61 protein-coding genes and 2 tRNA genes (2 of these 63 cut by a window edge) are annotated in these 53,583 nt (G+C 65.2%); 31 read left to right on the forward strand and 32 right to left on the reverse strand.

All coding sequences use genetic code 11. The features are described from left to right. Both QHC78_RS00820 and xseA read right to left on the reverse strand, forming a co-directional pair. Nucleotides 1–278, reverse strand: partial view of a superoxide dismutase gene (locus tag QHC78_RS00820; protein ID WP_319741973.1) — the beginning only. It extends 298 nt beyond the left edge of the window; the window shows 278 of its 576 coding nt (coding positions 1–278); it begins with the start codon at nt 276–278; its stop codon lies off the left edge, out of view. Nucleotides 279–390: 112 nt separating this feature from the next. Beyond that, a complete protein-coding gene (gene xseA / locus QHC78_RS00825; protein ID WP_319741974.1) occupies nt 391–1,758 on the reverse strand; it encodes an exodeoxyribonuclease VII large subunit in 1,368 nt (455 codons plus the stop codon). 291 nt (nt 1,759–2,049) lie between these two features. Between xseA and QHC78_RS00830 the strand changes: the two genes are divergently transcribed. The 7 genes from QHC78_RS00830 to QHC78_RS00860 all read left to right on the forward strand — a co-directional run bounded on the left by QHC78_RS00830 (nt 2,050) and on the right by QHC78_RS00860 (nt 8,176). After that, entirely contained in the window at nt 2,050–2,649 is a 600-nt protein-coding gene (locus QHC78_RS00830; protein WP_319741975.1) for a MotA/TolQ/ExbB proton channel family protein, read from the forward strand. 43 nt (nt 2,650–2,692) lie between these two features. Next, complete coding sequence (locus tag QHC78_RS00835) at nt 2,693–3,121, forward strand: ExbD/TolR family protein (RefSeq protein WP_319741976.1); 429 nt, start codon at nt 2,693–2,695, stop codon at nt 3,119–3,121. Continuing rightward, nucleotides 3,118–4,155: a tetraacyldisaccharide 4'-kinase gene (lpxK, locus tag QHC78_RS00840; protein WP_319741977.1), complete on the forward strand. Its 1,038-nt coding sequence runs from the start codon at nt 3,118–3,120 to the stop codon at nt 4,153–4,155. Before QHC78_RS00835 ends, lpxK begins: the two co-directional genes overlap by 4 nt. Further along, nucleotides 4,136–4,339, forward strand: a complete 204-nt coding sequence (locus QHC78_RS00845; RefSeq protein WP_319741978.1) for a Trm112 family protein — start codon at nt 4,136–4,138, stop codon at nt 4,337–4,339. The genes lpxK and QHC78_RS00845 overlap by 20 nt, the downstream gene beginning before the upstream one ends. Continuing rightward, entirely contained in the window at nt 4,332–5,108 is a 777-nt protein-coding gene (kdsB, locus tag QHC78_RS00850; RefSeq protein ID WP_319741979.1) for a 3-deoxy-manno-octulosonate cytidylyltransferase, read from the forward strand. The genes QHC78_RS00845 and kdsB overlap by 8 nt, the downstream gene beginning before the upstream one ends. 222 nt (nt 5,109–5,330) lie before the next feature. Continuing rightward, nucleotides 5,331–5,984 carry an adenylate kinase gene (gene adk / locus QHC78_RS00855; protein WP_319741980.1) on the forward strand — a complete coding sequence of 218 codons (654 nt, stop codon included), beginning with the start codon at nt 5,331–5,333 and terminating at the stop codon, nt 5,982–5,984. 119 nt (nt 5,985–6,103) lie between these two features. Then, on the forward strand, nt 6,104–8,176 hold the full coding sequence (locus QHC78_RS00860) for a sodium-translocating pyrophosphatase (RefSeq protein ID WP_319741981.1): 2,073 nt from the start codon (nt 6,104–6,106) through the stop codon (nt 8,174–8,176). Nucleotides 8,177–8,251: 75 nt separating this feature from the next. Here the strand turns inward: QHC78_RS00860 and QHC78_RS00865 are convergent, their stop codons facing one another. The 5 genes from QHC78_RS00865 to murJ form a co-directional block, all read right to left on the reverse strand. Beyond that, nucleotides 8,252–9,154 (reverse strand): fumarylacetoacetate hydrolase family protein, encoded by a 903-nt coding sequence (locus QHC78_RS00865; RefSeq protein WP_319741982.1) that lies wholly within the window; start codon nt 9,152–9,154, stop codon nt 8,252–8,254. 64 nt (nt 9,155–9,218) lie between these two features. Next, on the reverse strand, nt 9,219–10,388 hold the full coding sequence (locus QHC78_RS00870) for an enolase C-terminal domain-like protein (RefSeq protein WP_319741983.1): 1,170 nt from the start codon (nt 10,386–10,388) through the stop codon (nt 9,219–9,221). A gap of 2 nt (nt 10,389–10,390) precedes the next feature. Then, the gene (locus QHC78_RS00875) at nt 10,391–11,371 is read right to left on the reverse strand and encodes a tripartite tricarboxylate transporter substrate-binding protein (RefSeq protein ID WP_319741984.1); all 981 of its coding nucleotides are present in this window, start codon (nt 11,369–11,371) and stop codon (nt 10,391–10,393) included. Between the two features lie 114 nt (nt 11,372–11,485). Beyond that, the gene (locus QHC78_RS00880) at nt 11,486–12,418 is read right to left on the reverse strand and encodes a helix-turn-helix transcriptional regulator (protein ID WP_319741985.1); all 933 of its coding nucleotides are present in this window, start codon (nt 12,416–12,418) and stop codon (nt 11,486–11,488) included. A 14-nt stretch (nt 12,419–12,432) separates the two neighbouring features. Next, nucleotides 12,433–14,001, reverse strand: a complete 1,569-nt coding sequence (gene murJ, locus QHC78_RS00885) for a murein biosynthesis integral membrane protein MurJ (protein WP_319741986.1) — start codon at nt 13,999–14,001, stop codon at nt 12,433–12,435. Nucleotides 14,002–14,189: 188 nt separating this feature from the next. Between murJ and rpsT the strand changes: the two genes are divergently transcribed. After that, the gene (rpsT, locus tag QHC78_RS00890) at nt 14,190–14,453 is read left to right on the forward strand and encodes a 30S ribosomal protein S20 (protein ID WP_319741987.1); all 264 of its coding nucleotides are present in this window, start codon (nt 14,190–14,192) and stop codon (nt 14,451–14,453) included. Nucleotides 14,454–14,633: 180 nt separating this feature from the next. Here the strand turns inward: rpsT and QHC78_RS00895 are convergent, their stop codons facing one another. Next, nucleotides 14,634–14,966 carry a DUF3579 domain-containing protein gene (locus QHC78_RS00895; RefSeq protein ID WP_319741988.1) on the reverse strand — a complete coding sequence of 111 codons (333 nt, stop codon included), beginning with the start codon at nt 14,964–14,966 and terminating at the stop codon, nt 14,634–14,636. A gap of 397 nt (nt 14,967–15,363) precedes the next feature. Between QHC78_RS00895 and argF the strand changes: the two genes are divergently transcribed. Continuing rightward, a complete protein-coding gene (gene argF / locus QHC78_RS00900) occupies nt 15,364–16,314 on the forward strand; it encodes an ornithine carbamoyltransferase (RefSeq protein ID WP_319741989.1) in 951 nt (316 codons plus the stop codon). A 16-nt stretch (nt 16,315–16,330) separates the two neighbouring features. Here argF and QHC78_RS00905 read toward each other — a convergent pair whose 3' ends face one another. Then, the gene (locus QHC78_RS00905) at nt 16,331–16,795 is read right to left on the reverse strand and encodes a DUF2798 domain-containing protein (protein WP_319741990.1); all 465 of its coding nucleotides are present in this window, start codon (nt 16,793–16,795) and stop codon (nt 16,331–16,333) included. Between the two features lie 93 nt (nt 16,796–16,888). On the opposite strand from QHC78_RS00905, the gene QHC78_RS00910 reads away from it, so the two are divergent. The 3 genes from QHC78_RS00910 to QHC78_RS00920 all read left to right on the forward strand — a co-directional run bounded on the left by QHC78_RS00910 (nt 16,889) and on the right by QHC78_RS00920 (nt 19,663). Further along, entirely contained in the window at nt 16,889–17,347 is a 459-nt protein-coding gene (locus QHC78_RS00910) for a MarR family winged helix-turn-helix transcriptional regulator (RefSeq protein ID WP_319741991.1), read from the forward strand. Nucleotides 17,348–17,687: 340 nt separating this feature from the next. After that, nucleotides 17,688–18,914: an argininosuccinate synthase gene (locus QHC78_RS00915; RefSeq protein WP_319741992.1), complete on the forward strand. Its 1,227-nt coding sequence runs from the start codon at nt 17,688–17,690 to the stop codon at nt 18,912–18,914. Next, entirely contained in the window at nt 18,911–19,663 is a 753-nt protein-coding gene (locus QHC78_RS00920; RefSeq protein ID WP_319741993.1) for a glutamine amidotransferase, read from the forward strand. The genes QHC78_RS00915 and QHC78_RS00920 overlap by 4 nt, the downstream gene beginning before the upstream one ends. Before the next feature lie 33 nt (nt 19,664–19,696). Here QHC78_RS00920 and murB read toward each other — a convergent pair whose 3' ends face one another. Next, nucleotides 19,697–20,749 (reverse strand): UDP-N-acetylmuramate dehydrogenase, encoded by a 1,053-nt coding sequence (murB, locus tag QHC78_RS00925; RefSeq protein WP_319741994.1) that lies wholly within the window; start codon nt 20,747–20,749, stop codon nt 19,697–19,699. 123 nt (nt 20,750–20,872) lie between these two features. On the opposite strand from murB, the gene QHC78_RS00930 reads away from it, so the two are divergent. Continuing rightward, complete coding sequence (locus QHC78_RS00930; RefSeq protein ID WP_319741995.1) at nt 20,873–21,358, forward strand: YajQ family cyclic di-GMP-binding protein; 486 nt, start codon at nt 20,873–20,875, stop codon at nt 21,356–21,358. Nucleotides 21,359–21,382: 24 nt separating this feature from the next. Here the strand turns inward: QHC78_RS00930 and QHC78_RS00935 are convergent, their stop codons facing one another. The 4 genes from QHC78_RS00935 to QHC78_RS00950 form a co-directional block, all read right to left on the reverse strand. Next, nucleotides 21,383–21,661, reverse strand: a complete 279-nt coding sequence (locus QHC78_RS00935) for a helix-turn-helix domain-containing protein (RefSeq protein ID WP_319741996.1) — start codon at nt 21,659–21,661, stop codon at nt 21,383–21,385. 213 nt (nt 21,662–21,874) lie between these two features. After that, entirely contained in the window at nt 21,875–23,761 is a 1,887-nt protein-coding gene (gene dxs, locus QHC78_RS00940; RefSeq protein ID WP_319741998.1) for a 1-deoxy-D-xylulose-5-phosphate synthase, read from the reverse strand. A gap of 15 nt (nt 23,762–23,776) precedes the next feature. After that, entirely contained in the window at nt 23,777–24,679 is a 903-nt protein-coding gene (locus QHC78_RS00945; RefSeq protein WP_413816392.1) for a polyprenyl synthetase family protein, read from the reverse strand. Between the two features lie 4 nt (nt 24,680–24,683). Next, entirely contained in the window at nt 24,684–24,941 is a 258-nt protein-coding gene (locus QHC78_RS00950; RefSeq protein ID WP_319742719.1) for an exodeoxyribonuclease VII small subunit, read from the reverse strand. A 271-nt stretch (nt 24,942–25,212) separates the two neighbouring features. Between QHC78_RS00950 and QHC78_RS00955 the strand changes: the two genes are divergently transcribed. The 3 genes from QHC78_RS00955 to QHC78_RS00965 all read left to right on the forward strand — a co-directional run bounded on the left by QHC78_RS00955 (nt 25,213) and on the right by QHC78_RS00965 (nt 27,147). Next, nucleotides 25,213–26,379 carry an aromatic ring-hydroxylating oxygenase subunit alpha gene (locus tag QHC78_RS00955; RefSeq protein WP_319741999.1) on the forward strand — a complete coding sequence of 389 codons (1,167 nt, stop codon included), beginning with the start codon at nt 25,213–25,215 and terminating at the stop codon, nt 26,377–26,379. Between the two features lie 271 nt (nt 26,380–26,650). Further along, nucleotides 26,651–26,812 (forward strand): DUF1328 domain-containing protein, encoded by a 162-nt coding sequence (locus QHC78_RS00960; RefSeq protein WP_087780828.1) that lies wholly within the window; start codon nt 26,651–26,653, stop codon nt 26,810–26,812. Between the two features lie 20 nt (nt 26,813–26,832). Next, nucleotides 26,833–27,147: a BON domain-containing protein gene (locus tag QHC78_RS00965; protein WP_319742001.1), complete on the forward strand. Its 315-nt coding sequence runs from the start codon at nt 26,833–26,835 to the stop codon at nt 27,145–27,147. A 51-nt stretch (nt 27,148–27,198) separates the two neighbouring features. Here the strand turns inward: QHC78_RS00965 and htpX are convergent, their stop codons facing one another. Then, nucleotides 27,199–28,074: a protease HtpX gene (htpX, locus tag QHC78_RS00970; RefSeq protein WP_319742003.1), complete on the reverse strand. Its 876-nt coding sequence runs from the start codon at nt 28,072–28,074 to the stop codon at nt 27,199–27,201. Between the two features lie 268 nt (nt 28,075–28,342). On the opposite strand from htpX, the gene QHC78_RS00975 reads away from it, so the two are divergent. From QHC78_RS00975 to QHC78_RS00990, 4 genes are all read left to right on the forward strand, one after another. Next, on the forward strand, nt 28,343–29,194 hold the full coding sequence (locus tag QHC78_RS00975; protein ID WP_319742004.1) for a DMT family transporter: 852 nt from the start codon (nt 28,343–28,345) through the stop codon (nt 29,192–29,194). A 64-nt stretch (nt 29,195–29,258) separates the two neighbouring features. Continuing rightward, nucleotides 29,259–30,260, forward strand: coding sequence for an LLM class flavin-dependent oxidoreductase (locus QHC78_RS00980; protein ID WP_319742005.1), 1,002 nt, complete (start codon nt 29,259–29,261; stop codon nt 30,258–30,260). Between the two features lie 37 nt (nt 30,261–30,297). Continuing rightward, nucleotides 30,298–31,080, forward strand: coding sequence for a 3-hydroxybutyrate dehydrogenase (locus QHC78_RS00985; RefSeq protein ID WP_319742006.1), 783 nt, complete (start codon nt 30,298–30,300; stop codon nt 31,078–31,080). Between the two features lie 4 nt (nt 31,081–31,084). Then, nucleotides 31,085–32,770, forward strand: coding sequence for a Na/Pi cotransporter family protein (locus tag QHC78_RS00990; RefSeq protein WP_319742007.1), 1,686 nt, complete (start codon nt 31,085–31,087; stop codon nt 32,768–32,770). Between the two features lie 12 nt (nt 32,771–32,782). On the opposite strand, the gene QHC78_RS00995 is transcribed toward QHC78_RS00990, so the two are convergent. The 3 genes from QHC78_RS00995 to QHC78_RS01005 are packed head-to-tail and all read right to left on the reverse strand — an operon-like array spanning nt 32,783 to nt 35,334. Next, the gene (locus tag QHC78_RS00995; RefSeq protein WP_319742008.1) at nt 32,783–33,628 is read right to left on the reverse strand and encodes a ZIP family metal transporter; all 846 of its coding nucleotides are present in this window, start codon (nt 33,626–33,628) and stop codon (nt 32,783–32,785) included. 55 nt (nt 33,629–33,683) lie between these two features. Next, nucleotides 33,684–34,304 (reverse strand): PIN domain-containing protein, encoded by a 621-nt coding sequence (locus QHC78_RS01000; RefSeq protein WP_319742009.1) that lies wholly within the window; start codon nt 34,302–34,304, stop codon nt 33,684–33,686. A gap of 40 nt (nt 34,305–34,344) precedes the next feature. After that, nucleotides 34,345–35,334 carry a GGDEF domain-containing protein gene (locus tag QHC78_RS01005; protein WP_319742010.1) on the reverse strand — a complete coding sequence of 330 codons (990 nt, stop codon included), beginning with the start codon at nt 35,332–35,334 and terminating at the stop codon, nt 34,345–34,347. A gap of 76 nt (nt 35,335–35,410) precedes the next feature. On the opposite strand from QHC78_RS01005, the gene QHC78_RS01010 reads away from it, so the two are divergent. Both QHC78_RS01010 and QHC78_RS01015 read left to right on the forward strand, forming a co-directional pair. Next, complete coding sequence (locus QHC78_RS01010) at nt 35,411–35,851, forward strand: hypothetical protein (protein WP_319742011.1); 441 nt, start codon at nt 35,411–35,413, stop codon at nt 35,849–35,851. A 77-nt stretch (nt 35,852–35,928) separates the two neighbouring features. Then, the gene (locus QHC78_RS01015) at nt 35,929–36,405 is read left to right on the forward strand and encodes a hypothetical protein (protein WP_319742012.1); all 477 of its coding nucleotides are present in this window, start codon (nt 35,929–35,931) and stop codon (nt 36,403–36,405) included. A gap of 226 nt (nt 36,406–36,631) precedes the next feature. Here QHC78_RS01015 and QHC78_RS01020 read toward each other — a convergent pair whose 3' ends face one another. Next, the gene (locus QHC78_RS01020; protein ID WP_319742013.1) at nt 36,632–36,937 is read right to left on the reverse strand and encodes a hypothetical protein; all 306 of its coding nucleotides are present in this window, start codon (nt 36,935–36,937) and stop codon (nt 36,632–36,634) included. Between the two features lie 192 nt (nt 36,938–37,129). Here QHC78_RS01020 and QHC78_RS01025 point away from each other — a divergent pair, with 192 nt between their 5' ends. Continuing rightward, nucleotides 37,130–37,366: a hypothetical protein gene (locus QHC78_RS01025; protein ID WP_319742014.1), complete on the forward strand. Its 237-nt coding sequence runs from the start codon at nt 37,130–37,132 to the stop codon at nt 37,364–37,366. A gap of 39 nt (nt 37,367–37,405) precedes the next feature. Here the strand turns inward: QHC78_RS01025 and QHC78_RS01030 are convergent, their stop codons facing one another. Next, a complete protein-coding gene (locus tag QHC78_RS01030) occupies nt 37,406–37,894 on the reverse strand; it encodes a CinA family protein (RefSeq protein WP_319742015.1) in 489 nt (162 codons plus the stop codon). Nucleotides 37,895–38,132: 238 nt separating this feature from the next. On the opposite strand from QHC78_RS01030, the gene QHC78_RS01035 reads away from it, so the two are divergent. Continuing rightward, nucleotides 38,133–38,396: a KGG domain-containing protein gene (locus tag QHC78_RS01035; RefSeq protein ID WP_319742016.1), complete on the forward strand. Its 264-nt coding sequence runs from the start codon at nt 38,133–38,135 to the stop codon at nt 38,394–38,396. Nucleotides 38,397–38,443: 47 nt separating this feature from the next. Here the strand turns inward: QHC78_RS01035 and QHC78_RS01040 are convergent, their stop codons facing one another. Both QHC78_RS01040 and QHC78_RS01045 read right to left on the reverse strand, forming a co-directional pair. Further along, entirely contained in the window at nt 38,444–38,875 is a 432-nt protein-coding gene (locus tag QHC78_RS01040) for a CBS domain-containing protein (RefSeq protein ID WP_319742017.1), read from the reverse strand. A gap of 263 nt (nt 38,876–39,138) precedes the next feature. Then, nucleotides 39,139–39,214: transfer RNA gene (locus QHC78_RS01045), tRNA-His, on the reverse strand. Between the two features lie 183 nt (nt 39,215–39,397). Between QHC78_RS01045 and QHC78_RS01050 the strand changes: the two genes are divergently transcribed. Continuing rightward, the gene (locus QHC78_RS01050; RefSeq protein ID WP_319742018.1) at nt 39,398–40,429 is read left to right on the forward strand and encodes an endonuclease/exonuclease/phosphatase family protein; all 1,032 of its coding nucleotides are present in this window, start codon (nt 39,398–39,400) and stop codon (nt 40,427–40,429) included. Nucleotides 40,430–40,536: 107 nt separating this feature from the next. Here the strand turns inward: QHC78_RS01050 and QHC78_RS01055 are convergent, their stop codons facing one another. The 3 genes from QHC78_RS01055 to QHC78_RS01065 all read right to left on the reverse strand — a co-directional run bounded on the left by QHC78_RS01055 (nt 40,537) and on the right by QHC78_RS01065 (nt 41,982). Further along, nucleotides 40,537–40,740: a cold-shock protein gene (locus QHC78_RS01055; RefSeq protein WP_087780849.1), complete on the reverse strand. Its 204-nt coding sequence runs from the start codon at nt 40,738–40,740 to the stop codon at nt 40,537–40,539. Nucleotides 40,741–41,336: 596 nt separating this feature from the next. Continuing rightward, nucleotides 41,337–41,579 carry a hypothetical protein gene (locus QHC78_RS01060; protein WP_319742019.1) on the reverse strand — a complete coding sequence of 81 codons (243 nt, stop codon included), beginning with the start codon at nt 41,577–41,579 and terminating at the stop codon, nt 41,337–41,339. 145 nt (nt 41,580–41,724) lie between these two features. Beyond that, the gene (locus QHC78_RS01065; protein WP_319742020.1) at nt 41,725–41,982 is read right to left on the reverse strand and encodes a hypothetical protein; all 258 of its coding nucleotides are present in this window, start codon (nt 41,980–41,982) and stop codon (nt 41,725–41,727) included. 152 nt (nt 41,983–42,134) lie between these two features. Between QHC78_RS01065 and QHC78_RS01070 the strand changes: the two genes are divergently transcribed. From QHC78_RS01070 to QHC78_RS01080, 3 genes are read left to right on the forward strand one after another with little or no spacing between them, the layout of a single operon-like run. Further along, nucleotides 42,135–43,673 carry an alpha-amylase family glycosyl hydrolase gene (locus QHC78_RS01070; protein WP_319742021.1) on the forward strand — a complete coding sequence of 513 codons (1,539 nt, stop codon included), beginning with the start codon at nt 42,135–42,137 and terminating at the stop codon, nt 43,671–43,673. A gap of 3 nt (nt 43,674–43,676) precedes the next feature. Then, complete coding sequence (locus QHC78_RS01075; RefSeq protein ID WP_319742022.1) at nt 43,677–45,299, forward strand: alpha-amylase family protein; 1,623 nt, start codon at nt 43,677–43,679, stop codon at nt 45,297–45,299. A gap of 25 nt (nt 45,300–45,324) precedes the next feature. After that, entirely contained in the window at nt 45,325–45,699 is a 375-nt protein-coding gene (locus QHC78_RS01080; protein WP_319742023.1) for a sensory rhodopsin transducer, read from the forward strand. Nucleotides 45,700–45,701: 2 nt separating this feature from the next. Here the strand turns inward: QHC78_RS01080 and QHC78_RS01085 are convergent, their stop codons facing one another. The 3 genes from QHC78_RS01085 to QHC78_RS01095 all read right to left on the reverse strand — a co-directional run bounded on the left by QHC78_RS01085 (nt 45,702) and on the right by QHC78_RS01095 (nt 47,439). After that, nucleotides 45,702–46,196, reverse strand: coding sequence for a DUF421 domain-containing protein (locus QHC78_RS01085; RefSeq protein ID WP_319742024.1), 495 nt, complete (start codon nt 46,194–46,196; stop codon nt 45,702–45,704). 59 nt (nt 46,197–46,255) lie between these two features. Next, nucleotides 46,256–46,332 (reverse strand) — tRNA-Arg (locus tag QHC78_RS01090). A gap of 42 nt (nt 46,333–46,374) precedes the next feature. Continuing rightward, nucleotides 46,375–47,439 carry a DNA topoisomerase IB gene (locus tag QHC78_RS01095; protein WP_319742025.1) on the reverse strand — a complete coding sequence of 355 codons (1,065 nt, stop codon included), beginning with the start codon at nt 47,437–47,439 and terminating at the stop codon, nt 46,375–46,377. A 181-nt stretch (nt 47,440–47,620) separates the two neighbouring features. Here QHC78_RS01095 and QHC78_RS01100 point away from each other — a divergent pair, with 181 nt between their 5' ends. Continuing rightward, nucleotides 47,621–48,559 carry an SMP-30/gluconolactonase/LRE family protein gene (locus QHC78_RS01100; RefSeq protein ID WP_319742026.1) on the forward strand — a complete coding sequence of 313 codons (939 nt, stop codon included), beginning with the start codon at nt 47,621–47,623 and terminating at the stop codon, nt 48,557–48,559. 8 nt (nt 48,560–48,567) lie between these two features. Here QHC78_RS01100 and QHC78_RS01105 read toward each other — a convergent pair whose 3' ends face one another. Together QHC78_RS01105 and QHC78_RS01110 are read right to left on the reverse strand one after the other, a co-directional pair. Beyond that, nucleotides 48,568–49,551 (reverse strand): Bug family tripartite tricarboxylate transporter substrate binding protein, encoded by a 984-nt coding sequence (locus tag QHC78_RS01105; RefSeq protein WP_319742027.1) that lies wholly within the window; start codon nt 49,549–49,551, stop codon nt 48,568–48,570. A 46-nt stretch (nt 49,552–49,597) separates the two neighbouring features. Continuing rightward, nucleotides 49,598–51,031: an FAD-dependent oxidoreductase gene (locus QHC78_RS01110; protein WP_319742028.1), complete on the reverse strand. Its 1,434-nt coding sequence runs from the start codon at nt 51,029–51,031 to the stop codon at nt 49,598–49,600. Nucleotides 51,032–51,130: 99 nt separating this feature from the next. On the opposite strand from QHC78_RS01110, the gene QHC78_RS01115 reads away from it, so the two are divergent. Further along, nucleotides 51,131–51,943 (forward strand): IclR family transcriptional regulator, encoded by an 813-nt coding sequence (locus QHC78_RS01115; protein ID WP_319742029.1) that lies wholly within the window; start codon nt 51,131–51,133, stop codon nt 51,941–51,943. Here the strand turns inward: QHC78_RS01115 and QHC78_RS01120 are convergent. After that, a complete protein-coding gene (locus QHC78_RS01120; protein ID WP_319742030.1) occupies nt 51,940–52,824 on the reverse strand; it encodes a DMT family transporter in 885 nt (294 codons plus the stop codon). The two genes, QHC78_RS01115 and QHC78_RS01120, sit on opposite strands and share 4 nt — an antisense overlap. Before the next feature lie 133 nt (nt 52,825–52,957). On the opposite strand from QHC78_RS01120, the gene QHC78_RS01125 reads away from it, so the two are divergent. Next, nucleotides 52,958–53,164 carry a hypothetical protein gene (locus QHC78_RS01125; RefSeq protein ID WP_319742031.1) on the forward strand — a complete coding sequence of 69 codons (207 nt, stop codon included), beginning with the start codon at nt 52,958–52,960 and terminating at the stop codon, nt 53,162–53,164. A gap of 26 nt (nt 53,165–53,190) precedes the next feature. Here QHC78_RS01125 and QHC78_RS01130 read toward each other — a convergent pair whose 3' ends face one another. Continuing rightward, a protein-coding gene (locus QHC78_RS01130) for an aldehyde dehydrogenase family protein (protein WP_319742032.1) crosses the window boundary here: on the reverse strand, nt 53,191–53,583 show its final stretch. It continues 1,113 nt past the right edge of the window; 393 of the gene's 1,506 nt are visible here — the last part of the coding sequence; its start codon lies off the right edge, out of view; the stop codon is at nt 53,191–53,193.

The following is a 53,583-nucleotide window of genomic DNA, read 5'->3' on the forward strand; positions in this document are numbered from 1 at the left end:
GCCAGCTTGCCGGACGGCGGCGTGCTCTTGGGCGTCAGGCAGTTCCAGTAGAAGGAGTGGTTCCAGTGCTGGGCGCCGTTGTTGTAGATGCCGCCGGAAGATTTCTTGACGATGTCCTCGAGCGAGGCGTTCTCGAACTCGGTGCCCTTGATGAGGTTGTTCAGATTGGTGACGTAGGTCTGGTGGTGCTTGCCGTGGTGGTACTCCAGCGTTTCCTTGGAGATGTACGGGGCCAGGGCGTCCTGGGGGTACGGCAGTTGGGGAAGAGTGTGTTCCATCTGAGCTCCTGCTTCTGGTTGGGAGGTTAGCGCGGGCATTTTATCGGTAAAGGATACCGCTTGACCGGGATGCCCCCGCGTGACGAAAGGTTAACCGGCGGGGAATGATCGCCTACACCAGTCCCCGGTCGGGGTCTACCGCGGTCACAGCCGCCTGGGCGGTGCCTTCGGCGAAGCTGACCTCGAGCCGCGTGCCCGCGTGCAGCCGCCGTGCCTGCCGGACGATGCGCCCCTGCTCGTCCCGTACGACGGCATAGCCCCTGGCCAGCGTCTGCTCCGGACCGAGCGCCCGCAGGTGCGCAGCATGCGAGGCCACCCGCTGCTGCAGTCGAGTAAGTTGGTAGGCTTGGCACTGGCGCAGGCGGCGAGCCAGGTCGTCGACGCGCGCGGAGAGCCGTGCCGTGTCGGGCAACCGGGCGATCAGCCGCTGGCGCAGCAGGCCGACTTCGGCGGCGCGGTCGCGCTGGGCCACCGCCCAAGCCATGCCCAGGCCGCGCGCGAGGCCGGTCAGCCGTTCCTGCTGGCGCGAGAGCCGCTCGCGCGGCGAGATCAACGCCGTAGCCGCCCGGTCCAGGCGCTGGCCGGCCTGTTCCAGGCGCCGGCGCTGCGCCCTCCGGAGCACTTGCGCCGCCTGGCGCAGCCTGGCCAGCCATTGCTCGCGCGACAGGATGGCGAGCTCAGCCGCGGCGGTCGGCGTCGGCGCCCGCAGGTCGGCGGCAAAATCCGCGATGGTGAAGTCGGTCTCGTGCCCCACGCCGCTGATGACAGGAATCGCGCTGGCGGCAATGGTCCGCGCCAGCCCTTCGTGATTGAACCCCCAGAGATCTTCGATGCTGCCTCCGCCGCGGACCAGCAGCAAGGTATCGACCTCGGCGCGGGCATTGGCCAGCGCGATGGCCTGCGCCAGCCGCATGCCGGCGTCCTCGCCCTGTACGGGGGACGGATAGATGACCACGTGGACATGCGGCGCGCGGCGCGCCAGCGCGGTCAGGACATCGCGCAACGCGGCCGCCTGCAGCGACGTCACGATGCCGACGGCACGGGGAATGGCAGGGGGCGTGCGCTTGCGCTGGGGATCGAACAATCCCTCGGCCGCGAGTTTTTCCTTCAGGCGCAGGAAGGCCTCGAACAAGTCCCCCTGCCCGGCGCGGCGCATGGACTCCACCTGCAGTTGGTAGTCGCCGCGCGGCTCGTACAGCGAGACCCGGGCCCGCACCTCGATCCGGTCGCCCTCCCGGGGAGTGAACCCGACCAGCATGGCCCGCCCGCGGAACATGATGCCGCGCGCGGCCGCCCCGCCATCCTTCAGCGTGAAGTACCAGTGCCCGGACGCCGCAGCCGTGAAATTCGACACTTCGCCGCGCACCCATACCAAGGGGATGCTGCGCTCCAACAAGCCCGCCACAGCTCGGTTTAGCTGCGAGATTGTCAGGATTCCCCGCGAAAAATCGTCATGTGCGGACGCAAAACCAGTATTCATCGGGCTTTCCAGGCAAGAACCTTTCCACAGGCCTGCAAACCTTGCTTGTCAAGTAATTTCTTTGTCACAGCTTGCATTATTTTCCGGTAACCACTTGATTTGATTGAATTTTTACTTTGACAGAAGGCTGAATCAAAAGCGGGCACCCCAGCAAGAGCCGCATATTCTGGGGCCGGGATGCGAGTTACACACATAATTATCCACAGATTCTGTGGATACCTCGCGCGGGCCGACTTGCCCTGGGCCGCCGCCCCTCGTACATTCTCGCCTTCATTGAAAAGGAGAGGTCTCTTGCTCGCCATCGTCCGGGAGGCAGGCTGGCCCATCTGGCCGCTGATCGCCACGTCGTTCATTGCGCTCACGCTCATTGTCGAGCGCCTTCTTGCCCTGCGCAGAAGCCGCATCCTACCGCCCCGCCTGCTGGAGGACGTACTGGCGCTGGTGCAGAAACGTCGCATCACCCCCGAGATCGTAGCCCGGCTGGAAGCCGATTCCCCTCTGGGACGGATACTGGCAACCGGCTTGCGCAACCACCACCGGTCGCGTGCCGCGCTCAAAGATGCGCTCGAACAATGCGGCGAGACGGTTGCGCACGGGCTGAACCGCTACGTGGGCGCCATCGGCACCATTGCCGCGGTGGCGCCGCTGATGGGACTGTTCGGCACGGTCGTCGGCATGATAGAAATTTTCAGCTCCTATACTCCCACCGGTAGCGACCCCGCGCAACTTGCCCATGGGATATCGGTCGCGCTCTACAACACGGGGCTGGGAATATTCATCGCCATTCCTGCCATGATCTTCTATCGGTACTTCCGCGCCAGCATCAACGACAGCCTGCACGATCTCGAGCGAGCCGCCACCCGGCTGGTCGACACCCTGCAGGCCGAGTGAAAGACCGCCCCTGCCGGCTCCGGCGCGCCTTGGAGAACAGGAATTGAATTTTCGCCGTCACCTCGGGACCGATGAGCCCGAGATCAATCTGATCCCGTTGATCGACGTGTTGCTGGTGGTCCTGATCTTCCTGGCCGCCAGCACCACCTTCGCGCGCGTCAACCAGCTGTCGGTCCGTCTGCCCGACGCCAGCGCGCAGTCTCCCGAAAAGGTGCCGGCACTCAGCATCACCGTCGCCGCCGATGGCCGCTACGCGCTGAACGGACGGGCCCTGCCCGCCACCGACGCGGCGCAGCTGGCAGAGGCCCTGCGCAAGGCGGCGGCTGGCCACGAGGAGCCTGCGCTGATCATCGACGCCGACGCAGCGGCTACGCACCAGGCCGTGGTGCGCGCCATGGAAGCCGCCGGCAGGGCCGGCATTTCGCGCATAGGATTCGCCACCCAGGTCTCCCCGGACGGATCCTCCCGATGAGACCGACCGGCCTGCGCGCGGCGCTGCAGCGCCAATGGCAGGAAGGCGGATGGCTATCCGGGCTGCTCTCGCCCCTATCCATGCTGGCGGGCGCCGTGGTGGCCGCCAAGCGCCGTGCTTACCGGGCCGGCTGGGTTCGCGCGGAGCGCGTCGGCGTGCCCGTGGTAGTGGTCGGCAATCTCTACGTGGGCGGCACGGGCAAGACTCCCTTCATCATCGCCGCCGCGCAAGCGCTGCGCGAACGGGGCCACCGTCCCGGCGTGGTCAGCCGCGGGTACGGCGTACAGGTCGGGATTGAACCGCGCGTAGGCTGCGGCGCGCTCGATCCGGCGCTCTTCGGCGACGAGCCGGCGCTCATTGCACGCCGGACCGATGCCCCCGTGGCGGTCCATCCCCGCCGGGTGGCCGCCGCCCGCGCGCTGCTGGCAAGGCATCCCGACGTCGATGTCATCCTGTCCGACGACGGCCTGCAGCACCTGGCACTGGCACGCGACGTGGAAATCGTCGTGCAGGATGAGCGCGGCATCGGCAATGGCAAGTTGCTGCCCGCCGGACCACTACGCGAGCCACCGTCCCGGCTGTGCAGCATCGATGCCATCGTCACCAACCGCAGCGGCGCGCCCGGAAGCCTGCCGTCCGCGCCCGCCTCGGTGCGCGCGGTAGACATGATGCTGGCGATCGACGGCGCGTGGCGCCTGCGCGATGGCGAACGGCGTCCGCTCGACGCCCTGCCCCGCGATGCACGCGTCGCCGCGGTCGCGGGCATCGGCAACCCGGGGCGCTTTTTCTCCACCTTGCGCCAGGCAGGCGTGCAGCTCGATGCCACGGTCGCCCTGCCGGACCATTACGACTATTCGGCATCCCCCTTCGCCGCGCTCGAGGCCGACCTCATACTCGTCACGGACAAGGACGCCGTAAAATGTCGCCACTTGGACGACTCGCGGGTATGGGCCGTCACCGTTTCGGCGCGTTTGTCCGACCCCACGTTCTTCGATTGGCTGGAAACCCGACTCCATGGACATACGCCTGCTTGACATCCTCGTCTGCCCCCTTTGCAAAGGGCCGCTGCGCCACGACCGCACGGCGCGCCTGCTGAGCTGCCGTGCCGATCGCCTAAGCTTCCCCATCCGCGACGGCATACCGGTCATGCTCGAGTCCGAGGCCCTGCCGTGGCGAGACGATACCGACGCCCCTGCCACCGAGGCGCCTCATGCCTGAGCCTGCCCCGTTCACGGCGATCATCCCGGCCCGCGCCGCCTCCACGCGCCTGCCGGGGAAGATGCTGGCCGACATCGCCGGCGTTCCCATGATCGCGCGCGTAGCTGCGCAAGCCCGTGCCAGCGGCGCCGCGCGGGTCGTGGTCGCCACCGACGACGCCTCCATCCAGCGCTCGGTCCAGGCCCACGGCTTCGAGAGCCTGATGACGCGTGCCGACCATCCCACCGGAACCGACCGCCTGGCCGAAGCGTGCGACGCACTCGGACTGGACGATACCGAGCTGGTCGTGAACGTCCAAGGCGACGAACCGCTGATCGATCCGGCGCTGATCGCCCACGTCGCACAAACGCTGGACCGTCATAGCGCCGCGGCCATCGCCACCGCCGCCCACCCCATCGATACGGCCGAGGAACTCTTCAATCCCAATGCCGTGAAAGTCGTGTGCGGTGCCGATGGCCATGCGCTGTACTTCTCGCGCGCACCGGTTCCCTGGGCACGCGATGCGCTGGCCGGCGGCGAGCGGGTCTTCGCACCCGGACTGCCAGCCCTGCGCCACATCGGCATCTACGCGTACCGAGTGAGTTTCCTGCGCCGCTTTCCCACGCTTCCCCAAGGACGGCTCGAACGCTGGGAATCGCTCGAGCAGCTGCGTGCGCTCGAGCACGGCTACGCCATCCAGGTGCACGTCACGCCGCATGCCCCGGCGCCGGGCGTCGACACCCCCGCCGACCTCGAACGGGTACGCAGGCTGGTGGCGGAAAAAAGCTGATTTGACCGCCGCTGCGCGCTTGAGGTAAGTTTGAAGCACTCGTGCCTGGGAACACACGCGGCCAGGGGGGTCGGCACCGCCGACATCGACCGCACGCCGCAGCGCATCGCCTTCATCATCACACCCGCAGCCTTGCAGCCGGGCCCTGATGGGGCTCGCGCCCGCGGTGTGTGCGCCGGTAGCGCCGCAGGCCAAGAACACCAACTCAATCAGGAAGCATCAATGCGTCTAATCTTGCTCGGAGCGCCCGGCGCCGGCAAAGGCACTCAGGCCGCGTTCCTCAAGGAACGCTACGGCATTCCCCAAATCTCCACCGGCGACATGCTGCGCGCCGCCGTCAAAGCGGGAACCAAGCTGGGCATCGAAGCCAAGAAAGTCATGGACGCGGGAGGACTGGTCTCCGATGACATCATCATCGGCCTCGTCAAGGACCGGCTCAACGAACCCGACTGCGCCAACGGCTATCTGTTCGACGGTTTTCCCCGCACCATTCCCCAGGCCGAAGCCCTGCGCTCGGCCGGCATCTCCATCGACTTCGTGGTCGAAGTCGACGTTCCCGAAGAAGAAATCATCGAACGCATGAGCGGGCGACGCGTGCACCTGCCCAGTGGCCGTACCTACCACCTGCGCTTCAATCCGCCCAAAAACGACGGCGTCGACGACATCAGCGGCGAGCCGCTGGTCCAGCGCGACGACGACAAGGAAGAAACGGTGCGCAAGCGCCTGGAAGTCTATCGCCAGCAAACCCGGCCGCTGGTGGACTACTACTCGCAATGGGCGTCGTCCGGAGACACGCAGGCGCCGCGCTACCGGAAGATTTCCGGCGTGGGGTCGGTGGAAGAAATCAAGACCAGGCTGTTCGACGCGCTCAAGTAGCAGCCTGATGCGGCGCTCCCCGCGCCGCACCGCAGACGGATGCCTCGCCTGCGCTCAATCATTTTTGTTTGCTCCGTAGTCGTCAAGGTTTCGCAGTTGAACAAAAAAGGAGGAGTTGCATGGCAACCGGTCTGTTATTCGCGCTCGTCTGCGGCCTCCTGGCCGTCGCGTTCGGCGCGATTTCCACCTTCTGGATACTCAAGCAAGAAAGCGGGAACACCCGCATGGTGGAAATCGCGGCGGCCGTGCAGCAAGGCGCACAAGCCTATCTCACCCGCCAGTACACGACCATCGCGATCGTCGGGGTCGTACTGTTCATCGTCATCGGCCTGGTGCCGGGCCTCGGATGGGCATGCGCAGTGGGCTTTGCCGTCGGCGCCGTGCTGTCGGGGGCGGCGGGCTTCATAGGCATGAACGTCTCGGTCCGCGCCAACGTGCGGACCGCGCAGGCCGCCACGCAGGGCCTGAACCAGGCCCTGACCGTTGCCTTCCGCGGCGGGGCCATCACCGGCATGCTGGTGGTCGGCCTCGGCCTGACCGGTATCACGGTGCTGCTTTGGGTACTGCTTGCCACCGACCAGGCCGGGGCCGGAGGCATCCTGCACGACCGGTTGCAGCCATTGATCGGCCTGGCTTTCGGCTCCTCCCTGATCTCCATCTTCGCGCGGCTCGGCGGCGGCATCTTTACCAAGGGCGCCGACGTCGGGGCCGACCTGGTCGGCAAGGTCGAAGCCGGCATCCCCGAAGACGATCCGCGCAACCCTGCGGTAATTGCCGACAATGTCGGCGACAACGTCGGCGATTGCGCCGGCATGGCGGCCGACCTGTTCGAGACCTACGCGGTCACGATCATCGCGACCATGCTGCTGGGCTCGCTGATGATCGAAGTGGCGCCGCTAGAGGCCGTGATCTATCCGCTGGTGCTCGGCGGGTTTTCCATCCTCGCGTCTATCCTGGGCTGCCTGGCGGTCAAGGCCAGCCCCGGCAAGCGCATCATGAGCGCTCTGTACCGTGGCCTGATGGTGGCGGGCGTATTGGCGCTGGTGCTGTTCTATCCGATCACCGCCTGGGTATTCAACGGCACCCCGCTCGACGACGCCGGCAGCCTCGGGCGCCTCTACGGGTGCACCGTGGTCGGCCTGGTGCTCACCGGGCTGATCGTCTGGATCACCGAGTACTACACCGGCACCGAATACAAGCCGGTGCGCTACGTCGCCCAGGCATCGACCACCGGGCACGGAACCAACATCATTGCCGGGCTCGCCGTTTCCATGAAGTCCACCGCGGCCCCGGTCATCCTGGTCTGCCTGGCAATCTACGCCGCCTTCACGCTCGCCGGGCTGTACGGCATCGCGATCGCGGCCACCGCCATGCTGTCCATGGCGGGCATCATTGTCGCGCTGGACGCCTACGGGCCCATTACCGACAACGCCGGCGGCATCGCCGAAATGGCCCAGATGCCCGAATCGGTCCGCAACATCACCGATCCGCTCGATGCAGTCGGCAATACCACCAAGGCCGTTACCAAGGGCTACGCCATCGGCTCGGCCGGCCTCGCGGCCCTGGTGCTGTTCGCCGACTTCACCCATGCGCTGGACCACCTCGGCAAGAACGTGGATTTCTCGCTGGCGGAACCAGCCGTCATCATCGGCTTGTTCGTAGGCGGCCTCATCCCCTTCCTGTTCGCCGCCATGGCGATGGAAGCCGTGGGCCGCGCGGCGGGCTCCGTCGTGGTCGAAGTGCGGCGACAGTTCAAGGAGATCCCCGGCATCATGGAAGGCACGGCCAAGCCCGAATACGGCAAGGCGGTCGACATGCTGACCAAGGCTGCCATCAAGGAAATGATGATCCCGTCTGCGCTGCCGGTCGTCGTGCCCATCGTGCTGGCCATCGTCATGGGCCTGCTGATGGGCGGGGAATCGGCCCGCATGGCCGTGGGCGGCATGCTAATGGGAGCCATCGTCACCGGCCTGTTCGTGGCGATCTCCATGTGCACCGGCGGCGGCGCCTGGGACAATGCCAAGAAGTACATCGAGGAAGGCAACCATGGCGGCAAGGGATCGGATGCCCACAAGGCCGCGGTCACGGGCGATACGGTGGGCGATCCCTACAAGGACACCGCCGGCCCGGCGGTCAATCCGCTGATCAAGATCGTCAATATCGTGGCATTGCTGCTGGTGCCGCTGCTGTAAGGGCAACTGCCGGGCGCGGGCCTGCACCGCGCCCGGCGCCGCCTCAGGTGGACAGCGGATCTCCGGAACAGGACCCTAAATGGCGGCCATGACGGTGTTGCGCAGCGTCCCGATGCGCTCGATTTCGCATTCCACGACATCCCCCGGCCGCAAGTAGCGGCCGTCGGCCACCCCACAACCTGACGGCGTACCGGTAGCAATGATGTCTCCGGGCTGCAGCGTCATGGCGCGCGAGATATGCGCAATCAGCGCAGGCACCTTGTAGATCATCTGCTCCGTCGAGGCATCCTGGCGCAATTCGCCGTTGACCCGGCACGAAATCCGCAACGGGTAAGGCCGGGGAATGTCGCTGGCCAGCGCGACGGCGGGCCCCAGCGGGCAGGAACGGTCCAAACTCTTGCCCTGGATCCAGTTCTGGCCGTAGCGGCCGGTCAGGGAAGGCGCGGCTTCGTTGGCCTGCAGTTCGCGATAGCTCACGTCATTGCAGATGGTGTATCCGGCGACGTAGGCATAAGCGTCCTGCTCGGCGATGTCCCGCCCCTGCCGGCCGATGACGATCGCCAGCTCCGCCTCATAGTCCACCTTGCGCGATGCCTGGTGGCCGCAAATCGGCTCGCCGGGTGCGACCGTCGTGCCGGGCAGCTTGGTGAAGAAGAACGGCTGTTCGGGCGGCGTCAGCCTGCCTTCGGCACCATGGTCAGCGTAATTCACCACGTGCGCGAGTATTTTGGACCCGGCCTCGATCGGCGGCAGCAGTCGCACCTCCTCCAGTGGTGCGCCCGGCCCAGTGCGCGCCAGCTGCCAGACTGCCTCCCGCGCGGCCTCGCCCGCGGCCAGGAATAGCCGCAGGTCCCGAAACAGCGGGGCCATCCAGTCCTGGCCCGCGGCGTATGCGGCAAGCGCCAGGTCGACGACGCGGTCCTCCTCGATCGCGCACACATGCGGTCCGGCCACTGTGGCCATCCGTCCGATTTTCATCTTCACTCCTTTCCTCATGGATCGAATGTCGCGCGTTGCAGGCTGCAACTGTTCTGCGACACGTTCAGATGCCCGCCAGGTCCCGCATCGCGGCGTAGAGCGCGGGCTGACGTTCGAAGCCGATGCCAGGCGACTGTGGAAGGCTGGCCCGCCCGCCGGCAATGGCGACCTCCTCGCCGAAACCGCTGAAGATGCCGAACGTATCCGGATACGACTCGCACCCGCCCAGCCCCAGCCCGCCCACTACATGGAGACACATCAGATTGCCGCCGTGGGGATACATGGCCGCGCGCGAAAACCCATGCTTGGCGGCTACGGCCAGCACCTTGAGGTATTCGGTAATCCCGAAGGCCAGTGGCGGATCCACCTGGATGATGTCGCGGTCCGCGCGAAAACCTCCGTATGCCAGGAAATGATCGAGTTCCTTGGCGCAGGCCATGTTTTCGCCGGTGGCGAGCGGCCCGTCATAGGCTCGGGCCAGTTCGGCGTAGGTCTCGTACTCAAGGAAATCGCAAGGCTCTTCGTACCAGCGTAGGCGATAAGGGGCGAGGGCCCGGGCATAGGCCAGCGCGGCCTCGCGGCCAAACGCGCAACTGGCGTCGACAGCGAGCGCATCGCCCTCGCCCATCACGCTCAGCACTGCCTCGATCCGCTTGCAATCCTCCGCCACCGACGGGCCGCCCACCTTCATCTTCACCATACCGTAGCCAGCATCGCGATAGCGAGCCATCTCGGCCTTCAGGTCCGCTGGCGTCTGGCCCGGGAAATACCAGCCGCCGCCCACATAGACCGGTGCATGGGTACGCACGGTGCCGCCACCGTACCGTTCGGCAAGCACGGCATGCAGTGGCTTGTCTTCGATCTTGGCCACCAGATCCCAGATTGCTACGTCTACCGTCCCCATGGGGATGGAGCGTTCGGCATAGCCGCCTCGCCGCTCACGCTGCTGGCCACAGGCGTGGATAGCGATGGGATCAAGATTGCGTCCCGTGGAGTCCAGCAGAGAATTCGGATCGGCGGCCAGGATGCGGGGGGTGATCCGCTCCCTGATCTGCTCGCCGCAGGCGTAGCGCCCGAAGGAGTTGAAGGCATAACCGGCCAGCGGGCGGCCACCCCGCACGACGTCAGACACCACGGCAACGATAGTTGCCGTCATCTGGCTGAAGTCGGAACGTGCGTTTGAGAGCGGCGTCCTGAGCGCGACGGTCCGCTCCACGATCCGTACGATGCGCATGGTCAATTCACCGTCGCGCCGGAGGCCTTAACAGCCGCGGCAAACTTGGCCATCTGCTGGCGCAGGAAATCTACGCTCTTCGGATAAGGTACGACGGTGCGCTCGAACGAACTCTCGGTCAGCTTGGCTTCCATGTCGGAACCCTCCATCGCTTGCCCAATGGCGGCGACCAGCTTGTCATGGATCTCGGCAGGCAGCCCCTTGGGGGCAGCAATCACCCATAGCGATACCGCGTCGACGCCGGGATACCCGGCTTCGGCGAAAGACGGGGTTTCCGGAAACAGCGGGGAACGCCTGGCACCGGTTACGGCAACGGGAAACAGTACGCCGCTGCGCACCTGCTGGACCACCAGCGCCGGCAGGTTGAACATCATGTCCACCTGGCCCCCTAGCAGGTCGGCGATGGCCGGTCCCGCGCCTTTGTAAGGGACGTGCAGCAGCTTGATGCCGGCGGCGGTCTTGAAGGTCTCGCCGTGCAGGTGTACGACCGTGCCGGCCCCCGCGGAAGCGAAACTGAGCTGGTCGGGTTTGGCCCGCGCCTCCTCTACCAGTTCGGCCACGGTCCGCGCCTTCACCCGTTTCGCATTGACCACCAATACGCCGTTGGCGGTGGCCACCACCGATAGGAAATCAAAATCTTTCAGGCTGTCGTACGGCAAGTTGGAATACAGGCCGGGGTTGATAGCGAAGGCCGTGTCTAGCAGACCGATGGTGTAGCCGTCGGCGGCGGCGCGCGCTACCGCGGCAGTGCCTATCGTGCTGCCCGCACCGCCCAAGTTCTCCACAAACACCTGCTGGCCCAACACAGCTCCCAACCGCTGGGCCACCTGCCGGCCCAGCAGGTCGGTGCTGCCGCCGACCGCATAGGGCACCACCATGCGAATAGGGCGACTCGGATAGGTGGCGTCCGCGGCGACGGCGGACGCCGCGATGCACGATGCAAGCCATGCGGCCAGGCTCATTCGGCGCAGCAGTCGATTCATGGTGATCCCCTTGCTCGCGGGCCGGAACGGTCGCCGGCTCGTACAGTCGAGAAAAAGTATAGGGACCGCCGATACCGGACAACAGGGACTGGATTGGCGACAATTTGGACAAAATTACGCGCGGGCTGGTGCCTGGTTCCCGCGGGCAGCTCCTTCGGGCGCGGCCTTCCGGCTGCGATAGCCGCTGGGCGTCACGCCATGCAACTGCCGGAAGCGCCGGGCGAAATAGCCCTCGTCCTGGAATCCCACGCTCGCGGCAATCTCAGCGATGGGCCGGGAGGAACCGACCAGCATGCGGCACGCAAGATCCATACGCTGGTCGGTCAGTATCTCGGTAAAAGTCCTGCCCGTCTCGCGCTTGAGCAAATGCGCCAGGTAATGCGTCGACAGAAAGGCGGCGGCCGCCGCGTCGGCCAAGGTAATAGGTTCGCCCAGATGTTCCCGTATATACCGGCTCACGCGAGCCAAGGACGCACGGCGGCTTCCCTGCAGCATCGTGGTCTGTGCCAACGCCCGCAAATCGCCCAGATGTCGCCGGCATACCAGGCCGATCAGGCGGAACAGATCGGCGCGGATAAGTTCGGCCGCAAAAAAACCGCCGTCGCGATGCTCGGCCTGCATGCGCCTGCAAAGCAGCTGCACTTCCTCCAGATCCTCCGCTCCGAGTTTGAAATCCAGGTGTTCCTGGAATAGAAACGGCGCAAGTTCCGGCATGGTCTCGATGGGTACGTCTTCGAGCTCCAGCAGATCGATGCGCGACTCCGGCCGCAGAAAATCGCGCCGGAAATTGATCACGAAAAACTCGGCGTGCTCGACATGGCGAATGCAATGGACCCGCAGCGGCATGATGAAGCTCAGCGTACCGGGCCGGATGGGCCGTATCGCCGCACCCAGCCGATGCTCGGTGCAGCCGGCCAGATTCACGTAAATCTGGAAGTACTCGTGGCGATGCAGCGGCGGCTGCCGGATCGCCGTTTCCTGATCGCGTATCCAAAACGCCGTATGCGGCAGGAATTCGCTAGTTCGATTGATCGGCGCGGCAAGCATCGCATCGGCGCTCCCTATTCCCGGGGAATCGTGGCGCGGCGCCTGAAGTCGCCCGGCCGGAATCCCAGCATGAACAACACGGCAAAATACACCACCGCCGCCCCGGCCACGGTGGCCGCGAGCAAGCCCGCGCGCATCCACGCCTGGCTCTGCAGCCCCAGCCAGTCTATGCGGGCCTCGGCCAGCCAGAGCAACACGCCCATGGCCACCAGCGCCAGCGCAAGCCTTGCGAGAAAGCCAAGCCATCCCGGGCCGGGCCGGTAGACCCCCCGCCTGCGGAGCCCCACCAGCAGGGCCAGTGCGTTGATGCACGCCCCCAGCCCGATCGACAGCGCCAGCCCGGCGTGGTGCAGCCACGGCACGAACACCAGGTTCAAGCACTGGGTGGCGACCAGTACTACCAGCGCAATCTTCACCGGCGTGCGGATGTCCTGCCGGGCATAGAAGCCGGGCGCGAGGATCTTCACGGACAGCAAGCCGATCAGCCCGATGGCGTACGCCACCACGGCCGTCCTGGTCTGCCCTACGTCGGCCGCGGTAAAGGCGCCATAGTGAAACAGCGTACTGACCAGCGCCTCGGACATCAGCGCAAGGCCGACACAGGCCGGCAATCCCAGCAGCAGGGTCAGGCGCAGGCCCCAGTCCAGCAGGGCGCTGTATTCATCGGCCCGTCCGCCCGCGTGCGCCTGCGACAGGCTGGGCAGCAGCACGGTGCTGAGCGCGATGCCCAGCAGCGCCGTGGGAAACTCCATCAACCGGTCGGCGAACGAGAGCCAGGTGACGCTGCCCGGCGCAAGCCAGGTGGCGATGTTGGTATTGATCAACAGCGAGACCTGCGCCACCGAGACGCCCACGATGGCGGGCAGCATTTGCCGCAGGATGCGCCGCACGTAGGGGTCGGCCCAGGCCCGGCGCAGGCCCAGCCCGATCCGAGGGCACAGGCCCAGCCGTGCCAGCGCCGCGAACTGCACCGCCAGCTGGGCCACGCCGCCAGCCATCACGCCGATGGCGAGAGCATAGATCGGCACTTCCATCCGGGGCGCGAGCCAGAGGCTGGCAACAATCATAGCGAGGTTCAATAGCACCGGCGTGAAGGCGGGCACACCGAAGCGGCGCCACGTATTGAGCACGCCCGAGGCGAAGGCCACCAGCGACATGCACAATATGTAAGGGAACATGATGCGCGTCATCCAGACGGCGGCATCGAAATCGCCGGCGCGCTCCGCACCCCGCAGGCCGCTGCCCATGGCGCTGACCACCCAGGGAGCGGCGATGACGCCGGCCGCTGTGACGGCCATCAGCGCAAAAGTCAGCAGCGACGCGACATGGTCGAGCAGCCGGCGCGTTTCCTCGGGCGCATGGCGGTTCCTGGCCTCGCCCAGGATGGGCACGAAGGCCTGGGAAAATGCCCCTTCGGCAAACAGGCGCCGCAACAGGTTGGGAATCCTGAACGCCACCCAGAAAGCATCGGTCAGGCTGCCGGCGCCGAAGGCCCGGGCGATGAGTACATCGCGCACCAGGCCGGTAATGCGGGACAACAGGGTGAAGCTACTGACGGTGGCCGCGGCGCGCAGCAAATTCATGGGTGACCTTGTACGCGGCGCGCCGCGCGAGTATGTTGCCTTGGCATGAGGCCGGTGTTGGTATTACAGTGATGAGACCAGGATACATTTGATTTTACGGCCATTTAGGGCTATAGTCTTTGGCTTTGCGAAGCTCCTGCCACGCGTATTGCAAGACGTGTCTTCGCCCTACTCGATACGGAATTTTCATGGCTAATACCGTCCAAGCACGTAAGCGCGCCCGTCAGGCCGTGGCCCGCAACAAGCACAACTCCAGCCTGCGCTCGATGCTGCGCACGTCGATCAAGCGTGTGCGCCAGGCCGTGGAAGCTGGCGACAAGGCCGCCGCCACGGAAGTGCTGCAAAAGGCCACCAGCGTCATCGACCGCGTCGCCGACAAGAAAATCATCCACAAGAACAAGGCTGCTCGCCACAAGAGCCGTCTTGCCGCCGCCGTCAAGGCCTTGGCCTGATATCTGCCGCGTGGCGCTCCGGCGCCGCGCAAGACGCCAGCCCGGCAGGGAACGTTTTTTTCCTGCCGGGCTGGCGTTCGTTCGTCCAAAGTGTGCGCAAGACCAAGGCTGACCGCCACCGGGCGTTGCCGGCAACGTAAGGCGGCGGCCTCGCAGAGCTGCCCCGCCCTTCGCGTAGCGTCAGCCGTCCGGTTTCTTGTCGGTCTTGTCGGCAGCGTCCGGAATCAGGCAGGCCTCGACCGTGCGCAAATCATTGTCGCGGGCGAAATCGATCACGAACTGCCAGGCCAGGGGCTCCAGCGCTCGCAATCGCTCGTCGACTACCACACACTTCACGCCATCGATGAAAGTCGGCACGACATACGGGGAATACGTGTAGGGACTGGCGACGCTACCCTTGGGCCGAAACGGCGACATGACCCCGGCCAGGCGTTCTGCCCAATCGCTGGGGCGGAACTTGCTGCCGCTGGAAGTAATACCCTGGATAACGAACTGCCTGACGCTTTCAGCCATCGTGAATGTGTGTGCGGAAAGATCTCCGCGGTGAAAAGGTCTCGTGAACCCGTTAGATCTCTGAGCCCGATCGCCGTTGCATAGCCGTATGGACACGCAAGCACGCGCCGATCGGGTCGCCCGTGCGCAGCGATGGCAGGCGCAGCAGGTGCGGGCAACGCCCCGGAAGGACAGCTGAGTATTGTAGCTTATCGCTCCATCTCCCCTCTACCGCGGCGTGGCCGGCAGCGGGCGCCCCGGATGCCCAACCCCGCGTCTTGCCTGCGCCGTGGTCCATCGCCCGTCACGGAGCGTCGGGTATCATTGACCTTTTCCGCGAAACGAGCCGCTGAGTCGATGCCCGCCCCGGTGCCTCGCACCGCCCGCTGATTCGGCAACTCTCTGCCAGAGGCGTCGTATGAACGCATCCCCCCAACAAGATTCGAAACAGATCCCCCCGCTGCGGCATTTCCTGCAGTTCAACGACTTCACGCGCGACGAGATCGAGTATCTCTTCTCCCGCGCCGCACTCATCAAGCGCAAATTCAAGAACTACGAACCCCATTTCACTCTGAGCGACCGCACGCTTGCCATGGTGTTCGAAAAGGCCAGTACCCGTACCCGCGTCTCGTTCGAGGCGGGCATGTACCAGCTCGGCGGCTCGGTCATCCACCTGACCACGGGTGATTCGCAACTGGGCCGGGCCGAGCCTATCGAGGACTCCGCCAAGGTCATCTCGCGCATGGTCGACCTGGTCATGATCCGCACCTACGAGCAGACCAAGATCGAGCGCTTCGCGGCGAACTCGCGCGTGCCCGTCATCAATGGCCTGACCAACGAATTCCACCCCTGCCAGATCCTGGCCGACATCTTCACCTACATCGAACACTGCGGCTCGATCCAGGGCAAGACGGTCGCCTGGGTGGGCGACTCGAACAACATGTGCAACACCTGGCTGCAGGCGGCCGAGCTACTGGATTTCAACCTCCATGTCTCCACCCCGCCGGGCTACGAGCTCGAACCCGAACGAGCCGGCGTGGTGGACGCCGAGCGCCTCAAGCAATTCGCCGACCCCATGGAGGCCTGCAAGGGCGCCCACCTGGTCACGACGGACGTGTGGACCAGCATGGGCTTCGAGGCCGAGAACGAAGAACGGCGCGCGGCCTTTGCCGACTGGTGCGTCGACGGCGAAATGATGGCGGTGGCCGACCCGGGCGCGGTTTTCATGCACTGCCTGCCCGCCCACCGGGGCGAGGAAGTCACGGCCGAGGTCATCGATGGCCCCCAAAGCGTGGTCTGGGACGAAGCCGAAAACCGCATGCACGTGCAAAAGGCGCTGATGGAATTCCTGCTGCTGGGCAGGCAATAAAGCGGCACGCGTGCCATTAGCGCGGCACGGCAGGAGAAGCCCCCTGCTGCGCCAGCAGCCGCTGGATGCGCGGCATGACGACAAAGGCCATGGTAAAGCCGATCAGCAGACCGATGGGCAGCGCCTTGATAAAGGAGTGCCCCCACATGGTCAGCATGCCCGCCTGCGGCCCGTGCTGCACGAGCGTAATCGCCAGCGAAACCACGCCTTCGATTAGGCAGGCCACCGTAATGGCCATGGTGATGCGGATCAGCCAATCCGGCCGCTGGCCCAGCACCCGCCGCCAGAATCCAGCGATAAGCGGCATGGCCCGCAAGGCGATCGGGATCACGATCATGGCGCTGACGAAGCCCTTCAGCCAATTCAGCAGAAAACCAGGCTCAAGGCCGTAGTTGACGACGGTAATAAATGCGCTGAGCAGCAGCGCGATGAGGGTCTGGATACCCAACAGGCGAAGCCTGATGGCGGGACTGGGTGGCATGAGCGGGATGGCGGGGCGAGCAAGACTCGGAACAGCCATTATAAAATTTGAGTTGATAAAATCAACCCATAAAATCGGAGAGGCACCTTACGCATGAGCGAGCCATCCCGCTCCACGCCAGTGGTCGACGACCTGATCGGCCTGTTCCTGACCATCAAGGCTGACCTGGGGCGCCATATCGCCGCACGGGGCGACATGGCCTGCACGCCGCTGGCGATCAGCCTGCTGGAGCTGATCGACCGGATGCCGGACTGCTCCCAGAAGGCGCTTGCCGAGCGGACCGGCCGCGACAAGGCGCAGATTGCCAGAATGGTCCGCGACCTGGAGCAGGACGGCCTGCTAACCCGGACGCCGTCGCCCCGGAACAGCCGCCATCACCTCCTGGCCGTAACGCCAGCGGCGGGGCCGTACATCCTTGCGCTGGAGGCCGCCAAGCTCGCCGCCGAGGCGAGGCTGCTGGCCGGCCTGGACGAGGGCGAGCGGGAAATGCTCGCGGCGCTGCTGGCCCGGATGCGTGCGCACGCGCAAGCGGACGCGCCCCAGGGCCCCTGAAGCGCAGAATCTTCACCCGGGCCACCTTATGCCGGGTACTTTGTGCCGAAACCCCTCAGCCGGGAAGCAGGATCCGAGGGGCCCCGCGGATCCGCTGTCGTCCCGACTCGCCGCGCCGGCTGTTGTTCATTGCACAATTATGAAGGCGGCCCCGCCCGCACCCGCCATGATTGGGTACAATACCCGATCGCCCTTGTGAGGCCGGGGGGCGATTGCACGATCCCGCGCATATGGCACGGAGCGCCCCCCGCGGGTGTACCCCATATCCGGTGACCTCGACCGGCCAGAAAGCCGCACCGCCATGCCCCATGCGCGGGCCGTCCATGTCCTGGGAATATCAATGAGCGAAGTAAAGAAGGTCGTACTTGCCTACTCGGGCGGCCTCGACACATCCGTCATCCTGAAATGGCTGCAGGATACCTACCAGTGCGAAATCGTCACCTTCACCGCCGACATCGGCCAGGGTGAAGAGCTCGAGCCCGCACGCACCAAGGCGCTGAAGTTCGGCATCAAGCCCGAGCACATCTACATCGACGACCTGCGCGAGGAATTCGTCCGCGACTTCGTCTTCCCGATGTTCCGCGCCAATACCGTCTACGAAGGCGAATACCTGCTCGGCACCTCGATCGCCCGGCCGCTGATCGCCAAGCGCCAGATCGAGATCGCCCGCGAAGTCAAGGCGGACGCGGTCTCCCACGGGGCGACCGGCAAGGGCAACGACCAGGTCCGCTTCGAGCTGGGCTATTACGCGCTGGAACCGGGCATCAAGGTCGTCGCGCCGTGGCGCGAGTGGGACCTGCTCTCGCGTGAAAAGCTGCTGGCCTATGCCGAGAAAGCCGGGATCCCCATAGAGATGAAGCACAAGCAGGGTGGCGCCCCGTATTCCATGGACGCCAACCTGCTGCACATCAGCTACGAAGGCCGCCACCTGGAAGATCCCAAGGCCGAGGCCGAGGAATCGATGTGGCGCTGGACGGTGGCTCCGGAAGCCGCCCCCGATGCGCCCGAGTATCTCGACGTCGAATTCGAGCGTGGCGACATCGTCGCGCTCAACGGCAAGCGGATGACCCCGGCGGAAGTGCTTACCGAACTGAACAAGCTCGGCGGCAAGCACGGTATTGGCCGGCTCGACCTGGTCGAGAACCGCTACGTCGGCATGAAGTCGCGCGGCTGCTACGAAACCCCCGGGGGTACGATCATGCTGCGCGCACACCGCGCGATCGAATCGATCACGCTCGACCGCGAAGTCGCCCACCTCAAGGACGACCTCATGCCGCGCTACGCCAGCCTGATCTACAACGGCTATTGGTGGAGCCCCGAGCGCAAGGCGCTGCAGGTCCTGATCGACCATACCCAGCAGGCCGTCAACGGATGGGTGCGGCTGAAGCTCTACAAGGGCAACGTCTACACGGTGGCCCGGGATTCCAAGAACACCCTGTTCGACCAGACCATCGCCACGTTCGACGACGACGGCGGCGCCTACGACCAGGCTGACGCGGGCGGCTTCATCAAGTTGAACGCGCTGCGCATGCGCATCGCGGAAAACGCTCGCCGCAAACGCGGATGAGCGGGCCTGCCGATCAAGCCCTCCAGCCCCTGGCCATCATCCAGACCGGGACGCCGCCCGAGGCCATATCCAGCCGGCACGGTTCGTTCAGCCAGATGATTTGCCGGGCGGCAGGGTTGCGCCCTGACGAAGTCGAAGTCATACCGGTGCACGAGGGCGCGGCGATCGAACCTCCGTCGCGCTATCGGGCCGCGATCGTTACCGGATCGCCGGCCATGGTCACGGACGGCGCCGCGTGGAGCGAGAGGACCGCTGAGTGGCTACGGCAGGCCGTCGATAAGAACCTGCCGATTTTCGGCATCTGCTACGGGCACCAGTTGCTGGCCCATGCCTTGGGCGGAAGAATCGACTACCATCCGCGCGGACGCGAAGTCGGTACCCAACTCGTGGAGCTGCTGGAGACCGCAGCCAGCTCTCCACTGCTGCAAGGGCTGCCGCGCCGCTTCCCTGCCCACCTCATCCACCAGCAGAGCGTGATCGAGCTGCCGCCGGGTGCGACCGTGCTGGCCCGCTCGGAACATGACGCCCACCAGATCATTCAATACGGCGACTGCGTCGTGTCCAGCCAATACCATCCCGAATTCAGCCCCGGCATCATGGACACCTATGTGGCGCACTACCGGCCGCAGTTGAGCGCGGAAGGCTTGGACGTGGATGCATTGAACGCCGGCATCCGGCCGACGCCGGAGGCGCAGCAGTTGTTGCTGCGCTTCGTCGAACGCCACGTCCGCCTGCGCGAAGCGGCGTAGCGGCGGCAGCCCGAGACGCTCAGGGTGCCGAGCTTAGCGGCGCGGCGCCGCTACCACCACGGGCTCGATCTCCAATTCCACACCGTAGCGCTCGCCTACGTCGCTGCGCACGGCCGCTGCCAGTGTTAGCACGTCGTCGGCACTGGCCCCGCCGTAGTTCACCAGCACCAGGGCCTGCCGCTCATGCACGCCCACCGGCCCCATGCGCCTGCCCTTCCAGCCGCACCGGTCGATGAGCCAGCCCGCTGCCAGCTTGTAGGCATCCCCGCCATGGGGATAGCCCACCAGGCCCGGGAAGCGGGCCTGCAAAGCTTCATAGCGGTTCGCGGGTACCACGGGATTCTTGAAAAAGCTGCCCGCGTTGCCGAGTGTGGCGGGATCGGGCAACTTGCTGCGGCGGATCTCGCATACGGCACCGAAAATGTCGCGCGCGGTCGGCGCGGCCGCCAGCCCGGGATACCGGCGCAGATCCGGATATTCGAGCACCGGTTGCCAGCGCTTGGGCAGTCGCATGCGCACGGCCGTGATGACCCAGCGTCCGGGCTCGTGCTTGAAGATGCTGTCCCGATAGGCAAACGCGCATTCGGCCGCTTCCATGTCCACCCAGCGGCGGCTATGCAGGTCGTAGGCAGTCAGGCCGGCAAACCGGTCGCATAGCTCGACGCCGTACGCGCCGATGTTCTGGACCGGCGCCGCACCCACTGTGCCGGGAATCAAGGCCAGGTTCTCCAGCCCGTCCCAGCCGCGCGCGACACACTGGGTAACGAAATCATGCCATGACTCCCCGGCCGCCGCCTCCACGATGCGCGATTCTTCATCCTCTCCGACCAGCCGCACGCCCCGCAGCGCGACGTGGGCCACCAGTCCGCCGATAGCGGACGGCAACACGACATTGCTGCCGCCGCCCAGCACCAGCAAGCTCTCGTAGCGGGTCGCCAGCTCCGCCAGCCGCGGCAGGTCGCCAGCGGAGCGCAGTTGGACATAGGCGGACGCCTGGCTGACCAGGGCAAAGGTATTGAGGTCGGACAAGTCCCGGGCCCGCGGCACCAGCCCTCCCGACGCATCGAAATCAGCAACAGCAACCAATCTGATCACCAGCAAAACAGACCGAACGGGAACGGATTTCCCGCAGCGCTCCGCCATCTTACTTGACTACAATTCTGGCTATTCCATAGATCGGCCCATGGCCGCATGACAGGGAGCCTCCTTATGCCCACATTCGACGTCGTCTGCAAACCCAACCTGGTTGAATTGCGCAATGCCGTGGACCAGACCAACAAGGAAATCGGCACCCGCTTCGATTTCAAGGGCTCGGACGCACGCGTCGAGCAAACCGAGAAAGAGCTCACGGCCTACGCCGACAGCGAATTCCAGCTGAACCAGGTGCGGGACGTCTTGCTAAGCAAAATGACCAAGCGCAACGTGGACGTGCGCTTTCTCGACCACGGCAAGGTAGAAAAAATCGGCGGCGACAAGGTCAAGCAAGTGCTGACCGTGCGCAATGGCGTGCAACAGGACGCTGCGAAGAAAATCGTCGCGCTGGTCAAGAACAGCAAGCTCAAGGTGCAAGCGAGCATCCAGGGGGACACCGTGCGTGTCCAGGGGGCCAAGCGGGACGACCTGCAAACAACGATTGCGATGCTGAAAAAAGACGTTACCGACCTGCCTCTCGGTTTCGAGAATTTCCGGGACTGACGCAGCCCAACCCGCTCGCGCGGGTCAGGGCCGCCCCGTCTGGTCAACGAGCGTCGGGCGCTTGAACAGCATCGCCGGATCGAGTTCCAGCGCCTTGGCCAGTTTCTCGATGTTGTCGACGGATATGTTCACGCGCGCACGTTCGACTTGACTGACGAACGTCCGGTCGAGATGGGCAGCAAATCCGAGCTGCTCCTGTGACATTTTCTGCGCGACTCGAAACGCTCGGACGTTGTAGCCGAGAATCTCGCGCAGCGTCGTCAAGGACGCCGACGGATTGGGGGACCTCAGTGGTGCGGGCATTGGCGCATACTCCCCACGACAGCCTGTTATATCTACCGCTTATACATCACCCTTACCAAAGGCTGCTGCAACGCATCGCAAGCCCTCGGTTACAGCAATTTTGCCCGTGACCGGGCGCGGCACATACCGGGCTAACCCTCGGTCGTGGGCCGACTCGTCCGCATGGCCGAGCAGTCCTCAGCCGAACGGAGGAGTCGCGCCCCGTTCAGTTCCTCAACTCACCCAATCCGCAAAGCGCGCGCGTATGGAGCGCTCGATTCCGGCGGCATCCAGCCCTAGGCCGGCCAGCAGCGTTGCCTGGTCCCCATGGTCGATGAAGCGGTCGGGCAAGCCCAGTTGCAGCACCGGCAGCGTGACACCCGCCTCGTTCAGCACTTCGCATACCGCGCTGCCTGCTCCGCCCATGATGCTGCCTTCTTCCACGGTCGCCAACGCGGCATGGCGGCTGGCCAGATCGAGAATGAGCTCGCGGTCGATGGGCTTGACGAAGCGCATGTCGGCCACCGTGGCGTCCAGCGCCTCGCCCGCTCGCAACGCCGCAACGGCCAGCGTGCCGAACGCCAGGATCGCGACACCGGCCGGGTTGTCGTCGCCGGTACGGCTGCTTTGGCGACGCACGACACCCTTGCCCAGGGGCACGGTCTCCAGTCCGGGAGCCGGCGTGGCTCCCCGGCCCGCGCCGCGCGGGTAGCGAACCGTAGCAGGACCGGGATACTGGTAACAGGTGGACAACAGCAAGCGGCACTCGGCCTCGTCCGACGGCGTGGCCACGACCATATTGGGCACACAGCGCACGAAGGCGATGTCATAGTTGCCTGCGTGCGTCGCGCCGTCGGCTCCCACCAGCCCGGCACGGTCCAGCGCGAAGGTGACGTCCAGGTTCTGCAGCGCGACGTCATGGATCAACTGGTCGTAGCCCCGCTGCAGGAACGTGGAGTAGATGGCAAGAACCGGCTTGAGTCCTTCGCAGGCCAGCCCTCCGGCAAAAGTCACGGCGTGCTGTTCGGCGATGCCCACGTCGAAATAGCGGTCAGGAAAGCGCCGCTCGAACTCGACCAGCCCGCTGCCTTCGCGCATGGCCGGCGTAATGCCCACGAGACGGGTATCGGCCTGTGCCATGTCGCATAGCCAGTCGCCGAATACCTGTGTGAAGGTCTTCTTCGGCGGAGTGGCCGGCGTGCTGATGCCCACCGCGGGATCGAACTTCCCGGGCCCGTGGTAAAGCACGGGATCGGCCTCGGCCAGCTTGTAGCCCTGGCCCTTGCGCGTCACCACATGCAGGAAGCGCGGCCCGGAGAGCTTGCGCATGTTCTGCAGGGTCGGAATCAGCGAGTCCAGGTCATGCCCGTCGATCGGCCCCACATAGTTGAAACCGAGTTCTTCGAACATGGTTGCGGGGGTCACCATGCCCTTGGCGTGCTCCTCGATCCGCCGCGCCAGTTCGAGCACGGGCGGCACGTGGGACAGCACGGCCTTGCCGACGTTGCGGGCAGCGGCGTAGAACCGGCCCGACATCAGGCGCGCCAGGTAGCGGTTCAGAGCCCCGACCGGCGGTGAAATCGACATGTCGTTGTCGTTGAGAATCACCAGCAGGTCGACGTCCGGCATGACGCCGCCATTGTTCAAGGCCTCGAAGGCCATGCCGGCCGACATGGCGCCATCGCCGATGACGGCGATGTGCTTGCGTTCGATGCCCGCGTTGCGCGCGGCAACTGCCATGCCCAGCGCCGCGGAGATCGACGTGGACGAATGGGCGGTGCCGAAGGCGTCGTACTCGGATTCGCTGCGGCGGGGAAACCCGGAAATCCCGCCCTGCTGCCGCAGCGTTGCCATGCCGGCGCGCCGGCCGGTGAGGATCTTGTGAGGATAGGTCTGGTGCCCCACGTCCCAGACGATGCGGTCACGGGGGGTATCGAACACATAGTGCAGCGCCAGGGTGAGTTCCACCGTGCCCAGGTTGGACGACAGGTGGCCCCCGGTGCGGGAAACCGACTCCAGTACGAAGGCGCGCAGCTCGTCGGCCAAGGCCGAGAGCTGGCAGCGGTCCAGTTTTTTCAGATCGGCCGGAGAATCGATACGGTCCAGCAAATTGGTTGCCATGTGGAGCATCTCCGTTCAGCGGTCGCGCAGGACGATGAAATCAGCCAGCGCGGCCAGGCGGGCACCGCCCGCACCCAACGGAGCGATGGCCTCGTGCGCCGCCTGGCGCAGGCGCTCCGCCAGGGCCTGGGCCTCTTCCAGGCCCAGAATGGATACATAGGTAGGCTTGTCGGCGGCGGCGTCCTTTCCTGCGGTCTTGCCGAGCCGGGCCGAATCGGCGGTGACGTCGAGAATGTCGTCGACCACCTGGAAAGCGAGGCCCACGGCCTGGGCATAGCCATCGAGCGCGGCGCGCTGCGCCGAGCTGGCGCCGACCACGATACCGCCCAGCGCGGCGCTCGCCCGCAGCAGGGCTCCCGTCTTGAGGCGATGCATGGCTTCGAGCTCCTCGCGGCCCAGCGCCTTGCCGACGCTGTCCAGATCGATGGCCTGTCCGCCCGCCATGCCCCGGCTTCCTGCGGCGGCGGCCAGTACCTGCAGCGCCTGCACCGTCAGGCCCGGCGCGATCGGCATCCCCCCGAGGGCCTCGAAGGCCAGGGTCTGCAAGGCATCCCCCGCCAGCAGCGCGGTAGCCTGGCCGAACTCCACGTGCACGGTCGGCCGGCCCCTGCGCAAGACATCGTCGTCCATGCACGGCATGTCGTCATGGACGAGGGAATAGGCATGAATGAGTTCCACGGCTACCGCGGCCGCGTCCAGCGCGGCGTCGTTGCCGCCCCCGGACGCGCAGGCCTCCCCGGCCGCATAGGTAAGCATGGGACGCACCCGCTTGCCGCCCCCGAGGACCGCATAGCGCATGGCCCGGTGCAAAGAGTGCGGCACGGCGTTCTCCTCGGGTAGCGCCCGCGCCAATGCTTGCTCGGCACGCTCGCCGCACGCTGCCATCCAGGAAGAAAACCCGTCGCGACTGCCGGTCATCAACTCAATCCCCGGCCTCGTCGAAGGGGCGCAACAGTTCTCCCTCCAGGACGCGCACCTGCTGCTCGGCGCGAGCGAGCCGGTCCTGGCATACGCGCACCAGCTCCACGCCGCGGCGGTAGGCCGCCAGCGAAGACTCGAGCGGCATGGAACCATCCTCCATCATTGCCACCAACGCCTCGAGCTCGCCCAGCGCGGTCTCGAAGTCCTGAGGCAGGGCCTGCGGAGCGGTCGAATCCGCCCCGACGTCGGGAACATTCACTAGTTTGTCGGCCAATCAAGCCTCCTGGATCTGGTCACTGCATCGAACCTGGAATTGTACGGGATCGGACGCAGCGGCCCGCTTTCGCCCAGGCCAACGGACTTGGCGGAAGCGGGGACTTATCCCGCCGTCCGGGGTACAATAGAGGGCTTGATCGGGCAGATCATTTTCTTCGCGCCAGCACCCGCTGCGAAGTTCACACACCGCTCCAGGTCGCGTAAGGGGTGGTTTCGCAACCATGCTGGCTTCACAACTCTCGCGGAGGGAAGTCATGACCGATATCGGTCGCGTGGCACATGTGACGGCGAGCCGAGCGCAGCTCCCCGTCAGTGCCTATTTCGATAAAGCGCGCTTCGCGCGCGAAATGCAAACCATTTTTGGCCAGGCCCCCATGTATGTGGGGCACGAGAAAGGCGTTCCCGAAGTCGGGGACTACCGTACCCTCACGCACGAAAACAACGGCCGCGTTCTGGTGCGCAACCAGGACGGGATCGAGCTTTTGTCCAACGTGTGCCGGCACCGGCAAGCGCTCATGCTGGGCCAGTACCAGGCCGGCCAGGAAAAACAAGCCGCCCCGTGCAGCGGCAACCTCGGCCGTCCGGGCAATATCGTGTGCCCGCTCCATCGCTGGACCTACGACGCCGGCGGCAAGCTGATCGGCGCCCCATTGTTCAGCGAGACGCCCGGGCTCGACCTGCAGCGATTCCCGCTGCAAGCGTGGAATGGCTCCCTGTTCGAGGCGCCCCGCACGGGCGGGCGCAACGTCGCGCAGGAACTCTCGGCGCTGGCGGGCCGCCCGGAGTTCGACTTCAGCGAGTACGTGCTCGACCGGGTGGAGGTTCACCAGTGCAACTACAACTGGAAGACCTTCATCGAGGTATACCTCGAGGACTACCACGTCGGCCCGTTCCATCCAGGGTTGGGGCGCTTCGTCACGTGCGACGACCTGAGCTGGGAATTCAGCGAGTACTTCAGCCTGCAACGGGTCGGGGTGCATAACGCCCTTGCCCACCCCGGGTCGGAGGTCTACCAGCGCTGGCACGACGCCTTGCTCGCCTATCGCGATGGCAGCGCGCCGGAGTTCGGCGCCATCTGGGTCACGCATTTCCCGACCCACATGATCGAGCTCTATCCGCACACGCTGGTATTGTCGACGCTATATCCCAAGGGTCCGCAGGAAACCGTCAATATCGTCGAGTTCTATTATCCGGAGGAAATCGTCCATTTCGAACGGGATTTTGTCGAGGCCCAGCAGGCCGCGTACATGGAAACCGCCGTCGAAGACGACGAGATTGCCGAACGTATGGATGCCGGCCGCCGCGCATTAATGGAACGAGGCGTGGACGAAGCCGGCCCATATCAATCTCCCATGGAAGACGGGATGCAGCATTTCCACGAATGGTATCGGAAAGTGATGAACGAGCCGGAAAATATGTAAAGTCGTAACCTAGCCGACTGCCCATCGCAAGCGCCCCGCCCGGGGCGCTTTTCTTTTTTACCTACCTACCGCCCCAACCCTTGGCTTTCCGCCTCGCGTCGCGCTTGGTTCGGCAATAAATACATACTCGCCTGCACCGGGGCGCATCTTTACAAATATATACACTGCCGCCTTGTCAACCCCCAGTCCGGCGCGTAGCTTCTGGACAAGGTCCGGGGCTTTCATGAGGTTTCCCCCCACTTCGCCACCGGCCACAAGACGGGAGAAAAAGATGCTGCATTACGCAGTCGTATTTTTCGTCATCGCCATCATCGCGGCGGTTCTGGGGTTTGGCGGCATTGCCGCCGGCGCCGCATCCATCGCGAAGATATTGTTTTTCATTTTCATCGTGCTTGCGGTCCTGTCGCTCCTGAGCGGCCTGTTCCGAAAATAATCTGACCAAGGAGAAAAACCATGAACGTGCGCACTTTGCTCGTCGCAGGCATCATCGGTACCGCCACCGTCATGGGCGGCTGCACGTCTACGCGTACCCAGCAATCGGCCGGCGAATACGCCAGCGATGCGGCCATCACGGCCAAGGTGAAGGCGGCGCTGGTCGCCGCCAAGGACGTCAGCGCGACGGACATCAACGTGGAGACCTTCCGCCGCACCGTACAGCTGTCGGGCTTCGTCGATTCGTCGGCGCAGGCGTCGCGGGCGGTGGAAGTCGCGCGTGGCGTGGAAGGCGTGGAGAGCGTGAAGAACGACCTGCGGGTGAAGACCCGCTGATCTTGCGGGTGGCGGCGCACGCTCCGTAGGGCGTGCGCAGCGCCGCTACCTTCAACCCCTGGCCATCAGGGCGCGAATGCGGTCCTCGATGGGCGGATGCGAGGCAAACAGGGCGCCAATGCCCTTGCCGCCGGCGATGCCCGAGGCCTCGAAACTCTTGGGCAGGTTCCCGGGTTCGAGGCCGCCCAGCCGGGCCAACGCCCGCACCATGGGCTCGCGCGAACCCAGAAGATGCGCCGAGCCGGCATCCGCGCGGAACTCGCGCTGCCGCGAGAACCAGGCGACGATGATCGACGCCAGGACGCCGAAGACCAGCTCACATACGATGACCGTAGCGAAATAACCGATACCGCCGGACCGTTCGTTCTTGAGCACCACCTGATCCACGAAATAGCCCACCACGCGGGCAAAGAACACGACGAAGGTATTGACCACGCCCTGAATCAGCGTGAGCGTGACCATGTCGCCATTGGCAATGTGTGCTACCTCGTGTCCCAGCACGGCGCTGACTTCTTCTTCCGTCATGTTGCGCAGCAATCCCGTGGACACGGCGACCAGCGCATCGTTCTTGAATGCACCGGTGGCAAAGGCGTTGGGTTCGCCCTCGTAGATGGCTACCTCGGGCCGGCCGATGCCGGCGCGGTCGGCCAGCTGGTGCACGGTGTCGAGCAGCCATTGCTCTTCGGCGCTACCCGGGGCATTGGGGTCGATGACCCGCGCACCGGTGCTCCACTTGGCCATCGGCTTGCTCATGAGCAGCGAGATGGTGGAACCGGTGAAACCGACGATAAGCGAGAAAATGGCCAGGGTCTGGATGTCCAGGCCGTTGGCGGTCAGGAAGCGGTTGACACCGAACAGCGTCAGCGTCGCCGTCAACACCAACATTACCGCGACGTTGGTCGCGAGAAATAGCACGATCCGTTTCATGAGGGCTAGAAGCTCCGAAAACCTTTGACGTTTTATCCCGGGGGGAAGGTCTTTCCCCTCGGCCACCGGGAACCGCCCCGCGCGGCGCCGCATGTGACGGCCGCGGATAGCAAGAAGTTCCCCTCGGCCGCCGCAGTACGGCCGGGGAGGAAGGATACCCACGTCCCGGCTGGGGCTATATGGTAGCCGGGAGCGCGGTTTCAAGGGGAAAATTCGGGTTAACCCCAGCAGCTACAATCGACTTCCCACCTTCGCGCGCCACGCCCCCATGCAAGCCCTCTGGATGCTGTTTGCCTCGCTGATGTTCGCCATCATGGCCATGTTCGTTAAATTCGCATCCGAGCAGGCGTCCCTGGGCCAGATCATTCTTTTCCGGGGCTTGCCCACGGCGGCTGGCATCCTCGCCTGGGCCTGCGTCACTCGGCGCACCATCATTCCTCCCACCTGGCGGCTGCATGTGCTACGCAACATCGCGGGGGCCGGTTCGATCTGGTTCTCGTTCTTCGCGATGGGCCGCCTGCCCCTGGCGACGGCCATCACGCTCAACTACACATCGCCGCTTTTCATTGCCGGCTGGATGGCGTGGCGGGCGCATGACCTGACAGACCGGCTGCGCACACTCGCGGTGGCTATCGGCTTCATCGGGGTGATCGCGATCCTGCGCCCGACGCTCGACCAGTCCCAATGGCTTGCGGCACTGCTCGGACTGACCGCGGGCGGCCTGACCGCCATCGCCGTCATGCAAGTGCGGTCGCTGGGACGGTCGGGCGAGCCGGAATGGCGCATCGTGCTGTTCTTCGCACTGTCCTCTTGCCTGACCGGAGGCATCGCCACGTTGCTCACCGGCTGGCAGGCCCCCACGCTCTACGGCTGGTTCACCTTGCTGGGCGTGGGCATCTGCGGCTTGCTGGGCCAGTTCGCGATGACGCGCGCATTCAGCCGCGGCTCGGCCGCGCTGTCCGCGGTCCTGCAATACAGCACCATCCCGTTCTCCATCCTGCTCGGCTACCTGTTCTGGGACGATAGGCTCGATGCGCTGGCATGGCTGGGCATGCTGCTGATCGCCACCGCGGGGCTCGTATCGACGTGGAGAACGATGGCGGCGGCGCGCCGGTCATAGATGCTGGCTTGCAGCAAAACAGGAGCGGGTTCACACTTGGAGGGTTAAGCTCATCTTTGCCGCCATGCCCCTCAAACTGTCCGTTCTCGACCTGAGCCCCATCCCGTCCGGGCTGACTCCTTCCGACGCCTTGTCCAACAGCGTGGATCTCGCGCGCCAAGCCGAAGCGGCCGGCTACCACCGCTACTGGCTGGCCGAGCACCACAACACGGGCATGCTGGCGTGCTCGGCGCCGGAACTGCTCATAGGACGCATTGCGGCCGCCACCACGCGGCTGCGCGTGGGCTCAGGGGGCATCATGCTACCCAATCACAGTCCCCTCAAGGTCGCCGAAACCTTCCGTGTCCTCGAGGCAATGTTCCCCGGCCGGATCGACCTCGGGCTGGGACGCGCCCCCGGCACGGATCCCGTCACCGCGAGCGCGCTGCGCCGGGGCCATGCCGATGCCGACGAATTCCCCCGCCAGCTGGCCGACCTGGTCGGGTACCTGAAGGACGCGATGCCGGCCGATCACCCTCATGCCCGCGTACGCGCCACACCGGTAGGCGTGCCCTGCCCGCCCATCTGGATATTGGGGTCCAGCCTTTACGGCGCCCGCGTCGCCGCGGTCAACGGCTTTGGCTTCGCTTACGCGCACCACATCGTTCCGGAAAACGTCCATGCCGCCATGCGGCTTTACCACGAGGAATTCCGCGCCTCTCCCTTCGGCCACGAGCCGCGCGCCATCCTCGCGGTCTCCGCCATTTGCGCTCCCACGCAAGACGAAGCCGAGCGGCTGGCAGCGACCGCCGATCTCAGCATGATGCGTACGCGTACCGGGCGCACGCGTTATCCGCTGCCCAGCGTCGAAGAAGCGCTGGCCTATGCCTACCAGCCCGACGAGGAAGCCCTGCGCCAGTACAACCGTACCCGCATCCACATCGGCACGCCCGATGCGCTCGCCGCCTCCATTGGCAGCCTGGCGCAGGCAACGGGCGCCCAAGAAGTCATGGTCAATTCCATGATCCATCGCCACGAAGACCGCGTGCGCAGCTATCAGTTGCTGGCGCCCGCCTTGATGTCCTGACCACCATTCCGACCAACGCGTTTGCAAGGGACCAGACATGCAGCTTCACGGGAAAGTCGCCCTCGTCACCGGCGCCGCCAGCGGCATCGGCAAGGAAATCGCCAATACGCTGGCTGCCGCCGGCGGCGCCGTCGCCATTGCGGACATCAACCTGGCCGCGGCCCAGGCCGTGGCCGACGAGCTCAAGCTCAAGGGCTGCCAGGCCGTAGCGGTAGACTTCGATGTCACCGATGAGGCTGCGGTGGAACAAGGCACCCAGCTGGTCGTCGATACGTTCGGCAGCCTGGACATCCTGGTGTCCAACGCGGGCGTCCAAGTGGTCAACCCGATCGACCAGTTCGCGTACGCCGACTGGAAGAAGGTGATGGCCATCCATCTGGACGGCGCATTCCTGACGACCAAGGCAGCCCTCAAGCACATGTACCGGGACGATCGCGGCGGCATCGTCATCTACACCGGGTCGGTGCATTCGCACGAAGCCTCGCCGCTGAAATCGGCCTACGTCACCGCCAAGCACGGCCTGCTGGGACTGGCCCGGGTGCTGGCCAAGGAAGGGGCCCGGCACAACGTGCGCTCCCACGTGGTATGCCCGGGCTTCGTCCGCACGCCGCTGGTCGAGAAGCAGATCCCCGAACAGGCCCGAGAACTGGGCATCAGCGAAGAAGAAGTGGTCAAGAAAGTGATGCTGGGCAACACGGTCGACGGAGAATTCACCACGCTGCAGGATGTCGCACAGACCGTGCTCTTCCTGGCCACCTTCCCGACCGCCGCCTACACCGGGCAGTCCTTCGTGGTAAGCCACGGTTGGTACATGCACTAGCCGCATGGGCGCCTACCTCACGTTTCTCGACGTCGCCGGTTTCGTCGCACTGTTGCTGTGGGGTGTGCACATGGTGCAGACCGGCATCCAGCGGGCCTTCGGTCCGCGCCTGCGCACCATGCTGGGCGTGGCGCTGGGCAACCGGATCTATGCATTTTTTGCCGGGCTCGGCGTAACGGCGTTACTACAGAGCAGCACCGCCACCGGCCTGATCGTGGCCGGTTTCGCCGCCAGCGGCCTGGTGGGCCTGGTGCCGGCGCTCGGCGCCATGCTGGGCGCCAATGTCGGCACTACGCTCATCGTCCAAGTCCTGTCGTTCGATATCTCGCGAATTGCGCCCGTCCTGGTGCTGGTGGGCGTGATCATGTTCCGGCGCGGCAACGCCTCCCATGTGCGCGACTTCGGCCGGGTCTTTATCGGACTGGGCCTCTTGCTGCTGTCCCTGCACCTGCTGCTCGCGCAACTCGAGCCTTATCGCGACCTGCCGGCCCTGCGCTGGGTGCTGCAAGCCTTGTCGGGCCACCCCGGCCTGGCCATCCTGCTGGCCGCGGCGCTGGCTTGGGCCGCGCACTCCAGCGTCGCGGTGGTCGTGCTGGTCATGTCGTTCTCGGCGCAAGGGCTGCTGCCCATGGATGTCGCCTTCGCGCTGGTGCTGGGAGCCAACCTGGGCACCGCCATCAATCCGCTGCTGGAAGGCTCCGCCAAGGACGACCCCCAAGCGCGGCGGCTGCCGCTGGGCAATCTGCTCAACCGGGCGGCCGGCGTCCTGATCGGCTTGGCCCTGCTGGACGCCGTCCATCCCTGGATGACCCAGCTGGCCGGCGACAACGCCCGCGCAGTCGCCAACTTCCATACGGCCTTCAACCTCCTGCTGGCAGCCGTCTTCCTTCCCCTGCTCACGCCGTATGCCGCGCTGCTTCGCCGCTGGCTTCCTTCCCATCCCGACGAGACCGACCCGGGCCGCCCCATGTACCTGGATAGTGCGGCGCGCGGCATGCCGGTAGTCGCCCTCGGCAATGCAGCGCGCGAAGCCCTGCGCATGGCCGATACGCTGCAGACGATGCTGCATCATTCGCGCGAAGCGCTGGCAGGCGCCGACCGCAAGCGCATCTCCGAAGCGCGCCGCCTGGACGACATCCTCGACCGGCTCAATGGCGCGATCAAGACCTACGTCGCCGGCCTGGACCAGGACGAGCTGACGGCAGAGGATCGCCGCCGGGCCAACGAGATCCTCGTCTTCATCACCAATCTCGAGCATGCCGGGGACGTGGTCGACAAGAATCTCCTGAACGACATCGGCAGGCTCAATAAGCGAGGCCTGACATTCTCGCCCGAGGGGCGGCGGGAGCTGGACGACATGCACGGCCGCCTGGAGGTGAACCTGCGCCTGGCGGCGTCCCTGTTCGTTACCGAGGACGCACGCGCGGCGCGGCTGCTCGCGGCCGAGAAGGAGATTTTCCGGAACATGGAGATCGCGGCCACGCAGGCCCACTTCGACCGCCTGCGCAGCGGCCGCATAGACACCACCGAAACCAGCGGACTGCACCTGGACGTGCTGCGTGACTTGCGCCGCATCAACAGCCACCTGGTCGCCTCGGCGGCCTACTCGGTACTGGAGAACCCGGCCGGCTCGCCAGCCGCTCCGTTCGAGGCGGCCGGCGAAACGGAGGTAGTAACTACACCGAAATAGCCGGGGTTGCTGTCACGACCCCACAGGCTGCGATACTTCTTCGACCGGATGATGCGGTGCATGTCCGTCGAGTGCTCCCGCGGCATGGTCATGGAAAACGGAATTGACCAGGTAGATGGCCACCACGCCAGCGGCAATCAGGGCGAACTGCGGCAGGCTGTCGCGCACCGTGGTGCGACGCTGCATCTGCGGCATGAGATCGGCCACGGCAATGTAGATGAAGCTGCTGGCGGCCAGCGTCAGCACATAGGGCAGCCACTCTTGCGAATCGGCCAGCAGGTAATAGCCGACCAGGCCGCCGGCAACGGCGGTCATGCTTGATAGCACATTGAACAGCAAGGCCCGCTTGCGCGTGAAACCGGCGTTGACCAGCACGATGAAATCGCCGAGTTCCTGCGGGATCTCGTGCACAGCGATCGTCAGCGTGGTCAGCAACCCCAGCATGGGATCGGCCAGGAAAGCGGCGGCAATGACGATGCCGTCGCAGAAATTGTGCAAGCCATCGCCGACCAATACGGCCAGGCCGCCCCGGCCCGCCTGATGCGCGTCATGGCCGGGCGGATGGCCGTGGCCGTCGTGCTCGTGGTGGTGGCTGTGGCGCAATACGGCCAGCTTCTCCAACACGAAAAAGCCCAGCAGGCCGACGAGAAGCAGCGCAAACAAGAGGTGCGTATCGGCATCGGACTCGAATGCCTCGGGCAGCGTATGCAACAACGCGACCGACAGCATGATGCCCACCGAAAAGCTGATCATCTGGTGGAGGAAGCGCGCGAAATACCGGAGCGCCAGCCAGCCGGCGACGATTACCGACAGGACTCCGCTCGCCAGCGTGGCGAGCAGAATATAGGTTAGGGTCACGGGGTGCTCGTGAAACTCAGTTGCAGAAACAGAAGTATACGGAACTTCCCGAGTTTTACGAATCGAGATCACCGGCCAGCAGCCGGCCCGTGCGAAACAGGCGCTCGCGCCGCAGGGTGGCAGCCAGGGGTTCGTCGCGCCCCAGCGCCCGCGCATATGCCGGCACGCCGGCCAGCGCGGCCAGCAGCCCGGCCCGGTCCTGCGCGACCCAGGCGGCCAGTTGACGGTCGGGATCCCACACCGACAAGCCCTGCCGGCGCAGCTCGGAGCGGTTGAAGTCCTTGAGGTTCCAGGTCAGCACACGCAACTCGGGCTGTACCTGGAGCGCTGCCCTCGCCCTGCTGGCCAGGCCGGCCGCGATCACATGCCTGTCTTTCGGGTCGCTGTAGGTCAGGCCGACCTCATAGGGGGAGACGTCGCCGGCGTCGGCATCCGGAAAACGGCGGCACATCGACGCCCATTCGGCCTCCAGCACCGGCGGCGCAACGCCCCAGATGCGGGCGGCATTGCGCCGCCATTCCAAGCCGATCCGCTCGCTCCAGACCGGGCGGAACCAGCCTTGACCCGCCATCTCGAGCAGCAATGGCCGCAATATGCTCGACATCAGCACGCAGGCATCGAGGACCAGCCAGAGGGGCGGCACGAGGCCTTCGACCTCGGCACCCACACTATCCATGGAACACACCTTCGGCATGACGTTCAGAAAAGAAAAACGCTCAGCCCGGAGGAGGTTCGACCGTATTGCGTCCTCGCTCCTTGGCGCGCTCCAGCGCTGCCTGCGCCTGGGCGAGCGTCGCCTCCAGGTTCTCCCGGGCCTGAGCCACCCCGATCGACAAAGTAATCTGCGTCCCTATGTGCCCACGCAGCGCAAACTGGCGACCACCCACGTGCTGCCGGAGCCGATCGCAGATCGCGACCGCGTCAGCCAGTGAAGCGGGAACCAGCATGGCGAAACGGTCCGCCGTCACACGTGCCAGCATGTCCTGCGACGGCAACAGATTTCTCGTCAGATCGGCCAACTGGCGCAGGATAGCATCGCCGGCGAGGCGGCCCAACGCCTGGTTCAGCCGGCCGAACCCGTCGATATCGATGAGCGCCAGGCACAGTGGCTCGCCATCCCGGGCACACCGGGCGATTTCGGCGGCATAAGCCGGCATCATCCAACGGCGGTTGTACAGCCCGGTAACGGCGTCATGGCTCGCCATGAAGTCCAGGCGAGCCGGCTCTTCCGGGTCATGGCGCAGATTGGCGGCACGCAGCCTGGCGCTCAGCATGTCGAGCGCGTTCAGGGCGATGCGCGGCACGGACTCCATGACGGTCCGCAGGCGAGCGGCGTCCAGCGCCACCAGGCGCGAGGGCCACTGCGCGACGACATAGGTCGTGCCGCCTTCCGGTCCGATCAACGCATGCTCGCCCAGGCAGTCGCCGGGCACGAAGCGTGCCGCCCGCTTGTGCAGATCGGCATCCAGGAACGCAGCCAATTGCCCCTCGACCAGGATGTAGACGTGATGATTGGGCTCGCCGGGCTGCAGCAGCAACGCGCCATGCGGCAGGTGGGTAACGAAGGCGAAAGCGAGGGCCATCTCGCACTGTTCCGGCGAGCAGCCGGCGAACAGCAGAGAGCGGGCCAGGGCCTCCCGGTCAGGCAGGGCGAGATCGCCCGGCGCGCCGTCGGGAGGCATGTGGGACGGAATTGGACCGGTCATGTGGCGGTTATCGGCACCCGCCGCCCGAAGTTGAGCTCGCCCTACAGTTCCGGCGCAGCCATCCGATAAGGCGGTCATGAGCATCCACACCGCCCTCCTGCGTCTTCCCGCCCTCGTCAAGCGCCAGAAGCTGGCCCGTGCCGGATGCCGGCTCCTGGCCCTGGCCCTCATGCTGCCGGCTGCCGGCTGCGACTACCTTGGCTTCCAGCCGGTCTCGCAGATCGAGGCCCGGAAAGAATCCGAAGGACGAGCCATAGGCAGCGCATGCCGTCAGGCCGGCCGGGCGCTGGAAGATTGCTATACGTTCAATCCCCACATGTCCAAGGCAGCCATCTTCAACGGCTGGAAGGAAATGAACGACTACATGCTGCAGAACAATCTGACGGAAGTCCGCCCCGAAGTCGCTCCGGTCCTGCCTGCCGGCCGGGCCCGGGCGGATGCCGCATCGCGGCCTGCCCCCACCGGAATGTCGGCCCCCGGCGCTGCGCCCGGCACGGCGCCCCGCCCGGCCATCTAGCACTCTGGCCGTGCGGCGCTGCCATCCGGGCAGCGCGCCTGCGCCGCCCCCCTTTCCGCTTCCGCGAAGAAGACGCCATGCTTGGCCACCTGTCGCTCGCCGTCCTTACCCTCGTATTTCTCCACGCGTGCATCAACGCCCCGGCACCTCGCGCCACCCGCCCGGCAACGCAGGCAGAAACCGCGCCCCAGGGTCTGCCCCGCTACGATGCCGAACGGGTCTATGCGGACTTCACCGCCCACGACCCGCAAGCGCTGGAAAAATACCGGAAAACGCCTTTCGTCGTGTCCGGCTGGCTGCAAAAAATCCACCCCGTGGGCCACACCGAGCTGCAACTGGACTTGAAGGCGGCCAGTCCGGCCCAGCCTGTCCGCGCGCGGCTCAAATCCGACCTGGCCTGCGAGCGCGGCCAACGGTGCCCGGAGCAGGTTGCCCTCGACACCCTGCCGCGTGGCTTCAAGGTCTACCTCAAGTGCAACGAGGCAACGCTGCAAGGCGCCACGCCCACCGTAGGCGATTGCGTCCTGACCGGCGGTCCGGGGCCGGTCGAATAAACGCCGGGGTGCGCAGACGGGGGGAGTCACTTCGGGCATGCCGGTTGCTGAAAGCAAAGGCAGGAGCTTCCAAGAACGCCCTGGCGGCGCATGGGAAAGCAGCGTCGAAACGGCGCACGGCCACGGAGAGTCCGGGGAGCCGCGCGCAAGGCGCCGCCCGGCGGTCGGCAACCGCCAAGAAGGCGGCCCGTACGCAAGCCGCTAACCGGCATGCGTGACGCCGCAGTCAGTGAACCAGCGAAACCTTGCGGGCAATGACCTCGGCGCATTCGTCGCTATCGGAGGACTGGAACAGCCGATGGACGACGAATTCTCCCTCGGGGTCGACCCCCAGGGCCTCGGCAGCGGCACGCCGCACTTCGGGGCCCGGGTTGCAGCAATAGACGCCGGCCTTTTCCGCCGCGGCGGCAGGCTCGGCACCGAGGTTGGTCAGCCACTCACGATCTTCGTTGAGCGCACACCAACGCGGTTCGCCGGCCGCATCCTTGGCGGCAACGACATAACAAACCAGCTTCTTGCGATCAATCACCATACAAACGGCCCTCCAGCGTGCGCCAATCGTAGACCAATCGGACCTCGATGTCAGCGCCGCCACACTGGGAGATCTACCTATCCCAAGCTTGGCGGAAACCCTTGAGAAAATGCCTTTCCGGGGAACCGTTAAGATGCCGGTTAAGCTCGATTCGAGCCCGACAATTCCCATGAAGCCGTAGAAGGAGCCATCGTGACCGACCCCGAATTCCTGAAGGGACAAATCACCGCCCTGCAAAACGTGGTGAGCATGCTGATTTCCGCCCATCCCAACTCGCAGCAACTGCGCCAGGTCATGCAAGCCATCGCGCAGCAGGTGGAGCCGACCCTGAACGAGGCCCACCCGTCATTCAAGAAGGGCTGGCAGAACGTGATCGCCACGCTGTGCCAGGCCGACGAGCCCGCGCCCGAGGACGGCGAACGGCATTGACGCCGGCCTACACGGCGCCAGCCTTGGTTTAGCCAAGCCCTACCCGGCCGCGGCCAGGTCGGCGTAGTGCTGCAGGCGGGCCAGCGCATAGCGCGCAGCCCGCTCGCGGACCTCGTTGCGTCCGCCGGTGAAGCGGCGCGTCTCGCTATACACCTTGGCCTCATTGTTGCGCTCGAAGGCCCATGCAAAGCACTGCGTGCCGGCCGCGACGCCTGCCGCCCCGCCATCGGCCACCCCGGTGTTCGCAATCGCTGCATTAGCGCGGCTGCGAAGCAGCGCGCCGCGGGCCATCGCGCGCGCCACCGGCTCGCTGGTGAGGTTATACGCTTTAAGAATCCTGGAGGGAACCCCCAACGCCTGCATTTTTGCTTCGGGCGAGTAAGCCACGAAAGCGCAGTCCAGCAAAGCGCCCGCACCCTCGACGTCCGCCAGCATGGCTGCTATCAGCCCGGCGGTGCAGGATTCCGCGGTGGCCAGCAACAGGCGGCGTTCCTGCATGTAGCGGGCGATGTGTTCGAGATTCTGCACGCGCGGTCCCCGGTCGTGGCGATGACGCGCTTCAGCACGCGCCGTACCCGGCGTGCCGGTTGCTGCGCTGCGCAAGGATGAGCAAATCTCTGGAAAGCAGTGTAAATCCTGCGCCTTCTGCCCGGGCATGCGCGACCAACCTCCCTCGCAACATGTCCCGATCCTCGTTCGGGCAGGCTGGCACAAGGCTTGCGATTGCACGCGTCCCCACTCGAACCATCCTTACTTGGAGGACCTCATGCCTACGCCTACCCCCCAGAAGCGCCCTCGAGGTTTTGCTGCCATGGACCCCCAGAAGCAGCGCGCCATTTCGGCAGAGGGCGGCCGGGCCGCACACCAGTCCGGCAACGCGCACGAATTCAACTCGGAAGAAGCCCGGGCCGCCGGGGCCTTGAGTCACGCCCATCGACGCCGCCGCGCGGCAGAAGCGCAAGCTCAGCAAGCCCAGGCCCAGGGCACCCCCCGGGAAGAACCGGTGCAGGCCAGCCCGGGCAGCTCGTGAGCCCAAGCGCCCGGCTCGGCAACCGCCAGCCGGGCCTATCCCGCGCGCTAGCGAAACAACTCGCCTGAAGCGCGCGCAGGCTCCGATATCCCCGCCAAGGTGTCGTCCGTGTCGCCGGCCTTGGTGGCCAAATCCCCCAACGACACTACCCCGACCAACTCGTTGTTCTTGCCGAGGATGGGCATTCTGCGGATCTGTTCGTCGCGCATTTTGGCCTTGACCGTCTCGGCGTCTTCGTCTGCATAGCACCAGCTCACATGGGCAGTCATCGCTTCGCGCACGCTGGCGGATGGCGATGCGCCTGCGGCTATGCAGCGTACCGCGATGTCGCGGTCGGTGACCACGCCGATCAGGCGCCTGCCGTCGCAAACGGGCACCGCGCCGATATCCAGGTCGGCCATCAACTGTGCAGCGCGCTGTATCGACTCGTCGGCCGATAAGTACGCCACGTCGCGGGTCATGATCTCTGCGATTTGCATGGGACTCTCCTTGAAAAAAAGCCGCAAATGCGGCTTGGGCGTGGGCAGCAACCGATATGCCCATAGAGTCCCGCGCCCGCACAGGCCCAGAAGGCGACCTCGCAAGGGAAGGGAACGAGTCCACGGCAAACAAGCGCAGCAAAAGCCGGGCGAAAGGGAGCGGAAAGAAAAAGCGGGCGGGAACGAAACGTAGCCGGGCGGCTACTTTGAGATCTGCCCCGGAGGCGGACCGGATAGGCTAGCGCCTAAGCTAGGTATGCGAATGGGGTGGCTGATGGGACTCGAACCCACGACAACCGGAATCACAATCCGGGACTCTACCAACTGAGCTACAGCCACCACGGTCAGCAATGCGTGCACTGCAAGGCGCAGGCACGAAAGAACGCCATTATAGCGAACTTTGCGGCCGCGTGCGCAACGCCCCGCCGGGGCGCTGCTACCCCCGGCTACCCCTGGGCGTCGCAACCATATCCCGGTCATACGGCGTTGCTAGCTTCGTCGGCAGTCATCCAGGAGCCGCCGATGAAGCTTACCCGTCTCAGTATCGCGACGTTCAACCTGTACAACCTGAACGAGCCCGGCCGCCGCGTCTACACCGGCGAGGGCTGGAGCCAAGCCGAGTACCGCAAGAAAATCGACTGGACGGCCGGCCAGCTAACACTGCTCGATGCGGATGTATTCGGCTTTCAGGAATTGTGGCACAGGGATTCGCTTGCCCGTGCGTTGCAGGCGTCCGGCTTGGCCGGCACATACGACATGCTGGTACCCGAAGACGCGGACGGTTCGCGGATCGTCTGCGCGGCCGTGGTCCGCAAGGGGCTGCTAGCCGGCGAGGCCGAATGGATCAGCGATTTTCCGGAGGCCTTCATGTTGCATTCGAGCGGGGACGACCCTCAGACGCCTCAGATTAGCGTCAATATCCGGGGGTTCTCCCGCCCCGTGTTGCATTTCACGATACAGCCGCGCGAGGATGGACCGCTGGTGCATGTTTATGTGTGCCATTTCAAATCCAAGGCCCCCACCCAGGTGTACAGAGAGGATTGGTACATCGACGCCAAATCCGCCTACGCGAAGCACGCCAAGAATCTGGGCGCGGCCCTCTCTACCATCCGCCGCACCGCCGAAGCGGCCGCGCTGCGCTTTTTGCTCAGCGAGCTGATGAAGGGCAACGACACGCCGGTAATCGTGCTGGGCGACATCAACGACGGCCAGCACAGCAACACCGCCAATATCCTCACCGATCAGCCCCGCTACCTGGTCGGGGACTCCGAAGGAGGCGGCGACGTCGCGCTTTATACGGCGCAGACCCTGCAGGAATACCGGGACACGCGCGACGTGTACTACACCCACGTCTACCAGGACATCCGGGAGTCACTCGATCACATCCTCGTCAGCCAGGAGTTCTACGACAATAGCCGCAAGCGCCTATGGATGTTCGACGGGCTGGTCATCAACAACGACCATCTGGACTTCGACGACCACAAACGGCTAGGTGCCAACGACCATGGGATCGTCCGCGCCACGTTCAATTATCGTCCGAACAGCCAAAATTGAGCTGACGGCACAAGCCGGGGGACCACGGTGCCAAGCCGCGGCCTCCGGCGATGCACAAAAGCAAAAAGCCCCTGCATGACAGGGGCTTTTTCTCGGCTGGGACCGCTTTACAGCACGCGGATCTTCGAAGCCTGCGGGCCCTTGGGACCCTGGACGGCCTCGAAGCTGACCTTTTGGTTCTCGTACAGCGTCTTGCGCCCTTCCGCCTGGATCTCGGAGAAATGAGCGAACAAATCCTTGCCTCCATCATCCGGCATGATGAAGCCGTATCCCTTGTCGTCGTTGAACCATTTAACGATGCCTGTGGCCATGATGCACTTCCTTCCTGAATATGTACTTGCCGCGAATACCACAAAACCGGAATCAAGGGTGGGCCGTGACCAATGGAGAGCCGACTTGCCGACCAAACCGCGTGTAGAACCCTAACCTGACACCTTGAAAATCACTATGCGATGCAATGATCGCTTAGTCAACTCGTTTTCGTTTCCGTCGGATACAACCTTATTACCCGAATACGACCGTTATTTGAATCGGGATTTTGCAAATATCGCCGGGTTAATGGCCAGATTAGGCAGGCTTGACTACAAAATGCGAAGCATAATGCGGCATATCACCCACATAGTGGACAAAATCAACTATTTGCGCGAGGGTTTCCACGTAGATACTTGGATCTCAACCCTCTAAACCTATCGTTTTCCCGTATAAGGGAAATACCTATAAAAATTTCCCGACAGCCGGCGAACGGTCTAGAAGAAATTACAAGCCGATCGTCCCATATTTACATGGACAGGACAGCATAATGATTTTGGGTATGGTTCATCGCGGCACGCGAATTGCGGACGCATAAAGACGCGGTTTTCACGCCGCGGCAGGCCCCGCTTCATGGCTGCGGGGCCGAGCGAATGCGTCAAATAGGAGAAAGTTTATGGATCAGCAGAAACAGCAGCCCGGTCAGACCCAACCCGGCCAAGGCCAGCAAAGCCCGCGGCAGAACGAGCAGCAGACCGGCATGGACCAGCAGCAGGGTCAACGCGGTTCGCAGCAACGTCCGAACGTTCAGCCCGGACAGCAGAACCCTGGCCAGCAGCAACAGGAACAACAACAGCAGCGTGGCCAACAGCCCGGCCAACAGAACAAACAACAACAGCAAAAACCGAATCAGTAACGGCTAGTCCGCAGCCGCCGGCCGTGCCCAGCCCCTCCAGGGCCAAGCCTGAAGTGCGAATAGTGCACCGCGCCGGCGGCGCTTCTACCAGCCTCGATCGCGCGCGGGGAACGCCCGGCACCGAGGACTACTACCCTCTTTCCAGCTTGTCGATATAGCGCTTGGCCGCTCTTTCGGCGTACCGGTGAGCCTCGAACTCCGTGCCGAACACCTGGTCGTCGCCCAGATGCTGCTCGGCGGGCAGCGCGTGGAACTGTGCCGCGGGATCGAGCGAGATGGTGGCCAGTCCTTCGAACAACACCGTCATGCCGTCCCGGGGATGATTGACCGGGCGTGCCACAGTGCGGATGTAGTAGCCCTTGTAGAAGTCTCCTGCGCCGTCGGACATAGCACCCTCCTGTAGACAATACATGCGTGAGGCAAGGGGATGACCCAGAAAGTTCAACGTCACTGCCAAGGGTATCCGTCCGATATACCGATTTCTCTTAGGAATATCACTTGCTGAACCGCGGTCTGAACAAGAACACTCCGGCAACCCGCATGACTGGTACGTACTCCGATGAAATCTGGTGGAAAAGCGCGGTGGTATATCAGATCTATCCGCGCTCCTTTGCCGACTCCAACGGCGACGGTGTGGGCGACATCCCGGGCATACTGGCGCACCTGGACCACATCTGCAGACTGGGCGCCGATACGGTATGGGTGTCGCCGGTATTCAAGTCGCCCATGGCCGATGCGGGCTACGACATCAGCGACTATTGCGATATCGATCCCCTCTTCGGGACGCTGGACGATGTCCAGCGCCTGATCGACGAAGCACATGCACGCGGCCTGCGCCTGCTGCTCGACTTCGTACCCAACCACACGTCCGATCGCCATCCCTGGTTTATCGAATCGAGGTCGTCGCGCGCGAGCCCCAAGCGCGACTGGTACATCTGGCGCGACGAACCGAACGACTGGCGCGCCGCGCTCGGAGCCGGCAGCGCCTGGACCTGGGATGAGAAGACCGGCCAGTACTACCTGCATTTTTTTCTGCCGCAGCAACCCGACCTCAACTGGCGCAACCCGGAAGTAGTGGAAGCCATGCATGGCGTGCTGCGCTTCTGGCTGGACCGGGGTGTCGACGGTTTTCGTATCGACGTAGCGCACTGCACCGGCAAGGACCCCACCTTCGCCGACCACCCTCGCTGCCTGGCTGGGGAAGCGCTGGTCGACTTCAACGACCAGCCATACAGCCACGAAGTACTGCGCGGCATACGGCGGCTGGTCGATAGCTACCCCGGCGACCGGGTGCTCGTGGGCGAAGTCAACATCCGCTCGACGGCAAGCGTGCTCCAGTACTACGGCGCGGGCGACGAACTGCACATGTCGTTCAACTTCCCGCCGCTGGACGCCCCCTGGGATCCCATCGTCTTTCGCACGTGCATACGCGAGGTGGACACCCTCATGCGGCCGGCAGATGCCTGGCCCACCTGGGTGCTGTCGAACCACGACAACGTGCGGCATCGCACGCGTTATAACGGTTCGCTGCGGCGCGCACGGGCGGCGGCGATCCTGCTGCTGTCGCTGCGAGGCACGCCCTTCCTGTTCCAGGGTGAGGAACTGGGACTGGAGGACGCCCGCATCGACCCGGACCGGCGCGTCGACCCGGGCGGCCGCGATGGCTGCCGGGCGCCGCTGCCGTGGACCGAGCAGCCGCCGCATGGCTGGAACGGCGCCCCGCCCTGGCTACCGTTCCCCCCGAACCCAGGTCAGCATTCGGCCGAGCGGCAATGGGCCGACTCCGGATCCATCTTCCACCTGTACCGGCATGCGCTGGAGCTCCGCAGGGCAAGTCCGGCACTGCGGCTGGGCGACTGGGAGGAAATCGATTCCCCGCCCGAAATCCTGGCCTTCCGGCGCCGCTACGGCGACGACGTCCGGCTGGTCTGCGTGAACTTCGCCGACCGCGAACTGCAATTCACGCCTCCGGGCAAATGGCGCGCTGCCCTGTACAGCGAGGGCGGGCCGGCGGCGGGAACTCGCTTCCCCGGCAAGCTGGAACGCGAACAGGCTGTAATCCTCGAACCGGAGACATGACTCATGCTGCCACTTTGGTATCGAAACGCCATCATCTACCAGGTCGACCCCAGCCTCTTCCGTGACGCCAACGGCGACGGACGAGGAGACCTGCAAGGCATCACCAACCGGCTGGAGTACCTGCGCGGCCTGGGCGTCACGTGCCTGTGGCTCATGCCCTTCTACACGTCGCCCTTCCATGACTGGGGCTACGACGTGGCAGACCACCTGTCGGTGGATCCCCGCTTCGGCGCCCTGCCTGATGTAGTCACGCTGCTCGAAAAGGCCGAGGAACTGGGCCTGCGCGTCATCGTGGATCTCGTCGTGCAGCACACTTCGGACCGCCATCCCTGGTTCCAGGCAGCGCGCAGCGACCGGAACTCCCGCTACCGGGACTACTTCATCTGGGCCGACAAGCCCGAACCCACGGAGGTCAAGCCCATTTTTCCCACGGTCGAAGACAGCGTGTGGACCTGGGACGAAAAGGCCGGCCAATACTACCGGCACGTGTTCTATTCGCACGAACCGGACTTGAACCTGGGCAACCCCGAGGTCCGCGTCGAGATCGAACGCATCATGGACTTCTGGCTCAGGCTGGGCGTATCGGGTTTCCGCGTGGACGCCGCCTCGCACATGATAGAGAGCGCCAAGCAGGGCGACCCCACGGACGGCGGCTTCTGGCTGCTCAACCAAATGCGCCGCTTCGTTTCCCGCCGCAGGGCCGATGCCGTGCTGCTGGGTGAAGTGGACGTGCCGCCGGCCGAATACGCCCAATACTTCGGGCAAGGGGACCGGCTCACGCTGGTGCTGAACTTCTGGCTGAACAATTACCTCTATCTGTCGCTGGTACGCCAGAGCGCCGAGCCGCTGGCGCGCGCATTGGCCGAACAGCCCGTACCGCCAGAAACGGCGCAATATGCGCTCTGGCTGCGCAATCATGACGAACTCGACCTCGAGCGCCTGAGCGAGTCAGAGCGCGAAGAAGTCATGGCCTGCTTCGCCCCGGACCCGGAGATGCGCATCTACAACCGCGGCATCCGGCGCCGGCTCCCGCCCATGCTGGGTGGCGACCCGCGCAAGCTTGCCCTGGTGCATGCGGTGCTGTTCTCGCTGCCTGGCACGCCCATCCTGCGCTATGGCGAAGAAATCGGGATGGGGGACGATCTCTCCCTGCCCGAGCGGCTCGCGGTGCGTACGGCCATGCAGTGGTCGGACGAACACAATGCGGGGTTCTCGACGGCCGATCCGGACAAGCTCGCGGTGCCGCTGATTCGTACCGGTCCCTACGGATATCCCAAGATCAACGTATATGCGCAATCGCTGCATGACGATTCGCTGCTGACCAAGACCGGCAAGATGATCCGCGCCAGGCTGGGCCTGCACGAGATCGGCAGCGGCCGATGCCGGGCGGCTGACGTCAATTGCCCGCAGGTACTGGCGCTCAGGCACGAACTGGACGGCGTCGCGGTCGTGACTTTCGCCAATCTTGGCCCCGACGACGTGGAATTCGAAATCCACGACGAGGACTGCCAGCACATGACCGACGTCATGGCCGACGGCCCCTACGATCCACCCGAGGGCCATCCGGCCCATATCCGCCTGCGTGGCTACGGCTACCGCTGGCTGCGCCCGCGCGACAAGCTGTAGACCGCACATTCCGGGAGGCCATCCTATGCAAGCTCTGGGTAAACGCCGCTGGGTCATTGCCGAAGGCTATCTGCCCCCGTCCAGCACGGGCGAGACACGGCAATTCGTCAGCCACGAAACCGCCTGCATGCTCAATACCGGCGATGTACCGGCCCAGGTCAGCGTGACAGTATTCTTCGCTGACCGCGAGCCCGCCGGCCCCTACCGCCTGACGGTGCCCCCGCGGCGCACGGTGCACATGCGCTTCAACGATCTGAAAGAGCCCGAGCCCATCCCCTTGGATACCGACTACGCCAGCGTCATCGAATCCGACGTCCCCATCGTCGTCCAGCACACCCGGCTCGACTCTCGACAGGCTGCCCTGGCGCTCATGACCACCATGGCGTGGAGTGCAGAATAGCGCTACTGGCGCTTGATCACGCTGACGTTCCCGTCGGCTTCCAGGTAGAGCGCCTTCACTTGTGCGATGGACTCGATTCCTTGCTGGCGGACCTTGGCCTCCAGTTCTTCATCGGTAATGGATTGGCGCCGCATGTTCGCGCGCAGTTTGCGGCCGTTGCGTACCAGCAGGACTTTTTTCGGATCGACGAAGCTGCGGACCAGCGGGAAGTGGTAGGCCAGCCTGTCCAGGAACATGTTCCATGCGACCAGCGTGCAGATCAGCAGCGCCGCATCGGCGACGCTCTTGCCCTCTCCGGCCATGCCGTTCTGGGCAGCATCGGCCACGATCACGATCAGCAGGATGTCTGCGATGCCCATCGAGCCCACGTCGCGCCGCACGACAAAGCGGAACAACAGGAACAACAACCAGTAAATGGCCGTGCCCCGGACCAGGGTCTCGAGTGGGGATATGGAAAAAACGAAGATGTCGGACCACTCCAAGCTGAGCCAATCCAAGGCCATCCCCTAGAGTCAGGATGAGCCGGAGTCCGCAAAAAACGGGCCTGGCTTGGAGGTGGCGCGGCGGACAGGAATCGAACCCGTAACCCCAGGCTTAGAAGGCCTGTGCTCTATCCGGTTGAGCTACCGCCGCTCCGGGGCGAAAGTTTAACACCATGCCCCCTGGGGCCTGCCGTCACGCCAACCCGTCCAGGAAGGCCAGCAAGCGCCGCTCGGCCGCGACCAACCCCCTCGGGCCCCGCGCCGGCCAGACCTGGGGCAGGCTCCCCTCCAGGTAAGCCTCGACGATGGCAGGATGGATGTAGCAGGTACGGCAGACCGCCGGGGTATTGCCCAGCCGCTGCGCTACCTCGCGTACAACCTCCGCGACGATCTTGCGTGCCTCATGTACGCCGGTATGCGGCATTGTCCGCAGCGACTCCAGGGCCATGACGGACCCGGCCCAGGTCCGGTAGTGCTTGGCCGTGAAATCGCCTCCCCCGGCCTCGCGCAAGTAAGCGTTGACGGCAGCCGAATCGATGCCATGAGGCTGGCCCGTCTCGTCCAGATAATGGAATAGCGTCTGTCCCGGTATTTCCATGCACTGGCGCATCACACGCGCCACGCGCCGGTCGGAAATGGTGACGTCATGCTCGACGCCGCTCTTGCCCCGAAAACGAAGGCGGATCCGCGTGCCCGACGTGGAAGCGTGCCGGCACGTGAGCGTCGTCAATCCGAAAGATCGATTCTGCCTGGCATAGGCCCGGTTGCCGACGCGGACCAGGGTGGTCTCGAGCAGCCGCACCACGGTCGCCAGCACCTTCTCCTCGCCCAGGCCCGGTGCGGCCAGCGCATGGTCGACCCGGCGGCGGATGCGCGGCAGTGCGCGTCCGAACTCGGCCAGCTGGCCGTACTTGTCGGCATCGCGCACCTGCTGCCAAAGCGGGTGATAGCGATACTGTTTGCGGCCTCGCGCATCGCGGGCCGTGGCCTGGATGTGGCCGGCGGGGTTGGGGCAGATCCATACATCGGTATAGGCCGGCGGAATGGCCAGCGCGTCGATACGCGCGATCTCTTCAGGATCGCGGATGCGTTCCCCCCGCTGGTCGAAGTAGACGAACCGCCCGCGCAGCACGCGGCGGCTGTACCCGGCGGTCGTGTCATCCACGTAAACCAGCGCGGGACGGCCGCCCGCTGGCAAGGAGCTCGGGCTGCGGGATGACCGGCGCGCGGCTGGCACGGAAGCGGAAACGAAATCCATGCCGGTTTCGAGCACGGTTCGTGCCAAGCCGGCCCTGCCTGCGCGCCTATGCGGACGACGTCGCGGGGCGATGAAAAAACTACCCGCCCGCCGCGCAGAACCTTCCCGCGAGCTTGGCGCCTGCCGCCCTATCGCCGACAATGCCCGAGGGTTTCCCCACCCCATGATCCGAGGAGCAACCATGTGGCAAGCATCGCAGCGCTACCCCGACCCCGCCGTCCGGGTCCTCGACCCGCGGTTCGAGCAATACCGGCTGCCATCGGCGGGCATCGAACGTCTGGCGACCGGCTGCCGGTGGAACGAAGGGCCGGTCTGGTTCGGCGACGGCCGTTTCCTGCTGTGGAGCGACATCCCCAACGACCGCGTTATGCGCTGGGACGAGACCACAGGCTCGGTCACCGTTTTCCGCTCGCCGTCGGGACATGCGAACGGCATGACACGAGACCGACAGGGCCGGCTCATTACGTGCGAACACAGCGGTCGACGCCTGGTCCGGACCGAACACGATGGCGCCACGACGGTGCTGATGGACCGCTTCGATGGCGGGCGGCTCAACTCGCCCAATGACGTCGTAGTGCGATCCGACGGCTCGATCTGGTTCTCCGACCCGCCATTCGGCATCGCCGGGTACTACCAGGGATTGCCCGCAGAGCAGGAGCTGCCTGCCAACCTCTACCGGCTCGACCCCGCCACGGGCCGTGCCGACGTGGCGGCCGGCGACATCGCGAGCCCCAACGGCCTCGCCTTCTCGCCCGACGAATCCGTACTGTACGTCGTGGAGTCCCGGTCCAAGCCGCGCCATATTCTGGCCTTCGACGTGACGGAGGATGGCGCGCGCCTGGCGAACCGGCGCGTCGTGATCGATGCTGGGCCTGGCACCCCCGACGGACTGCGCGTGGACGTGGACGGCAATCTGTGGTGCGGTTGGGGCATGGGGACCGAGGAGCTGGACGGCGTGCGCGTCTTTACGCCTGCGGGCGAACCCATCGGCCACATTTCGCTTCCCGAGCGCTGCGCCAACCTCTGCTTCGGCGGCCGGCACCGGAATCGGCTGTTCATGGCGGCCAGCACTTCCATTTACGCACTCTACGTCAATACCCAGGGGGTGGCAGGCGGCTAATCGCTGCTTCAGTCGAGCTGGAGGTTGAGTTTGCGCAACACCTTTTCCCACTTGGCCGACTCGGCGTGCACGAAGGCGGTGAACTCGGCTACCGACATGGGATTTGCCTCGGCACCCAACGCCACCATGCGTTCCTGCACCGGGGGCGTAGCGACGACCTGGTTGATGGCCTGATTCAGGCGCTGGATGATCTCCGGGGGTGTGCGTGCCGGCGCAAAGACGCCATACCATGCGCTGGCTGCGTAACCTGGAACGCCCGCCTCGGCGATGGTGGGCACGTCCGGCAGCGCCACCGAACGCTTGGCATTGGCCACTGCAATCGGCCGCAGTTTTTGCTGCTTCACATAGGGCAGCACAGTGGCCATGTCGAAGGTCATGTCTACCCGGCCGCTGAACAGATCAGGCATCGCGGGAGCGATGCCTTTATAGGGCACGTGCTGAAGCCTGATGCGCGCCATGGACTGCAGCAGTTCACCGGCCAGGTGCTGGGAAGCTCCCTGCCCGCCGGTGGCGTAGGACAGCTGGCCGGGATGGGCCTTCGCATAAGCGAGCAGTTCCTTCATGTCCCGTATGGGAAGCTGCGGATTGACGACGAGCAGCAGCGTTCCAGCGCCCGCCATGGCCACCGGCGCGAATTCCTTCTGCGGATCGAACCGGGTGTTCCGATAAACGAAAGGATTAGTGGCGTTCGTTCCTATCGAGCCCATGAGCAGCGTCAAACCGTCCGGTGCGCTACGCGCCACCGCCTCGGCCCCGATGTTGCCGCCGGCCCCGGGCCGGTTCTCGACCACGATGGTCCAGCCTTGCTCGTCACCCAGCCGTTCGGCGATCAGTCGGGCCAGGATGTCGGTCAGCCCACCCGCCTGGAAGGGCACGATTAGGCGTATCGGTCCGGCGGGATAGCTGGCCGCGCCCACTGCCGGCATGGAGACCGCCGCGCCGGCCAGGGCCAGCCAGACCCGTCGCCGCAAATTTTCCATGATCCGCTTCATTGCTGCCTCCTAGCGCTTGCCGGCCGCCGACGGGGCCGGTCTGAATTCAATGCGTGCCATCGAGAATGGCGCCGGCCTCCCTGAGGCTGGCGCGCAGGTCCTGGACCGGCAGCGATCTGAACGCCCTGCCTCCTCGCGCCACCAGCATGGCGGCGGCGGTCCCCGCTGCCTCGCCCATCGCCATGCAGGGCCCCATGACCCGGACGGAACCATGCGCGGCGCGGTCAGCCGACACGCAACGCCCGGCCAGCGCGACGTTGTCCAATCCGGCCGGCAACAGACAGCCCCAAGGAATGTCGTAAGAGCCGCCATCGTCTACGGGAATGCGGATCTGCCCCGTGCCGTCCTGGTGGATGTCGACATGGTGGCTGCCCTTGCCGATGCCATCGTCGCGCTTTCTGGCACGCAGCACGTCTTCCCTCAGCAACGTGGCGTCGCCGTGCAAACGGCGCGTCTCGCGCACGCCGATGCGCGGCGCCATGCCGCTGAATGCGGACCCTTCGAATCCCGGCACGCTTTCCTGCATGAACCGCACGCAGGTTTCCACCTGGCCGGCCAGCGTCGCCAGCGCGGGACCGAGCGCGCGCGTCTGCAATGCGTTGACATTGGCGATCCGCGTCGTGTTCAGACAGACTTCGCGGCGCGTGGCCGAGGTCGGCTGGATCATGATCAACGCGGTCGGGTACATGCGGCCCTGCTCGATGGCCTGAGCCAGCAACGGGCCATCGCCCTTGATGAAGACGGTAGGCTGCCCTTGCGCGATTAGTTCCTGCGCGATCTCGTCGTCGCTGCGTCCGCCCCGGATGGCATCGCTCTCGCCCAGCGCAAAATGCTCGGGCGCGCTGCGCAGGAATCGCAGCAGCGCCGGCGTATCGACCCCGCTCATTCTGAACATCAAGGACAAGGGCTGGAATTCGCCGCCCTCTCCGCCGATGTCAAACGAACCTCCCGCTTGGGCCACCAAGTCGCCGTCGCCCGACGCATCGACGAACACCGGCGCACATACCCGCGTCAGCCCATGTTTGTTGTAGACGTGCACGGCTCGCACCTCGCCGGCTTCGTGCTCGACGCCGACCATGAAGCTCTGCAGCCACAGCTCGACGCCATGCCGCGCAAGCAATTGCGCCACCGCCAACTTCATGACTTCGGGGTCGAAGCAGACGTAGTGGATGAGCCGCCAGTCGTTCAAGGGGCCGATATAGCCGCCGAGCCGATTGCACGCGTCGAACAGCTTGCGGCCAACCCCGCCGAGTATCCATTCGCCGCGCGCGTTCAGTGCGCCATCGACCGCCATACCGGTCAACAGTTCGCCGCCGGGCATGGGACCGGCGTCGATCAGAAGCGTGCGCGCGCCGCTGCCGGCTGCCGCCAGGGCCGCGCATACGCCCGCGGCGCCCGCCCCCACGACGACGACATCGGCCCGCACCTGCTCCACGTTCGCCTGCCCCAGGGCATGGCCGGCCTGTGCAAAAATGTTCATGATTTAAAAAACTCTCCCGTGCCAGAATGATGCCTTTCCGGGGATTATGTATTCACAACGCCTGGCATCACGAGAACTCGCCCCCAAAATGTTTACATCATGAACAAACAGACCGCGTCCGTTGGACGCCGAACCGGCCCGCCCGCCGCCTCACCCCCTGCCGGCGCGCAATTGCTCGAACGCGCGTTCCGTATTCTTCGTGCGCTGTCCAGCCGCCGTTCGGGCTGGCGCCTGTCCGAGCTGGCCGAGTATTGCCAGCTGCACCACGCCACCGTCCACCGCATTCTGGCGGCGCTCCTGCGTGAGGAAATGGTTGCCCGGATTCCGCACACGCAGTACTACACGCTGGGACGCCTGGCTTTCGAGTTCGGCGTGGCCGCCGCCCCCCGGCACGACTGGCGGAGCATGGGCGGCCCGTCCCTCGACCGGCTGGCCGGTGAGACTGGCGATACCGCTTTTCTCAATATTCGGAGCGGCCACGAATCCGTATGCGTGGATCGCCGGGAGGGCGGCTATCCGCTCAAAGCCTTGACCGTGGAAGTGGGCGCGCGTCGTCCCTTATGCGTGTCCGCTGGCGGCGCCGCCATCCTCGCCGGATTGCCTCCCGACGAAGTCGCGGCGGTCTTCACCGCCAGCGCCGCATATCTCGGCAGGTTCTCGCCGGATCGGCTGGCATCAATGCGGCGCATGGTGGAGACCTCGCGGGCACTGGGCTACGGGTATAACGGCGACATGATCATCCCGGGGGTCAGCGCCGTAGGCGTAGCCGTGCGGGACTTCGCAGGAAGACCGGTGGCCGCGCTCAGCGTCGCGGCCGCCACCGAGCGGCTCTCGGGGCCGCGGCTGGAAGAGGTGGTCGATCTGCTGCGCGCGGAAGCCGCTCGCATTGACGCGCGTCTGGCGGCGCGCTAGCGGCGGTGATTGACCAGCACCAGGCCGGCAACGACCAAGGCCACGGCAAGCAGAAAGAGCGGACCGATCGGCTCGCGCAGGATCAACGCCGCAAAGGCCACGCCGAACAGCGGCGACATGGAGGTGCCGGCTTGCAGCGTGCTGGCCGGATAGGCCGCGAGCAGACGCAACCATAGCAGGAAGGTGATCGCCGCGATCCAGACGGTCTGGTAGGCCATCGCCATGGCTGGAGCAAACGCCACGGCCCCCATCGACTCGCCCGCCACCGCGGCGGCGCCCAGGCCCACGATCGCGGATACCCCATGGTGATACAGCAGCACCTTCTCGGGCGCCACGGTAGCCAGGCTCGACGCCTTGATCGCCAGAGTGGTTGCTGCCCATAACATAGCGGCGGCGATCATCATGAGGTCACCCCATAGCGCGTAAGGTGAGGTCGCCGCGCGGGGCACGCCCATTACGATCGCCGTGCCGCAGAAGGACAGGAACAAGCCCATCCACTGAGGCCAGCGAAGCCGCTCGGCGGGCAGCAGCCAGGTCGCGCCCAGCGCGACGAAGAACGGCGCGGTATACAGGAACAGGGACGTCCGGCTCGCATCGGTCCATTGCAGGCCGACATAGATCAACACGAACTCGCCAGCGAACAAAAGCGCGGAGAAAATTCCCAGCCACAGCGAACCGTCGCGGGCCAACAATTTGCCCCGCCCCGTTAACACGCAATAGACCAGCAGCAGCAGGCCGGCCCCCGCGGAACGTATGCCCATCTGCAGCAAGGGCGGAAAAGCAGGCAGCGCGATCTTGACGGAAACCTGCTGCGCGCCCCAACTGGCGCAAAGCAGAACGAGCATCGCAATGGCGGGGACATCCAGGGAGCGTTTGGACACGGCGGGAGGACTGTTGTTGTTCTCAGGCGGAGTTTCGCACATGCCCGCCGCCACGGCCGGGCAAGAGCAAGAGGCGTGACCTTGGGCATGGGACTTGCCGCCCGAACGCTGGTATCGATACAAGGAGACCGTCATGACGTCCCGACCTGCACCGCCAGCCGATGAAATGGTCAATCCCGAGGAAGGTGAGGCGCCTCCCGCCCCCGCCCCCAAAGAGGCGACCGAACTGCGCAACCCCGGTCTTGCCGGCTCGCCGGAATCGCCCGCTCCGCCGCCCGACGCCGACCGCTTGAAAGACGAGGGCAGCGATCCGAACAAGACCGGCGCGCGGCGGGGCTGATGGCCCCGTGTCGAGGGAAGACGACGCTAGCGGCGCTGCTCCACCGCCGTGGCGGCGACGAGCCGTACGGCTGCCAGATCCGCGCCGGTCAGGACCCCGCCGCGCCCCAGCAGGCGGCCGAATTCCCAATTGGACAGCCCCAGCTCCGGTTTGCCGAGCGCATACTGGCCGTCGACCCAACGGGTGAAGCCGTCGCCCACGAAAGGAGCGTCGATGCGGGCGCGAAAACGACGGTGCGCCTCGCGATCCTCAGCGATCAAGCTGGCGACGAAACGCGGACTATGCCGATTGAACAGCGCGATCGCCTCGTCCACCGACTCGACCACCGCCAGCGTGAGTTCCGGCGTTTCCTCCCACTCCCATTCCTGGCCCAGCCGCTCTTCAGGCAGGGGGGTGGCGTAAGGCTCTTCGACGTCGCC

The organism is Pigmentiphaga sp. (assembly GCF_033795525.1).
GTDB lineage: Bacteria > Pseudomonadota > Gammaproteobacteria > Burkholderiales > Burkholderiaceae_B > Pigmentiphaga.

What these genes read in the sequence shown, in the direction of transcription:
- xseA (WP_319741974.1), bottom strand. Translation starts at nt 1,758, where the DNA reads ATGAATACTGGTTTTGCGTCCGCACATGACGATTTTTCGCGGGGAATC.
- lpxK (WP_319741977.1), top strand. Translation starts at nt 3,118, where the DNA reads ATGAGACCGACCGGCCTGCGCGCGGCGCTGCAGCGCCAATGGCAGGAA.
- QHC78_RS00845 (WP_319741978.1), top strand. Translation starts at nt 4,136, where the DNA reads ATGGACATACGCCTGCTTGACATCCTCGTCTGCCCCCTTTGCAAAGGG.
- kdsB (WP_319741979.1), top strand. Translation starts at nt 4,332, where the DNA reads ATGCCTGAGCCTGCCCCGTTCACGGCGATCATCCCGGCCCGCGCCGCC.
- adk (WP_319741980.1), top strand. Translation starts at nt 5,331, where the DNA reads ATGCGTCTAATCTTGCTCGGAGCGCCCGGCGCCGGCAAAGGCACTCAG.
- QHC78_RS00860 (WP_319741981.1), top strand. Translation starts at nt 6,104, where the DNA reads ATGGCAACCGGTCTGTTATTCGCGCTCGTCTGCGGCCTCCTGGCCGTC.
- QHC78_RS00865 (WP_319741982.1), bottom strand. Translation starts at nt 9,154, where the DNA reads ATGAAAATCGGACGGATGGCCACAGTGGCCGGACCGCATGTGTGCGCG.
- QHC78_RS00870 (WP_319741983.1), bottom strand. Translation starts at nt 10,388, where the DNA reads ATGCGCATCGTACGGATCGTGGAGCGGACCGTCGCGCTCAGGACGCCG.
- QHC78_RS00875 (WP_319741984.1), bottom strand. Translation starts at nt 11,371, where the DNA reads ATGAATCGACTGCTGCGCCGAATGAGCCTGGCCGCATGGCTTGCATCG.
- QHC78_RS00880 (WP_319741985.1), bottom strand. Translation starts at nt 12,418, where the DNA reads ATGCTTGCCGCGCCGATCAATCGAACTAGCGAATTCCTGCCGCATACG.
- murJ (WP_319741986.1), bottom strand. Translation starts at nt 14,001, where the DNA reads ATGAATTTGCTGCGCGCCGCGGCCACCGTCAGTAGCTTCACCCTGTTG.
- rpsT (WP_319741987.1), top strand. Translation starts at nt 14,190, where the DNA reads ATGGCTAATACCGTCCAAGCACGTAAGCGCGCCCGTCAGGCCGTGGCC.
- QHC78_RS00895 (WP_319741988.1), bottom strand. Translation starts at nt 14,966, where the DNA reads ATGGCTGAAAGCGTCAGGCAGTTCGTTATCCAGGGTATTACTTCCAGC.
- argF (WP_319741989.1), top strand. Translation starts at nt 15,364, where the DNA reads ATGAACGCATCCCCCCAACAAGATTCGAAACAGATCCCCCCGCTGCGG.
- QHC78_RS00905 (WP_319741990.1), bottom strand. Translation starts at nt 16,795, where the DNA reads ATGCCACCCAGTCCCGCCATCAGGCTTCGCCTGTTGGGTATCCAGACC.
- QHC78_RS00910 (WP_319741991.1), top strand. Translation starts at nt 16,889, where the DNA reads ATGAGCGAGCCATCCCGCTCCACGCCAGTGGTCGACGACCTGATCGGC.
- QHC78_RS00915 (WP_319741992.1), top strand. Translation starts at nt 17,688, where the DNA reads ATGAGCGAAGTAAAGAAGGTCGTACTTGCCTACTCGGGCGGCCTCGAC.
- QHC78_RS00920 (WP_319741993.1), top strand. Translation starts at nt 18,911, where the DNA reads ATGAGCGGGCCTGCCGATCAAGCCCTCCAGCCCCTGGCCATCATCCAG.
- QHC78_RS00930 (WP_319741995.1), top strand. Translation starts at nt 20,873, where the DNA reads ATGCCCACATTCGACGTCGTCTGCAAACCCAACCTGGTTGAATTGCGC.
- QHC78_RS00935 (WP_319741996.1), bottom strand. Translation starts at nt 21,661, where the DNA reads ATGCCCGCACCACTGAGGTCCCCCAATCCGTCGGCGTCCTTGACGACG.
- dxs (WP_319741998.1), bottom strand. Translation starts at nt 23,761, where the DNA reads ATGGCAACCAATTTGCTGGACCGTATCGATTCTCCGGCCGATCTGAAA.
- QHC78_RS00945 (WP_413816392.1), bottom strand. Translation starts at nt 24,679, where the DNA reads ATGACCGGCAGTCGCGACGGGTTTTCTTCCTGGATGGCAGCGTGCGGC.
- QHC78_RS00955 (WP_319741999.1), top strand. Translation starts at nt 25,213, where the DNA reads ATGACCGATATCGGTCGCGTGGCACATGTGACGGCGAGCCGAGCGCAG.
- QHC78_RS00960 (WP_087780828.1), top strand. Translation starts at nt 26,651, where the DNA reads ATGCTGCATTACGCAGTCGTATTTTTCGTCATCGCCATCATCGCGGCG.
- QHC78_RS00965 (WP_319742001.1), top strand. Translation starts at nt 26,833, where the DNA reads ATGAACGTGCGCACTTTGCTCGTCGCAGGCATCATCGGTACCGCCACC.
- htpX (WP_319742003.1), bottom strand. Translation starts at nt 28,074, where the DNA reads ATGAAACGGATCGTGCTATTTCTCGCGACCAACGTCGCGGTAATGTTG.
- QHC78_RS00975 (WP_319742004.1), top strand. Translation starts at nt 28,343, where the DNA reads ATGCAAGCCCTCTGGATGCTGTTTGCCTCGCTGATGTTCGCCATCATG.
- QHC78_RS00980 (WP_319742005.1), top strand. Translation starts at nt 29,259, where the DNA reads ATGCCCCTCAAACTGTCCGTTCTCGACCTGAGCCCCATCCCGTCCGGG.
- QHC78_RS00985 (WP_319742006.1), top strand. Translation starts at nt 30,298, where the DNA reads ATGCAGCTTCACGGGAAAGTCGCCCTCGTCACCGGCGCCGCCAGCGGC.
- QHC78_RS00990 (WP_319742007.1), top strand. Translation starts at nt 31,085, where the DNA reads ATGGGCGCCTACCTCACGTTTCTCGACGTCGCCGGTTTCGTCGCACTG.
- QHC78_RS01000 (WP_319742009.1), bottom strand. Translation starts at nt 34,304, where the DNA reads ATGGATAGTGTGGGTGCCGAGGTCGAAGGCCTCGTGCCGCCCCTCTGG.
- QHC78_RS01005 (WP_319742010.1), bottom strand. Translation starts at nt 35,334, where the DNA reads ATGACCGGTCCAATTCCGTCCCACATGCCTCCCGACGGCGCGCCGGGC.
- QHC78_RS01010 (WP_319742011.1), top strand. Translation starts at nt 35,411, where the DNA reads ATGAGCATCCACACCGCCCTCCTGCGTCTTCCCGCCCTCGTCAAGCGC.
- QHC78_RS01015 (WP_319742012.1), top strand. Translation starts at nt 35,929, where the DNA reads ATGCTTGGCCACCTGTCGCTCGCCGTCCTTACCCTCGTATTTCTCCAC.
- QHC78_RS01020 (WP_319742013.1), bottom strand. Translation starts at nt 36,937, where the DNA reads ATGGTGATTGATCGCAAGAAGCTGGTTTGTTATGTCGTTGCCGCCAAG.
- QHC78_RS01035 (WP_319742016.1), top strand. Translation starts at nt 38,133, where the DNA reads ATGCCTACGCCTACCCCCCAGAAGCGCCCTCGAGGTTTTGCTGCCATG.
- QHC78_RS01040 (WP_319742017.1), bottom strand. Translation starts at nt 38,875, where the DNA reads ATGCAAATCGCAGAGATCATGACCCGCGACGTGGCGTACTTATCGGCC.
- QHC78_RS01050 (WP_319742018.1), top strand. Translation starts at nt 39,398, where the DNA reads ATGAAGCTTACCCGTCTCAGTATCGCGACGTTCAACCTGTACAACCTG.
- QHC78_RS01055 (WP_087780849.1), bottom strand. Translation starts at nt 40,740, where the DNA reads ATGGCCACAGGCATCGTTAAATGGTTCAACGACGACAAGGGATACGGC.
- QHC78_RS01065 (WP_319742020.1), bottom strand. Translation starts at nt 41,982, where the DNA reads ATGTCCGACGGCGCAGGAGACTTCTACAAGGGCTACTACATCCGCACT.
- QHC78_RS01070 (WP_319742021.1), top strand. Translation starts at nt 42,135, where the DNA reads ATGACTGGTACGTACTCCGATGAAATCTGGTGGAAAAGCGCGGTGGTA.
- QHC78_RS01075 (WP_319742022.1), top strand. Translation starts at nt 43,677, where the DNA reads ATGCTGCCACTTTGGTATCGAAACGCCATCATCTACCAGGTCGACCCC.
- QHC78_RS01080 (WP_319742023.1), top strand. Translation starts at nt 45,325, where the DNA reads ATGCAAGCTCTGGGTAAACGCCGCTGGGTCATTGCCGAAGGCTATCTG.
- QHC78_RS01095 (WP_319742025.1), bottom strand. Translation starts at nt 47,439, where the DNA reads ATGGATTTCGTTTCCGCTTCCGTGCCAGCCGCGCGCCGGTCATCCCGC.
- QHC78_RS01100 (WP_319742026.1), top strand. Translation starts at nt 47,621, where the DNA reads ATGTGGCAAGCATCGCAGCGCTACCCCGACCCCGCCGTCCGGGTCCTC.
- QHC78_RS01105 (WP_319742027.1), bottom strand. Translation starts at nt 49,551, where the DNA reads ATGAAGCGGATCATGGAAAATTTGCGGCGACGGGTCTGGCTGGCCCTG.
- QHC78_RS01110 (WP_319742028.1), bottom strand. Translation starts at nt 51,031, where the DNA reads ATGAACATTTTTGCACAGGCCGGCCATGCCCTGGGGCAGGCGAACGTG.
- QHC78_RS01115 (WP_319742029.1), top strand. Translation starts at nt 51,131, where the DNA reads ATGAACAAACAGACCGCGTCCGTTGGACGCCGAACCGGCCCGCCCGCC.
- QHC78_RS01125 (WP_319742031.1), top strand. Translation starts at nt 52,958, where the DNA reads ATGACGTCCCGACCTGCACCGCCAGCCGATGAAATGGTCAATCCCGAG.